This is a genomic window from Enterococcus malodoratus (genome assembly GCF_027659535.1).
GTDB lineage: Bacteria > Bacillota > Bacilli > Lactobacillales > Enterococcaceae > Enterococcus_A > Enterococcus_A malodoratus.
Window position 1 is genome coordinate 230072 of sequence record NZ_JAQDPG010000003.1, and the last position, 57671, is coordinate 287742.

Below are 57671 nucleotides of genomic sequence, written 5' to 3' on the forward strand. Positions count from 1 at the left end.
GTGTTCCTGAGGCAACACCCAAAATACAGGTTTCTGCATCAAACACACGCGTAATATCTTTTTTCCGTGCACCTAAGGCCTTCAAGACCCCGATTTCTTTCGTCCGTTCAATCACTGACGTATAAGTGATGATACCAATCATGATCATACTAGTCACTAATGAGATTCCGGCGAAAGCTACTAGGACATAGGTGATCGCATCCATCAATCCGCCAGTCAACTCAGTCATCGTTCCTGCTAAGTCGGTGTAGATAATTTTGTCTTCTTTTTTCTTGCCCTTATTATAATCATCCAGGTAACTCAAGATTTGTTCTTTGTCCTTGTAGTTGTTTGGATAAATCATAATACTGCTTGGAATACTATCTCCGCCTAAATAAGCAATCGTACTTTCCTTCGTTGTATCATCTAAAGCTTCATTCGTCATCACATTCGTGTTTACATCTCTTTGTGCTTTGACGATCTCTGAGTTTTCATTGTCGTTAACGATTTTAGAGGTTAGCTCATTGCTATAGGCAATTCCCGGTGCCAAAAGATTCATCGTTGATGAGCTCTTCACACGCAAGATTCCTGAAATCTTTAAAACATCATTGTTGGCATTATCGTACATAGCCTTGTAATCATTATTTGGAATAAAATTTCCTGTTGGTAATTTTGAATAGTATTCATTGTTGTTGATCAATTTAAATTCAGTACCAATAATTTTGTCAAAATCTAATTTGTCGCCATCCTTGATATCAAAGCCAAGATTTTTCAATGAATTGATGTTAGTACTGTTATTCGCATCGACAATCAACACGACATCCGTGTTCGCTTTTGGATAAGCGCCTGATAATAATTTATAATTATCCTCTAGAAAATTGCCAGAACTTTTATCTAACTGTGTTGGGAAAGAAGAAACACCCATACCGGTCATACTAGACATCGCACTCATCATTGATGGACCGCTGTCTGGTGCTTCGTTGGATAATTTGACCGGCTTCACATCACCATCCACATCACGCAAAAGATTCATTCCCACTACACGTGTAAAGCCAATATTATTACTTAATTTTGGATCAATCTTATTAATATAATCAACGTAATCTTGATTGAGCTTATTCGTATGCTGTGCTTTGTCTTCATCGCTGATTTTCGCAACTATATTGTTTTTGTTCTCATTACTTGTTTTACTTGCCTTATCAGAACCCAGCGCTTGATTTCGATTGGCCGTTTGATCCGTCGTTGTTTTTGAAATCGTGATCGGATACTTCGCCATCGTTTCAGCCTGAGTACTATCAATTTGCTTTTGGAATCCACTCGATAATGAAAGAACGATCCCAATGCTGATAATCCCAATACTGGAGGCAAATGCTGTTAAGAACGTCCGCCCCTTTTTGGTCCGCAAGTTGTTGAAGGAGAGTTTCAAGGCCGTCATGAATTTCATTTTGGTTCTCTTTAATTGAAATTGCTCCCCCTTCTCACCTTCAATGTGGGGATGGGAGTCATTCATAATACGACCATCAGAAAACTCGATGATTCGATCAGCATACTCATTCGCCAGTGTTGGATTATGAGTAACCATGATGACTAATTTTTCTTTTGATAGTTCTTGAATCAAATTCATAATTTGAACACTCGTCTCAGTGTCCAAGGCTCCTGTTGGTTCGTCACAGAGTAAAATATCAGGATCATTTGCTAACGCCCGCGCGATCGCCACCCGCTGCATTTGTCCACCAGAAAGCTGATTCGGTTTTTTGTGCATATGATCTGCCAAACCTACTCGGCGCAATGCATCTTCTGCTCGTTGATTTTTTTCTTCTTTTGAGACACCGCTCAACGTCATTCCAAGTTCCACATTATCGATAATGCCTAGATGACCAATCAAGTTATAACTTTGGAAGACAAACCCAATGGAATTATTTCGATAAGCATCCCAATCGGCATCTTTAAATGTCTTCGTTGATTTTCCGTCGATTATCATATCACCGGAGTCGTAGTTGTCTAATCCACCGATCACATTCAGCATCGTCGTTTTACCAGAACCGCTGGCTCCTAAAATCGCAACAAATTCTTGTCGACGAAATGCAACTGATACGCCGTCCAAAGCCTTCGTGGTCGTATCACCCACATGGTAGTGTTTTTTTATGTCTTTTAGTTCTAACATTGCGTCACCCTTTTTCTCTTAGTTTACTTTGCCAAGATAGCATGGCATTATTAACTCAAAATGAACAAAAATTCATAGTAGGTTCACAGTGATTTGCTATTATTATTGAGCAAAAAGGAGGGCAACGCAAATGAATCGAATACTTATCGTAGAAGATGATGAAAACTTATCATTACTTTATCAATCCGCCTTAAAGAACGAACGCTTTGAAGTATTTCGTACGATGAACGGTGTAGAGGCTCTAGAACTTTTAGACAAACAATTTATTGACTTGATCATCAGCGATATTATGATGCCGGACATGGATGGTTATGAACTAGCAGAAAGTTTACGCGAAGCAGATTATGATCTTCCTATTTTATTTATCACTGCAAAGGATTCTTTTGAAGATAAAAAACGCGGGTTTACAATTGGTGTGGATGACTATATGGTGAAGCCAATCGATGTAAATGAAATGATTTTACGGGTAGACGCTTTATTGCGGCGTGCTCAAATCGTTCATACAAAAGAATTGATTGTCGGAAATACCCGATTAGATCAAGAGACGTATCAAATTAAAACTTCTGATCAAACGGAAACGCTGCCGCAAAAAGAATTTCTCCTCTTATATAAATTACTGGCCTATCCCAACAAAATTTTTACTCGCCAACAATTAATGGATGAGATATGGGGACTAGATTCCGATACCGATGAACGAACGATCGATGTTCATATCAAACGGCTGCGTACACGCTTAGAAAATAATCCCGATTTCTCTATTGAGACAATTCGTGGTTTGGGCTATAAGGCGGTTATCTACTCATGAGAAAAAAATTATTTTCCCAATTATGGATCTATTTTGTCGTGATCACCTTTTTGATGATGGTGATCGTACTATCAGTTTTCGTGGGACTGCTCTTCATGATTAATCATTTCCAATTGCTTGCTCCAGAACGAGAGGGACACCTGTTTCCCTTTTATTTCATTATCTTTCTAAGCCTAGTGATCGGAGCAGCTCTGTCGGTATTTGTCGGCAAACGAATTTTGCAGCCGATCGGTGATTTGCGTCAAGCTATGAGTAAAGTAGCCAAAGGTGACTTTGCGATTCAATTGAAGGAGCAGCAGCAAATGGAAGATGTTAAGGAGCTTTACCATGATTTTAATGTCATGGTAAAAGAATTGAGCAGCATTGAAACGTTGCGAAATGATTTTGTTTCTACTGTCTCTCACGAATTCAAAACGCCTATCGCAACGATTAAAGGTTATGTTCAACTACTGCAAAATGAAGCACTGTCACCTGAAGAACGACAAATTTACTTAGAACGCATGTTAGATGGTACGCAACAGCTGACTCATTTAACCGATAATATTTTAAAATTGAGCAAACTTGAAAACCAGGGATTAGGCCTTGATTTCCAGCCTTTTCGTTTAGACGAACAGATTCGCGAAGTGATTTTGTTTTTACAACCGAAATGGGAGCAGCTGAATCTGACTCTTGATCTGGACTTACCTCGCACCGATTACTATGGCAACGAAGAATTTTTATATCAGGTCTGGCTGAACCTAATGGATAACGCCATAAAATACAGTCCAAAAAACAGCAATATCTATGTACACCTGAAAAATGAAGAGACCGGGCAAGTCCTAACTATCAGCGATGAAGGCATCGGCATGACAAAAGAAGTAGCCGATCGTATTTTTGATAAATTTTATCAAAGCGATACCAGCCGAAAAACTAAAGGAAATGGCTTAGGTCTTGCTCTAGCAAAACAAATTGTTGAGCTACACCACGGAACGATCAAAGTCAACAGTTCGTTGAATAAAGGAAGCAACTTTAAAATCTTTTTGCCAAATAACTTAAAAACTTCATAATTAATTGAAACAAATGGCTAATTAATTCATCAATAGTTAATATTTCTTTTGTAAGCTATGAGTAACTTAAAGAAAGGGTGACCCCTATGATGGAGAAACAAAAAGTTACCAAGTCCGTGTACTTTGTAGAAGAGACACAAAATATCGAAGGCGCGTATGTTGAAGTCAACACACTTTTTGTCGCTGACAATCAAGAACAAGCAACCGAGGTCTACGAAAAATTAGTCAAAGAACAGCCAAAGAAATCCTTTGGTCTTTTATTAAATGAATACATTATCAATGCGGATGGCGGATTTTTCCATAATCTTTTGCAATCATGGAAAAATCTACCAGCTGAATTTTACAGAAAAATGCAAATCCTAACTTATCGGCCAATCGCTGAATATCAAAATTAACAAAAAAAGAGGCATCCGCGAAGGGCATGTCTCTTTTTAAATCATCGAAAGTAAAAATACAGCGGCCAATCCAGTAATAACGGATATCGCCATCGAACGCGTTTTATACGCGACACCAGCAACTAAAAACATCGCGATGATTCGCACATTACCAATCAAATCAAAATGATTGGCGCTGATAAACACATCTTTAAATACTAATGCCGCAAATAATGAAATTGGTACATATTTCATCCAATCGCTGAACCACTGCGGAACTTGCCGCTGTGAAAAATACAACATCGGAAACAGACGTGGCAAGTAAGAGGCGCCAAAAAGACAAAGGATCAATAACAGCAACGACGTATTACTCATGATGAACCTCCCCGCCGGTCAAATCATAATGATCCGGGCCGTCATTTTTGGTGTTGGCCGTCTTATGGATGCGTTCAATCAAATAGCCGACAAAAGAAGCTAATAAAGTCGCTAGAATCAATCCAAAGGTATTTTTAAATACCAGCATGAAAATAACTGCTAATCCACCAGATAATAACCCGGTAGCTAGTAAAAGGCCATTACTCAACTGCATCATAAACATAAAAATGAACATTGCGGTCAAAGCAAAATGAACCAGTTCAGTATCCACATGGATAACAGAACCAAAAATCGTGCCTAAAACCGTACTGCCTGTCCAAGAAGCCATCGAAAACCAATTAACATATAACGCTTTCTTTCGGTTCCACTCAGGATCAGTAGAATACTTCAAATAATTCACTGCATAATTTTCATCATTCATTGACTGAGAAAACAGTGCAATAAATGATCTTTTTTCTTTTTTAAAAAATTGCGACAAACTGGAGCCTAGCAATGCGTAACGCATCTCCAAGAAGAAAACCATTAAGATTGTGGACACAAATGATGCATGAACACTTATCATTGAGACGACTAAAAATTGCGCGCCTCCAGAAAAAACAAGCATCGAAAGCAAGGCGGTTAAGAAAATGTTAAATCCCGCTTTTTGTAAAAGCATGCCACATGCTAAACCAACCGGAATATAACTAAAACAAAGCGGCATCGCCGCGTATAACGCCTCTAACCATGGTGTCCTTTTTTTTACAGGCATGGTATGTTCTCAATTCCCTTCACGTTCACAGGATAAAAAGCATTTTCATTCTAACACATTCTTTCGAAAAAGATAGCACCCCGCGAACATCTTAACTCTTTAGAAAATCCCCTTCAAATATTCGTAAAATGAAAGAGTTTCTCTGATTCCCATTCGTTATTCAACTCATTTTAAACACTAAACCGAATTATACTCTTATCCGAAACAAAAAACATTTGCTTTTCCTGTGTAAAAAGAGGAAAGTTTTAAAATTTTCTTATGAAAACTTCATGTACGTTTTCACATTATACCGCTCTTCCTATTGGCAATATCAACGTATACTTACTAAAAATTATTGTCGAACACCCTCGATGGATTCGTATAGTGAATCAAGTCACTTCATTACTTAACACAAAGATCAGTGAATCGTTTTAGTCTTTATTGACTCCGTTAATCGAATGGGTCCTTTTAAGCTTAAAAAAAGTCTTAAGCATCTAAAAAAAATGAAACTAATTAACGATTTTCTGAAAATGTGATAAGATAGTCAGCGAAAAGAGATGAGTGACAGATGGAAAATAGTTTTCACGAGAATCGTTCGGTAGGTTTGTTGTTAACGTTTATCGGCGGAATGATAGACAGCTACACCTATATTCGCTATCAAGCATTTGCTTCTGCTCAAACCGGAAATATTATTTTAGCAATTATCCAAGCCTACGAGCGACAATGGAATATGGTCGGAAAAAAAATGCTTTCCACTTTGTTCTTTTTTTTAGGAATTCTCTTAGCAAAGTTCATGATTGATTACTTTAGAAAGAAAGAGATGCATTTTTGGCGATTGTTTCTGCTTTATTTTGAAGCCTTGATCTTTTTTATTCTCAGCTTCCACTTTCTGCAACCACATCCCGCAATTATTACAATCGTAATTGCGTTTACTGCTTCAATCCAGTGGATATCTTTTGATAAAATTAATGGACTTGCTTACACAAACTTATTCACAACAGGAAATTTAAAAGGTGTAGCCACGAATCTTTATGATTATTTGAGCACTAAAGATCAGGAAGCGAAGACGCGGTTTGTTCATTTCGTATTAGTCGTTTTGGCTTTTATTGCCGGCGCGATCGTCTCTGTATTCTCTTATCGGATGATTGGAGAAAAAGCCGTCTTGATCATCGCAGGATTATTTCTTTATCTGGCACTTTCAGAAACCTTTTTAGTTTGGCGGTTTCAACGTAATACAGATATTTTCGAAAAAAAATAGCCCTTCAGCAAAATCGCTGAAGAGCTTTTATTTCGTCAATTTAAGAAAAGTAATAACAAGACCATTCCCAAGCATAGGATTCCCATTATACTCCCTACTACAACCAATCTTTTATCCAATTTTGCTTCTGGAATAAAATGTGTTAGTCCTCGATAAATACTGACTCCCAAGAATCCGCCAACAAAATTCATTAAAAGATCTGTCGCATCGGTTGCCCCAATTCCTAAAATGAATTGCATCATTTCGATAAAAAGTGAAAACAGAAAGATAAAAGCGAGCTTCTTCATGAAAGAGGATTTCTTTGCAGAAATCCCTAAAAGAACACCCAGTGGAACAAAAACAACTGCATTTAAGATTATCTCATTGAATGCGATCTTGCCATTCACGATCATCGAATCTTGGAATGGAACCAAGTTGATTGATCTCATCGGATGAGATAGATTTGCTGCTATCTCGGAAAAGGATAGCGAGAATTTGAACAGTAAGATCCAAACCAATAGAATCAGGTAGATTCCCAGCAATAATTTGCTTAGTGTTTTACCAATCATTCCGCTGCCTCCTTCAAAAGAATGTCACTTACCGTACAAATGCGATCTCAATATCCCCGTTGCTCGTTCTAACTTCTAATTCTTTCGAACCATTGTCATGATTGCCCAAATTATTCGAGGCGTTACTAGTCTTGGAGGTAATCGCAAAATCATCCTTATCCCCAATCACCGTTCCATTAACCTCTGAGTTACTTGTGCTAAGTGAAAGTGCCTTTGATGGCTTCAAATCCATTAGATTGATCTTGCCATTAGAAGTATCAAATTCGCCTTCTCCAAAGCTCAAATCTTGCAGGTCCATTTTACTATTGCTGGTTTCAAACGATCCGTCATCAAACTTCATACGTGTCAACTCAACTTTGCCATTGCTAGTTTCTGCATCAATTGTACGAGCATCCACTTCACTAATCGTCATTTTACTGCTGCTTGTTTCCAAATCTAAATTATCCAATGTTAAATTCTCTGCCACAAGTTTTCCATTGGAAGTATCCACTTGCAGATCTTTTAACTTATCCTTTGGAACCTCAATGGTTACTGTAGGATTACTATTGCCAAAATTGAAGAAATTGAAACTGAAACCAATTGTCTTTTTCCGTTCTAAACTCAAGGTATTGTTTGTTTAATTTTGTACTTGATATCTCTGCTCTTTTTATAATTTATCCGCGTCTTGTTTCCAGACACTCCAACAACCTCAACTGGCATGTTGCGATCATCAACGACCAGCTTTTTAACGGTCCTTGATGTAGTGAACGTTTCATTACTCATCCGATTATGAAAGAACATACTGCTCATACTTACTAATGCGGCACCCACCAAAATTAACCCGATAACTATTTTTTTCATTTTTTATACCCCTCACCTGTTTTTCTTATCTTTATCATAAAGAAATTATCAACCGTTTACATGGGACAAAAGGCTGATTCTTTCTCATTACTTGTTCCGATAAAAACCCGCTTTGATTTCAATGAAATCTTGAAACAGTTGGAAAAGCTGGAAAAGCATCGCTCGTTCTTCAAAAGCTTGACGACTATCCGGCAATTGCTTTTGTTGATAACGTCGATCCGTCTCGGAAATTTTAATTAAAATCGCCGAACCATCATTATCTTCCGCTAAAGTCTGTGAGGTAAATTCAAACAATTCTCGCAACTCCTGAACATCCTCGGGTGCGGCAGTCAATCGATTCAGGATCTGCAACATATCGGCTAGAATTTTTAACTGCAAGCGGCGCATTGCGAAATACTCAAAATAATAGCTGTTACCAGAAAAGAAACGGTTTTCTTCATACTCCTGAGCTCGAATTTGCGCCTCTCGGACAAAGTCTCGAAGCGACAAACACTCTTGTCGCAATTCTTCTTCCTTCTCCGGTTGATTTAAATATGCAGACATCTGTCCCAACATTTTTTTCATTGAGACTTCGACTACCATTTGATCCTCCTGAATCTTTTTCTCCGTATTGGGCATGTAGAGATTGGCTATTAAGGCACAGCCAACACCAATTATCATCAGTAGATATTCATTGAAGATCAAACTCAACGGCATCTCACCCGCCACCAAATAATGAGTAATCAAGACGGAACTGACCGCAATACCTTCCGCTAAATCCAAACGAAGGGATAATGGAATAAAAAATAATAGATACAGTCCAAAAACCAATGGATGAAATCCTAAAAGCGAAAAACAAATGGCCGCGATAATCGTTGCAAGTGTTAAAGAAAAAATACGGTTCAACGCTGTCTTTGCAGTAGACCGCTTGGTATTCGTTACGGTTAAAATCGTAATAATTGCTGCCGATGCGGCTGATTCTAAACTCAGCCCATTAGCAATCAGTAAAGCAATTGGGGCTGCCGCCGCCGTTTTTATGGTACGTAATCCTATTTTCATCTGGTGCTCCTTATTTCTACTAATATACTTTTTGGCAAAAAATTTTTTAGACTGGATAAAATCGGAAAGCCTTCTGCTGATACTTCTTTTAAAAGCTTACACTAAAATCGTTTCGGAAAATAGTCGCAACTTGGCAAATTATCTTGTATAGTAAATACGGTGAAAGTTCCAGATCAGATAATCACAGAAATAGTTTATCTCTCCTGAGATAGGATAATGTGATTCTATAATTTACTTGCTGCAGCAAATAATCATACTAAGGGAGTGACCTTTATGGAAAGTTGGATTTTTTTAGGCGTCATTTTTTTGATTGCTCTTATTGCTAAAAACCAAAGTTTATTGATTGCGACGTCTGCAATTCTAATTTTAAAATTGATTCCACATTCGGATAAATTTTTGACCTTGTTGAACAAACAAGGGATTAACTGGGGCGTTACGTTAATCTCAGCGACGATCCTAGTCCCGATCGCTACTGGCGATATCGTTTTAAAAGATTTACTGAATACTTTGAAATCACCTCTTGGTTGGGTGGCGACAATCTGCGGTGTCTTAGTTGCGGTCTTGTCTTCAAAAGGAGTCGGGCTAATCAATCAGTCGCCTGAAGTAACCGTCGCTTTAGTTTTTGGAACAATCATGGGCGTCGTGTTCTTGAAGGGCATTGCCGCTGGCCCGGTAATCGCGGCAGGTATCACATACTGCATTATGCAAGTCATTCAAGTCGTGACAAATCACTAAATTTAACAAGCCCCAGATTATTTTTAGCAGAAAATAATTTGGGGCTTGTTTGTATCCCGGAAAAATCTCTTGTAAGATAGAAATGAATAGAACCCTTGATTTGTTTCCCATCCCAAAAAAACATTTACCTTTATATAAGTAAAGAAACGGAGGTGCTGTCATGAAAGAACAATCCAAGGCCGCACGATTACGTCAAATTGTAAAAGTTGTCAATCATTATAGTGTCGTCAAAAATATTACCCAGCAAAAGAACCCTGCCGAAGTTCGTCAAGCTTTTGAGGAATTAGGACCAACCTTCATCAAAGTTGGCCAAATGATGTCTGTGCGAACTGACATTTTCACACTGGATTTCACGAAAGAACTGCGCAAACTGCAAGACGACGTGAAAACAGATAACTTTGAATCAGTTAAAACTTTAGTTGAAAAAGAATTAGAATTGCCCTTAACAGAAATCTTTGAGCGTTTTGATGAACAGCCCTTCGCCTCTGCCTCGATCGCACAGGCTCACCATGCGCAATTAAAAAATGGTCAGCAGGTTGTTGTTAAAGTACAGCATCCGGGAATCGCCTACGAAATCGAGCTGGATTTGTCTTTGTTTGAAAAAGCCATTCCGATCGCTAACTGGGTCCCTGAAAGCAAAGTCATCGACCTTAAGAGCATTGTGAAAGAGATTCGTGTTTCACTGCAAAATGAGTTGGATTTCCAAAAAGAGCTGGTCTTAGCGGAAGAATTCTATCGTTTGAACAACGGCTGGAAAGAAATTCGTGCGCCTAAAATGGAGCCTGCCTACTCCACTAAAAAGGTCATCGTGATGGAACTGATGCCTGGCAAGAACCTAAAAGAATTGATCAACGCTGATGACGATAAAATCGTACAGGGCGAGAAAAACTATAAAGAACTAAAGAAAACAGTCAGTGAATTGTTAATCGAACATTTCATGAAGGAAGTATTTGAAGATGGCTTCTTCCATGCCGACCCCCACCCCGGCAATATTCTACTACAATTAATAAGTGACGAAGAAAACCAAAAGGAACAATCGATCAAATCAAAAGAGCATCAAGGAAAATTTGGAAAGATTCCTTACGAGATCACCTATTCTAAAAATGAACGGCTTCGCCCTTTCCGATTAAACTTTATTGATTTTGGTATGATGGGGACGATCACTCGCGAGATGCAGTCCAAAATGAGCAATACGATTATTGCTATCTACAGCAAAGATACTCAACGAATCGCTAATGCTGTTCATGCTATCTGCAAACAGGTTGGCAGCTTTGATGAAGAAAAATTTACCGATGAATTGGATGATTTTTTAAATCGCTATTTGAACTTGCCGGTTAAGGAGATCGATCTGCAAAAAGTATTCTCACAGGTGGTAATCATCTGTCACGATAATAATTTGCAGATTGATGATTCTGTCACGATGCTGATCAAGGCCTTTGGTACTTTAGAAGGCGTTATCGAAGACTTGAATCCAGATCTATCGTTGTTCGAAGTGGTCGCCCCTTTCGCACAAAAATATTTTATCCAACAATTGAATCTGAAAAACGAGCTGCAGGAAACAGGCTTAGATTATTTATCTACTTTAAAAGCTCTGCCAAAAATCCCAAGTCATGCGTTGAATGCTTTAGATACCTTTGCTAAAGGAAAAGGCAAACTGAACCTCGAAGTAAAAAATCAGCGAAATTTTTTGGAACGAGCAGAAGCCATGGTCAATCGTTTAGTGATCGGTTTGATTCTGTCTGCCTTAGTTATTGGTTCCTCTATCCTTGTGCAAACATCTCCAAAAGGCGATACACTGATTTCTGATCTGGGAATCTTTGGCTACTCTGTTGCTGCCCTGTCGATTCTTTTCCTAGTCGTTGAAAGCCTCTATCGCCGTTATCGAAAATGGAGAGAACGTTAAACTATTTATTAATAGAAGTGCGACAAAGTCATTTGTCACACTTCTTTTTTTTATTCAAAAAAACTGCTCGATCATTTTTTTCTATAATAATTTAAAAAATGAAAAATCCCGGTAAATATTATTATTCTCTTGACTAGAACCTTTCAATCTACACGAAAAAAGTTTTTTTAATAGAAATGCAAGCAAATTTTTTTACATAAAAGGGATATCATTTTATTATTTTATTGTAAACAATTTAGAAATATTGAAGTGAGGAGGTGCGGTATGAACAAAGTTCTCAAAACCATCCTAATTATTTTTTCACTGGTCTTACTTTCTATTTTTCTATCCGTTGTCGCAATCTACTACTTTATTGCTTCAAACCCGTTAGATTTTAGTTCATTGCAACAGTTTGTACTAACAAACGATTATGCTCAGCTATATTTATTCTGGGTAGCAGCAGCTCTAGCAATCTTAACGGTCATTGGAATTTTCGTGATTCTGTTTTATCCAAAACGAGTGACTAAATTTGTTTTGCAAGAAGATCGCGGAAAATTGGCTTTAGACAAGCGAGCAATTGAGGGATATGTTCGGACAAGTATCAAACAGGAAGACTTCATGGACAACCCAAAAGTTAATGTAACAGCAACGAAAAATAAAATTAGAGTGAATGTTCGCGGGCAATTGAAGAAGACATCGGGCCTGGTTGGTCAAACAGACCGTTGGGCTAAGAATGTGGAGACGAAGCTTCGGGAATTATTAGGACCTGAAGAAAAAGTCTCGATCAAAGTAAAACTTCAATCATTTGAACCCACGCCAACAGAAACAACGGTAACACGTACACGGCCGCGAGTAGAATAGGAGGAACAGCGATGCAGGAATTTTTAACACGAGACAAACTGCCTATGATCTTCGGTATCCTCGGTTTTATCTTAGCTGTGCTATTCTTTACCATCGGCTTCTTTAAAACGATCTTACTGATTTTGATCACAGTTATCGGAGTAGTTGTCGGCATCTATCTAAAGAACAACCATATTTTAGATGACTACCTGAAAAAATAGTTAACACAATCAGAATTGAACTAACTTTTTCTTTTAGAAAGGGTTAATACATTAATACACCTAGGAGGAAAGAAATTATGGATAACACAACAATCAAACCAACAGAAGTGAAAAAGGATGTAAAGGGCGAATTAACTTATGAAGACAAAGTGATTCAAAAAATCATCGGAATCGCTTTGGAAAACGTCAACGGCTTATTGACTGTAGACGGCGGTTTCTTCTCTAACATTAAGGACAAATTAGTCAATAGCGATGATGTAACTTCCGGTATCAGTACTGAAGTCGGCAAAAAGCAAGTTGCTGTTGATATGGATGTGGTCGTTGAATACGGCAAAGACATTGAAGACATTTATGATCAAATGAAAAAATTGATTTCTGAAGAAGTCGACAAAATGACTCATTTGGATGTAATCGAAGTGAATGTGAACGTTGTAGATATTAAAACGCGCGAAGAATATGAAGAAGATAGCGAAACAGTTCAAGATAAAGTCACTAGTGCTGCTCAAACGACTGGGAAATTCGCATCAAAACAAACCAATCGTGCGAAGAATGCTATGAGCAATCAAACTGAGAAAATCAGTGACAACTTAGAATCTGAACCACGCGTTAAATAAATCTTCCCCACTGACTAGCTGATCCTTGGCTAGTCTTTTGGTTTTAACTCAAAAGGGCCAAGACAAGTTCGTCTTGGCCCTTTCTTTTATACATCTTGATAAGCTAAATAATCGCCATAAGTCGCTGCTGTCTTCGTACCAGCAATAATTGCTCGACGAACAGCTTCAACAGCCAAGATCGATACCGCTTCAAAGCTTGCCTCGATTTGATTCGCCCCTAAAACAAATAGGGTATCGCCATCATAAGTCGTATGTGACGGACGAATCGCTCGTGCAATTCCATTATGACTAATATCAGCCAATTTATTCATCTTGGCTTTTGGAAAGGTCGCGTTCGTCATGACACAACCAATCACCGTATTTCCATCAAATAAGGCATCTTCGTTTTGATAGTGTTCAAGGAAAAGTTCTTCAGAAAATCCGATCTTTTTTTCACCCGGCTTACGGGCACCAGCAATAATTTTGCCAAGTTCTTCCTCATAGACGTCTCCTACGGCGTTGACTGCAATAACTGCTGTCACCCAAAGATTACCGTGGCGCATCGTGTACAGCCCGATACCACCTTTCATGGCGTTTTTCGCACCATTGATAGTCCCGACGCTGCAACCTGTCCCCGCACCATAGTTTCCTGCTTGAAATTGTTGTCCACTAAAGGCTTGTTCACAAGCGTTGCGCCCTGCTTGATAATTTGGCCGAACATCTGCACGCCCGATGCGCAGATCAAAAAGACTGGCTCCCACAACATTCGGTACAAACGTAATCCCCATGTCCCGACCAATACCGTTTTCTTCCAAAAAATCTACCACACCCGCGTTTGCCGCTAGTCCAAAGGCGCTTCCGCCAGATAATGTCACCCCGTGCACAAATTTTCGATTATTTTCCGATTTTAAAGCATCCGTATCACGAGTATTCGGTGAACCGCCGCGTACCGAAACACCGCCCGTCACGCCATCCTCACAGAGAATGACCGTACAGCCAGTCATCGCTTCCGCGTCCGTATATTGTCCAATGCGGAAAAATTCATTGTATTCTTCCATCTTGCTTCCTCCGATTATTTTCTTTATTCTAGCGCATTCTTTTAACTAGCTCAATTTCAAAGAGCCCTTTTTCGAACAAAAAAGGGCTCAGACTTTCTTCATGTAAATAGAACAAACATTGGAAACAGCTTTGATAGTCTGCTTCTACAGACGATTGATTACTTCATCAACATTCTTAATCGTCACAGAAATTGTGCCATCGGGATTATTGATAAATTCTATTAACTCAGGATTGCGATAAACATCCAAAGGCACGATCAATTCGATGCCGTTTGATAATTTTAACTTTTGTTTACCATATTTTTTCTCCGTGATTTCGCGGACCTCGCGTAAAAGCGGTGCTTGATCCACGTATCCTTTTTCTACGACTTCCTCTTGAAACGCCATTTGGGCCGATACATTGTCTTTAAAAACTTTTTGCGCAACGACCTTGGCATCGATCTGACCGCTTTCTTCTACCACATCGTAGACAGCTTCTTTCACATCAGCGATGACATCGTGTTTGGGATTTTCAAACTTCGCCCCAATTTTTTCTGCAACTTTTTTTATAACACGAACATTTTCTTCCAATGAAGGTGCTGGGCGGCTTTCAATCACTTGCGTTGAAAAATACAATCGTTTTTCCCCAGAAAAAGGATATTTTTTCTCAATCAGCTCATAACTCAAATTACCTAAATTGACTACGATGCCTTCATCGGCCTTTTGCGACTTGCTCGATAATAACGCACGGTGAATAATTAATTCGTTTTTCAATCCAGCCTCATCGGAATCTACTAGGTGTGTGTAGCCCTCGTGATAATTTACCTTTAAAAAGGCTAAGTACATTTGCGTGTCTTCTTCATATAAGACAACAAAAGCATCCGCACTTGGCGCCTCTTCACTCTCTTTATATGCCTCATACCAACGAGTCACGATTCTTTCGCTCACCGATAAAAAGTCATGTTCTGCCTGTTGGCTCAACAAAGCAAACGTTGAATCCTCTGTTAGCATTCCCGTTTTGGTTTGAGCTGAAGATAATTTTTGAATTTTCTTCGTTAAATATTCGCGAACGTATTCTTTTGTTAAGTCTAATTCGCTCTGACTATAAATCGGATCGCCCGATTCCCGATCAACGATATGAAGTGCTGCTTTTTTTAAATAAATATCCATGGATTTCCTGCTTTCTAAAAAATTGATTTTTCTAATCAACTGATAAACTACTAGTTCATTAATAAGATAAAATTTTTGCAACCTTATCATTGGTATTCAAACATAGTGAAACCGAAAATAGCAGAACCAGCAATTGTCAACCAGACTATCATACACAGGAAATGGGCTATTTAGCAACTATTCTTTCATTAAAAGTTTTCCGTCTTTCATTTGATAAACTTTGTCGCTCCACTGCGTCATTCGTTCATCATGAGTGACCATAACGATCGCTTTGCTGCGCTCATGAGCTTCTTTGGCTAAGAGTTTTACGACATCATAAGCATGATCAGAGTCAAGACTGGCTGTTGGTTCGTCTGCTAAAATTAATTGCGGATCATTGAATAATGAACGCGCGATGGCCACTCGTTGACGTTCTCCACCGGATAGTTCTTTCGGATACTGTTCTCGCAGTTCCCAAATATCCAAAGATTTCAACAGCTCTTCGATTTTTGCCGTATTTTTTTCTTGCTCGATTTTTTCTACTAATTGAAATTGTTCTTGAACCTTTAGAAAGGGAATCAAATTTGAACTTTGTAAAATAAACCCAATCTCTTTGAAGCGCGCCTTTGATCGATCCTTCTCGTTCATTTGACCAAAATCTGCTCCATTAATGGTTATTTTTCCTTCTGTTGGAGATTGCAGTCCACCAGCAATCGTTAGAAACGTACTCTTCCCTGAGCCTGATGGTCCAATTACACTGACAAATTCGCCTTGTGCAACAGTAAAATCGATATTTTTTAACGCAGTCACTTCTGTGTGCCCTTGACCAAATTTTTTTATAATATTTTCCATTCTTAAAATATCACTCATCTTATTCCCCTCCAATTGCTGTTACGGGATCAACTTTAGTAACTGTCCGCATCGAGAATAAGCCGCCGATCATCGCAACAAGTACTAAAATTACACTGTACAGTGTCCATTCTGACCAATGAACCGCAAACGGCATGGCGCTCGGCAAGATTAAACTCGTCAATATGCTTAAACCAATAGCGACTGCGACTCCAATAATTCCTACTAGAAAAGCCTGTGCCAAAATCGAACGAACTAGATAGCTAGTAGCCACGCCCTGAGCTTTCATCACGCCAAAGATCGATGTTTTTTGTAAAGTGATCACGTACATAAAGATTCCAATTATTGCGGTCACAACAACAAATAGAAAATAAATCATTGTATTCAGCGTTAATTTTTCCGGTGTGTAGCCAGGAATATTCTCGATAAAAGTCTCAGGAGTCATTTTATCCAATTTTGTTTGACCTTCTTGATTATCGATAGTCGTTTGACCTTTTGTCGCAATCAAATTAATCGGTTCATTGCCAGTTGGTTGCGCACCATATTTCAAATTTTTAAAGGTAGTTGAATTCAAGTAGATCACTGGTGCCAATGTATAAGTCGTTTCTTTCGTAATACCAACAATCTTTATTGTTTGATCATTGACTTTTATCTGCTGATTCAATTTATAGCCTTCCGATAAAAGATTTTCCGACACGATGATTTCGTTATCGTTTTTGTATAATCGCCCCTTAATGACTTTTGGTACGACAAATGCATCGTTAGCCGTGCCAAAAATTGAGACATTGGTTTTTTCACCATTGTTCTTTTTCTCTGCAGCAGTGGAGTAAATCCCCACTCCGGCTTTTTCTTTAGCCGTTACACGATCAGTATCACTTTTTTGTAATTGTGACGCATTGGCGATTTTATTGCTGTCTTCCGATAAAATAATCGCTGATGCTCCCCAGTCATCGATTGCCGTCCGATTGCCATCTGCCAAACCATTGGCCAATCCCGACAACATGAAAACCACGTAGGCGACGAGGATCATAATACCCACGATCAATCCATATCTTAATTTCGCATAGCGAATTTCTTTCCAAGCTAAAAACATTTACCTCACCCTTTCAAACGTTAGAATACACTTCTGGTGACAAAATGTCACCGATTTTGCTCATGTGCTATACTAAAGGAAAAAATGACTATCCATTGGGGAGGCAGCCCATGCCGAAAAAAACTTTTCTAAATTTACCAGAAACCCGGCAAGCAGAGATTCGCGCTTTGCTGCTGACAATTTTTTATGAAAAGCCCGTCAGTCTGGTCAAAGTCAGCGAAATAGTGAGCGCTTTGCAAATGTCGCGGGGAATTTTCTACAAATACTTTGAGGACCTAAACGATGCCTATGATTATTTGATCCATTTTTATGCAGGTCAGGTACATGGCGAGATCATCGACTATATGACCCAGCAAGAAGATGATTTTTTTCAAGGAATCGAAGCATTCTTGTTACTGTATGTCGATTTAGATGAGCGTTCTGATCGCTATCGCCAGTTAGTTCTCTTAGCACAAAACAGCTATCTTTTTTCCTATCGACCAAAAGCGGATCATGGTGTTGAAGCTTGGGAAAAACTTTTGGAAAAAAATAATTTCGCCATGCCTACATTAGAGGAACAGATCAGCTTTCTATATTTCTCAATGAAGCTGGTAATCGATTCCTTAACAGACATGTTAGCGAATCAATGGGGCGAAGAAGAATTATTAAAAGATTTTCGTTTTAAAACTGAGTGGTTACTTAAGGGCATTAAAAAACGCTGAAGTGAACTTCAGCGTTTTTTTTGGTTTTCTAAAACCGAATATATTATTGTTGATGGTTCTTTTCTTGCATCTGCTGCTTAAGCGTGTCTATGAAATCAGCTTTCTCCATCTGCTTAATCGTGTCACTGCCATGTTTACGAACCGCGAAGGTCCCTTCTGCTAATTCTTTATCACCAATCACTAAAATATAAGGAATTTTCCGCATTTCCGCATCACGGATTTTTTTCCCTAATTTTTCATTCCGTAAATCTTTTTCCACGCGAATTCCAGCAGCGTGTAGTTCATGAAATAAATCTTCTACCCCTGCTGCATGGGTCTGGGCAACGTTGATTAACGCAACTTGTTTAGGCGCCAACCAAAATGGAAATGCACCAGCATAATGTTCGATTAATATTCCCAAGAAGCGATCCAATGACCCAAAAACTGCTCGATGAATCATAACCGGCTGGGCCTCTTGATTATTTTCATCGACATAAGTTAAATCAAATTTTTCTGGCATTTGGAAATCCAATTGAACTGTCGCACATTGATGGCTGCGATTCAAAGCATCTTTGATATGAATATCGATTTTAGGTCCGTAAAAGGCTCCATCGCCTTCGTTGATATTGTATTTATAACCTAAATCCGTCAATACTTTTCCTAATGATGCTTCTGCTTCGTCCCACAATTCGATTTCACCCATAAAATTATCTGGCCGAGTCGAAAGTTCAACTGCATATTCAAAACCAAAAATCTTGTAAACTTCGTCAATAATTTTTAGCGCCAAGGCAATCTCCTGCTCGATCTGATCCTGGCGTACAAAGATATGTGCATCGTCTTGACAGAAGGTCCGAACTCTCAGTAGGCCATTCAACGCCCCACTGAATTCGTGGCGATGAACTTGCCCAAACTCCGCCATGCGCATCGGCAGATCCCGATAAGAACGTTTACGGTCCTTGTAGATTAAGCAATGACCGGGACAGTTCATCGGTTTCAAAGCATAATCCTCATCAGCAACCTTCGTAAAGTACATATTATTTTTATAATGATCCCAATGACCTGAACGTTCCCACAAACGTTGATTCAAGATTAAGGGGGTTTTTACTTCTTTATAGTCATACTTGGCTTGCAGTTCGCGTAAAAATTTCTGTAACTCATTTCGAATGATCAATCCATTTTCCAAGTAAAAAGGCATTCCAGGGGCTTCTTCTGAAAACATAAACAAATCTAGTTCTTTACCTAATTTTTGGTGGCTCCGTTTTTCCGACTCTTCCAAATAATCTAAATGCGCTAACAGTTGTGCCTTCTCAGCAAAGACGACACCCATAACCCGTTGCAGCATCTCATTGTCCGGATTGCCTTGCCAATAGGCTCCTGAAACTTTTAACAATGAAAAATACCTAGCAGTTGTTAATTCAAGTGCCATTGGTTCAAGAAAATACTCCGTCACATTGCCAAAAGAATAGACAAAAACTACTCGATCCGATTCTAGTTCGGTCAAGGAGAACATTTTCAACTCATTTTCTTTGAATACTTCTTTAGCCTCTGAAACAGTCATTGCCGCACTTTCGATTGGTGTATTGGCCTTAAGTTGCTTCTTAATGTGGTGTTCTAAATCTTTCAAAACAAGGGCACTCAATGGTTGTTTCACCCGCAGGTCGACCCAAATCGTTTGTTCCTCTTGCTGCGACTTCGCAAAGAGAGCTTCAGGATAATGCGTTTTGATGGCCTCTTCCAGCAAAAGACTGACTAACTGACAAATCGCTGTCGTTCCTTCAGTAGATGAACAATCATAAAAGGCAATCTCAGCATTCTTCTTAACAGGAGTTGATAAGTCAACGACTTCGCCATCAATACTGCCGACAACTGCTTCTTCCATCAATTGATTTTTTATTTCAAACAAGGTGGTGTTTTCTGCCACCTTTTGCTTATTTCCATCCGGTAAAACAATTTCGATTTCCTTTGACATTCTACTCAACTCCGATCCGCTTTTATCAGTAAGACGCTTATTAATATATACTTGTTTCTTCTAATTTTAACAAAAGGTCTAAAGGGTTTTCAATAAAAAAACGTCCCTATCAAATAGGGACGTGAATAAACGTGTTACCACCCAAGTTCCCAAAAAGTATACACCTTTTTGGCTCGTAAGATGCGTAACGGGCATCAGCCGGACCTTTTTAGGTCACTCAAAGGTTGTAAACTGATTTCCTCAACCAGAAGCTTCCAGCCGTGGCTTCTTTCTCTTGTGGCGAGTACAAAATCAATTCTTGTCCTTCTCACTGCATTCAACTATTGACTAAAGCATAGACTTGCAAAAAATTTTTGTCAACGCTTTTTTATTAAGAATTTATTCATTCGATTTTAGCGCATCAATCATATTTATATGCCTTAAACGAAAATGCGTTGCGATCATCACGATCACGGAGAAAAGAATCGTTAGTCCGCCTGAAAGGAGATATGCACCTGAACGAACCACTAATGGGAAGGTAATCGTCTCCATCGACGCTTGTACTAAAATAAACTTCGTTAAAACAATTCCTAGACCATAACCAAACAAAATTCCTAATATCGTAAAGACAAAGTTTTCACGGAAAATATAAGAAGTGACTTCTCGATCATAAAAGCCCAATACTTTGATCGTAGATAATTCGCGCAAACGTTCAGATACATTTATATTGGTCAAATTGTATAACACGATAAACGCCAACAGACCTGATAGGACGACAAAGATCCAAACAATCCCATCGAGATTATCCATCGAATGTTCTTGGGTCTCGATTTGAGTAGACATAAACGACGTATTCGTCACCTGATCTGATCCCAAAAGTTTTTGTGACAACTCTTTTTCTTCCGCATTGGTTAACTTTTTACTTTTCAATAAATAACTATTTGCGACGAAATCTTTTCCTCGAGCCTTTTGATAATAATCTTTTGATAAGTATAGGAAGTTTCCTAAATAATTATCCGTGATATTCGCAATCTTTATTTTAAAGGTTTGCTGATCTTCATCATAGACTGTTAAGTTGTCACCTTTCACTAAATCAAATAACTCAGCCATTTTTTGCGTGATCACGGCGCCATTATTAGGTAATGAGAAAATTTTTCCTTGTTTCTTTAAATGAAGGTACTCTTCAAATTTTTGACGATCATCGGGTACCATCATAGTCAATTTTTGATTGGCTTGTCCTTTTTGTTTCAACTCGACTGTTTGATTCATTGTAGCCAAATCACTCGTAATCTTTTTATTATCCGAAAAAATTGTTTCGACTGCCGCCTTATCCGGCTGATCTTTTAGTGTAACGATTGCATCATAATCAATAATTGGTCCAAACTGTTTGTCACCGACAGAACTAAGCGAATCTTTCAAACCCACTCCCGCAACCATCAACGCCGCACAACCAGCGATTCCGATCACGGCCATAATCATTCGTGACTTATAACGAAATAGATTTCGATAACTAACTTTTGAATTGAAACTCATCCGTGACCAAATTGGCTTGATCCGTTCTAAGAAGATTCGTTTGCCCGGTTTCGGCGCCTTCGGTTGTAATAGTTCTGCTGGCTTTTCATGCAGTTCCTTTAACAAGACAAGTAACGCCGCACCCAAGCTGGCGAATAAGAAAGCGACCGTTGCTTGAATGATCGGACGTGATAAGTAGAAAGCTGTTACTCCTGGGAAATTGTAACGATCACTTGAAAGCTCAAAAACTAATCGCGGCAGCGTATGGGTACCAATTACGGAACCCAAAACAATCCCAATAGCGGCCGCCGATAGAGCATAAATAATATACTTGATCGCTATTTCAAAACGTGAATAGCCTAATGCCTTTAACGTACCAATTTCTCGGCGGTTTTCTTCCACCATTCGAGTCATCGTTGTAAATGTGATTAAGGCCGCGATAAAAAAGAAAAAGACTGGGAAGACATTGGCAATCGCCGCAATTCTATCGGAAAGATCACCATACTCTTGAAAACCCGGATTATCCGCTCGCTGATCATAAGAATAGCTGGGCGTTTTTAACTCATTGATTTCATTTTCGCTATCGCTAATTTTTTGCTGCGCCGAGACTAAAGTCGCTCGATTGCTATCAAGTGCCTGTTGCTGCTGTGCTAATTCTGCTTGAGCCTGTGTGAATTGTGGATTTTCAGTCGGCATCATAGCCGCCTGTTGTTCTAGCTGTCGTTTAGCTTGGTCCAGCTCTTTTTGACCAGCATCCAATTTTGCGAGATTGTCCGCTACTTCCGCTTTTTTCGGCAGCAATTCTTTATCTGCTTCTTCTTTGATTTCTGTTGCCCGTTCTTTCGGCCGATCGGCGAAGATTTTTTCGACCTTCTCGATATTTTTATCCATCATTTTTTCGTAAGCTTTACCATAGGTCCCTTTTCCGTGGACATTTTCAAAGCGAACATAGATGACCGATTTTACTTCGTTCGTAAAATTGCTTTCTGGCAAATAGGCAAAGAAATCTACACTGCCGTTTCCAACGTTGGATAATCCGCGTTCTTCCGTACTTATATAGACTGGTGATTGTACAAAGCCTACGATTTTAAACTTTTTGCGTTTCAATTGATCGGATTGGTTGATCTGGTAGCTTTGATTTAGACGATAGCCTTCTTCTTTGGCTTTAACATCCAAAACAAGTTCATTCTCTTTTTTCGGCAGCCGTCCTTCTTTAAGAATTAATTGATTCTGCTGATTTGCTTTGTCGTAAGAATATAATTTGACCACTTGATTCTTAGCACGATCTGCATAAAAAAGCTGATGACCACTCTCGACTTTGGCTCCGGGAATTTCCTCTGCTAATTTTTCATCCTCTTCTGTCAATCCGCCAGTTGAAATGATTTGCAGATTCGATAATTCCTGCTTATCAACATATTGACTTGCAGATTGATTCAAGATCGGGCCTGTAGCTTTGATCCCGACATACAGCAATGTGCCTAATAGTATAATCAGAACGATTGAAATAAAGCGTCCTTTTGAATATATGATTTCGCGGAAACTTGCCTTTAGATACGTTTTATTTTTCATTTATCTACTCCTGTTTTTTCATCCATTTCATTCTAACACAAAACATTTTCATGACTGGCACGAAAAATTCTATCCACAAAAAAGAGTTTCCTGTCTTAGGAAACTCTTTAGTAGCATACAGTTAGTTTTTAAATGAATGGATCGGTGCAGGAATGCGTCCGCCACGAGCAACGAAATCATCAGAGCCTGCCGAATTAACTGCCATTACAGGCGCCCTTCCTAATAGGCCGCCAAATTCAACCATCTCTCCGATTACTTTGTCTTTCGCTGGTATGATTCTAACAGCGGTCGTTTTATGATTGATCACTCCGATGGCCGCTTCATCCGCAATCATCGCAGCAATACTGCTTGCAGGTGTAGCACCAGGAATCGCAATCATATCAAGACCAACCGAACAAATCGCGGTCATAGCCTCCAGCTTTTCAATCGTTAACGAACCGTTATTAACCGCATCGATCATGCCTGCATCTTCTGAGACAGGAATAAATGCCCCCGATAATCCTCCCACGTGATTACAAGCCATTACTCCGCCTTTTTTTACTGCGTCATTCAGTAATGCTAATGCAGCGGTCGTTCCATGGGTTCCGACTGTTTCTAGTCCCATTTCTTCTAACACATGCGCAACCGAATCTCCAACTGCCGGTGTCGGTGCCAATGATAGATCGACGATACCGAACGGAACATCCAAGCGTTCAGAAGCGATTTTCCCAACCATTTGTCCCATGCGTGTAATTTTAAAAGCCGTCTGCTTCACAACTTCAGCAACCACATCAAAGGATTCACCCTTAACTTTTTCCAACGCGCGTTTCACTACACCCGGTCCGCTAACACCAACATTGATGACACAATCAGCTTCGCCAACGCCATGGAAAGCTCCGGCCATAAATGGATTATCTTCAACCGCATTGGCGAAAACAACAAGTTTAGCACAGCCTAAGTCAGAGGCCTCTGCCGTGTCTTTAACAATTTGTCCCATATGCGCCACTGCATCCATATTAATTCCAGCTTTCGTTGAACCAATATTAACAGAAGCACAGACAAAATCGGTCTCGGCTAAAGCCTGAGGAATAGAGTCTATTAAAATTCTGTCCCCATGTTGATAGCCTTTTTCTACTAATGCGGAGAATCCGCCTAAGAAATTCACCCCTACAGCCTTGGCTGCTTTATCTAATGTTTTAGCAAATTTCACATAATCTGTATCAGGTGTCGCCGCAGCGATTATTCCAATTGGTGTAACAGAGATACGTTTATTAATGATTGGAATACCGTATTCTGCTTCAATCGCCTCACCAACTTTAACAAGGTCTTTCGCTTTTGTAGTAATTTTTTGATAAATTTTTTCACAGGCGCGATCACTATCGCTATCAATACAATCTAGCAATGATATCCCCATGGTAATCGTCCGAATATCCAAGTTTTCTTCTTCGATCATTCGAATCGTTTCTAGTATTTGATTGATCTCCACAAAGAGTCCTCCTTATAATTTATGCATCGTGTCAAAAATTTCTTGATTTTGAATACTAATCTTCACACCTAAAGTTTTACCTAATTCATGAAGTTGTTCCCGTGCCCCTTCAAAATCTTCTGCAGCATTGGTTAAGTCCACTAACATCATCATTGTGAAATAATCCCCCATGATTGTTTGAGAGACATCTAGAATATTAATTTTTTGTTCCGCTAATTTTTGACTGACACCTGCGACGATGCCAACCTTGTCTTTTCCGATAACCGTTACTACGCCACGCATTTGCATAACTCCCTTCAGATAATTGTTTCTCATTATAGCACAGAGATGGCAAAACAATTAGAATTTTATTAATAAAATCGTGTTTTTTTAACCAAACGTTCGTGTTTTTACAATTCTTCGGTTCTGTTTATTGAAGCTTGACGCTTTTGTGTAAATATTATTAACGATCAAAAATACTGAACACCTAGCTTTTTCACAAAATGAAGTCTTTCCGTTCTTAACAAATAGGCTTATCGATTGTCAACAATCCGAGAACTCTTTACTTCTAATCACTTTTTTTCTATGATAAATTCAACTATGATCCTTCATTTAGGATGACAAGTAATCTAACAAAATCAGGAGGTTTTTCTATGGATTTGTTTGAAACAATGATCCATCATTCGTCGGTCCGCTCATTTACTCAGCAGGAGTTATCAGCAGAATTAAAAGAGCGATTGATCTTAGCCGCTCAAAGTGCCAGCAGCTCTAACTTTTTACAAGCCTTCTCGTTGATCGAGATAACCGATCAAAAGAAAAGAAAAGCGATTGAAAAAATTGCTAATTTCCCGGTAGACAATGGAAACAACGGCCAATTTTATATTTTTGTAGCTGATTTGAATAAGCACGCAAATGTTTTAACTCTAAAAGAAGATTCGATGGAGTACCTGCGTACAATGGAATCCTTGGTTGTTGCAATTGTAGATGCTACCTTGGCTGCTCAATCAATGGCCGTTTATGCTGAGTCTGTTGATTTGGGAATCTGCTATGTCGGTGGAATTAGGAACGACTTGTTTCAAATGAAGGAAATTCTTGATTTGCCCGAATTGACTTATCCCGTTTTTGGCATGTTCATTGGTTATCCCGCTGTAAAAAATGAAGTTAAGCCGCGAATGCCAGTCAATGCTGTACTTGGAACCAATACCTATCGATCACTGACTCCTGAATTAATCAATAGTTACGACGAAGAAACTACGGCTTATTATCATGGACGCCGTTCCAATGTACAAGAAACCAACTGGTCGGAAAAGGTTCATCAACATTTTGAATTTCCACGACGTCAAAACACCAGCGAATTTCTAAAAAAACAAGGTTTCGTTTTTTAAACGAGACCTTGTTTTTCTGTTGTTTCAGGCCCTTCATTCTGCTGGAATGATCGCAATAGCACGGACATTAAAACCTGGAGCATCTTTGACTTTCGGCACCCCAATCGAAATTGCGCCGCCAATTGGCGGAAGATCTGTCAGTCGATTCAACACTTCCACCTGAAATTTATCTTGCTGCAACCAGTACAGTTCACCAATTAATCCCGCATTTTTTGTACAATCAACAGCCGAATCAGTATCCAATGTTTCATGACCCACTGCTGTCACCTTGCGTTCTTCATGTAAAAATTTCAGAGCTTCTAACGACCAGCCTGGTGTATGCGCCTGCCCAGTTTGATCAACATTGTAAAAAGCCTCTGGGTCTTGCCAGCGTTTAGACCAGCCGCTCGCAAACGCTACAAAGCTATCCGCTGGAATTTTCCCGTGTTCTGCTTCAAAAGTCCGAATATCCTCCACTGTCAGGCAATAATCTGGATTCTCTTCAACCGCCCGCTCTTTATTGATAACAATCAACGGCAGTAAAAAATCATTGATCGGCAATTGATCGACAGAAGCACGCTCCTCGACAAAATGTACAGGTGCATCGATATGTGTCCCATATTGCGTGACTAACTGATATTCTTTCGCGAAGAAGCCATCTTTCTTAACCGTTACTAGTGTTTTTTCCTGCATTGGTTGAAATGATTGGAAATAAGGTATCCCACCATAAATACTGTGACTCAAATCAATCCATTTCTGCTTTTTTAAAAAGGCAATACTGTTTGTAATTTCACTCATACTATTCCTCCTTATTTAATGTCCTATTCAATAGAAGCGTTTTCATTTTATTTTAACGATACCGAGAAATATATCTACTGTCAAATCCAAAAAAAGGTTGTACCAAAATTTCTGGTACAACCTTTTACTTTTAGTCATTGATTAAAACAATTTTTCCTTTTGCGTGATGAGTCGCACTCAATTCATGTGCTTCTTTTACGCCTTCTGCCGTAAGTGGATAAGTATGTCCAACGATACTTTTCACTTTTCCTTCAGTCATTAAATCTGCGATCTCTTGTAATTGCTTGCCATCAGGCTGCAGCCAGATACTTTCTGCCACTGCAACACGCTTGGCCAACTCTTCATCCGGCTGGCTGACGATTGAAATCAAGCGACCTTTTTCATCTAAAACGTTAAAGCTGTCTGCTTGAACATCGCCGCCCATTGTATCAAATACTAGATCAATATCTTCTAACACTTCTGAAAAATCAGTAGTATGATAATCGATCACTTGATCTGCACCTAGCTCTTTCAACAACGCATGATTTTTCTCACTTGCTGTTGTGATAACAGTTGCTCCGGCATTTTTTGCTAGTTGGATAGCATAAATACCAACACCGCCGGCACCAGCATGGATCAAGACCTTTTCACCTGCTTGTAGTTTTCCATGAGTAAATAATGCTTGATAGGCAGTTAAGCCTGCCAAAGGAACCGCCGCTGCCTCTTCAAATGAAACAGAGCCTGGTTTGTTTGCCAATAAATGATCATCAACGATCGTGTAATCCGCATAGGTTCCAAAACGCGTTGTTTCTGGTCGCGCAAAAACGGTTTGTCCAACGTGCCAATCACTTACTTCTGAACCAATCTCGACAATCTCACCCGCAACATCCCATCCTAAAATAATTGGAAACTCCCAAGGCATCATTTGTGCTAGATACCCCTCACGTAATTTCCAATCGATTGGATTAATTGAGGTAGCTTTGACTTTGACTAAAACCTGATGCTCGCCTAATTCCGGCAAGGTTACTTTACTTTCCTTTAACTGGTCCGAATGACCATATTGTTCAATTACAACTGCGCGTGTTTCCATTCATACATCCCTCCATATCTGCCCATTATAGAAGCAGGATCAAAAAATCAGAAACAATTTGCTTTAATCAAATAAGTGAGACTCTAAAAGATAAGTTACCTGATATTTTTCCGCCAATATTTTTAAATATATTCGTGCTTTATCCTCGGTTTCGGTCATGCCGTCTAAAACAGCAAAAAATTTTTGCCTTTCTTCAACCGTCGCTATTTTTTTGAAATAGCCCCAGACATGTTCATAGGCATTTCGCCGCGCCTTTAAATCAACCGGCAATTCTCTCACTTTGTCCAAGTGTTGATAAAACTGTTTCGTTTTTTCTTCCGACCATTGATTTCCAGAAAACAGCTGACGCAATGCTAAATACTCTTTTTGTGATCGCGCCATGACAAAATACTTCCACTGCGCCCATTCTTTTTGAATCTCATGCATCGCACTCACCTCAGCTTTAGGATAGCATTTCAACTGGCAAATCTCGTTGAAAAATGCTCAGCTTGTTCCACCTAGTAACCCGTGCAGCATTCAACAACTCAAAACTCCAATTTCAACTGGCTTAAGCAAAAAAAAACAGACAGCGTTACCTGTCTGTTTTTAATCCTATTATAAGTCAGCGACTGTTGTTCCTTCACCGAAGATAGCTTCCCAATCACCAGTAAAATCAGTTACTGCCTGAGCAATTGAAGGCATTGCTAAAGCTTGTTGGATGATATCAACACCCATTGTTGCAGCTTGACTTCCATTTTCTAAAGCAGCATTGACTTGACCAACATTCTTGAAGCTGGCAGCTAAAATTTTGGTCTCACTCTTTGTACGTGCAATTTCTTCTGCCATTTCAAAAATTGCTTCACGCGGATCGATGTTCAAGTTTTCCATTCGGTTGAAGTATGGTGCGATATAGTCAGCCCCAGCCGCAATTGCTAAGTATGCTTGGAACTTTGTATAGATAGCGGTAGCAGTCACGTTGATCCCGCGGCGCTTCAATTCCTTAATCGCCTTCAATCCAGGTTCATTAACCGGAACCTTAATGAAAACTTTTTGGTCGATATTCGCCAAAATCGTTTCCGCATCTTTGATGATTCCATCATAATCTGTTGCTACAACTTGTACGTGCAATGAACGTTGTTCACCAATGATGGTACGTATTTCTTTCATATGTTGAAAGAAGTCAACTTTTCCCTCTTTTTTCACGATCGAAGGATTTGATGTAACACCGGCGATCGGTAAAAAATCAGCGAATTTTTTAATATCAGCAATATTGGCTGTATCTAGCATAAATTCCATTTTTGAAAACTCCCTTACTCTTTTCTATAGACCAAGCATAGCATCACAGAAAAAAAAATTCCGCATTCATAGCATAAAAAAAACGAAAAGCTTTGTATCAAGCCTTTCGTTGCTGAATATTTCAGCGTAATCGCACAAATGTGCATTTTTTTATGAAAAACTACTTTCGCTGGTTTAAACGTAAAATTTCTTGAGCTGTTTCCTGATCAGTAATCAATGTTTTAAGATAGCCTTTTTTTAGCAATGGTACGATGGAACGAGCCTTTGAAATTCCACGAGCGATTCCCACCGATTGTGGAACTCTAGCCAATTCTTCTAAAGATAAGCCGATCGTCCGCTGATTCAGCGCACCATTCAATAGCTTTCCATAGCTATCATAGAACCGGCAGCAGCAGTCCCCAACAGCTTCCCGCAATTTTAACTCCTCATAGTCTGCTGGCGATAATAAATCCCGCCACTGACTTTTATGATAGCTCAAGGGACCGCCGACACCTACGATAACCAAATCAAGTCGTTTCCAATATTCTTTTAAATCATGGAAATATTTTGAATTAAAGATTCCTTCGGCCAACTCTTTTGTTTCTTGAATCACGGTGGCATTCACAAATAAACTATGTCCATTTAGTTTCCTTGCCAGTTCGTAGACTAGCGTATTGACATGATAACGCGAATTAATATGGCTCGGACCTCCAACTACAGGAACAACCGAAACATCAGATAACTGTTTCGGATCGATTTTATTCACTGCGTTACCGACACTGGCTCCCCATGACAATCCGATGACCATTTCATCTGATAATTGGCGGCGAATCCAAGCCCCTGCCGCTTCCGCTAACTGCTCTTCCTTCGCTTCTTCACTGGCATCAATTTCCGTTGGTATCAATTCAACAGCAGTCAATCCAAAAGAATGCTTCAACTGCTCCTCCAGCTCAAACAATCCGGCATCAAAATGATTGATTTTAATTTCCACGATACCTTCTGTTTTAGCCTGACTCAACATGCGGCTGACCGTTGTACGATAGATGGATAATTCTTTGGCGATCTGAGCCTGAGTCAGCTCTTGTTCGTAATACATGTAAGCAACTTTTGCAATTAATTTCTTCTTGTCCTCTTTCATGTCCGTTTCCTCCCGTAAGCAACTCTTCTTCTATTCTAACAAATATCATTTACTGCGTTCAGTAAAGCGTGTATCATATTTAATTAATAAAACTAGGAGGAATTTATATGTCTTTTGAAGCTGTAAAAGAATTTTTTTCACAGTATGGGATGGCCGAACGCATTCAAGAATTCCCTGTCTCGAGTGCGACGGTCGAATTGGCCGCTCAAGCTTTGAACTGCGCTCCAGAGCGTATCGCCAAAACACTGTCTTTTAAACAAAAAAAAGCAGATAAAAATATCTTGATTGTCGCTGCTGGTGACGCGAAGATTGACAACGCTAAATACAAAGCGGCTTTTGGTGAACGAGCTTTGATGCTAAAAACAGAGGAAGTTGAATCGATCATTGGACATCCGGTCGGAGGTGTTTGTCCTTTTGCAATCAATTCAGACATCGAAGTGTATCTAGACGAATCCTTGAAACGCTTCGAGAGCGTTTTTCCAGCTTGCGGTAATTCGAACAATGCGATCGAATTGACCATACCCGAATTAGAAAAATATACCCAGTACAAGCAATGGATCGATGTCTGTAAGAATTGGGCGTAGGAAACGAGAATGAAGTTCTATCTGCCATTCAACTTTGGCTTAGTCCGGATTAATAAGCACGCATCAACCGTTATCATTTAGCATATTAAACTGTCACTGCGAAATAGTGACTGATTTATTTCTTATCCCTACATTTTATACGAGTTCAGCTTAAAGCAAAAGCTTACTTATTATTATAGGAGTTCGCTATAATGAAGATGTATAAAGAGGAGGAAGTACTATGAAAATTACTTATCATGGTCACTCAGTCTTATCGATCGTAATGAAAGATGGACAAAAATTATTATTCGATCCCTATATTTCCGAAAATATTTTAACCGATTTACAAGCGGATAAAGTAGAGACTGATTGGATACTAGTCACACACGGACACAGTGACCACATCGGTGATATGATTCCGATTGCTAAACGCAACGATGCAACAATTATCAGTATTGTTGAAATCTGTAAATTTGCGGAAAGAAACGGTGTGAAAAAGACCCACGGAATGAATATTGGCGGAAAATTTGATTTTCCTTTCGGCCGAGTAAAGATGGTTCATGCTCAACATAGCTCAGGGTACGAAGTCGATGGACAGATGCTTTACATGGGCGAAGCCGCTGGATTTATTTTACAGGCGGAGGGAAAAACAATCTATCATGCTGGCGATACATCGAACTTTGGTGACATGGCGCTCTTTGGTGATGCCTTCGATATCGATATTGCCTTCTTGCCAATCGGGGATAATTTCACGATGGGACCACATGAAGCAGCCAGTGCAGCTAAACGCTTAAAGGCCAAACAAGTCGTACCAATCCATTACAATACCTTTCCTGTTATAAAACAAGATCCTGAAGAATTTGTTAAACTACTGCCAGATACGATTGGTAAAGTTATGGCTGTTGGAGAAACCATTGAAATTTAATTAGTAAAAACTTGTGAGTAAAATTTGCTCACAAGTTTTTTTGGCTATTTTTGTACGCTGCTAATCTGCTACAATGAAAATAATTAAGAAAGGAGTCTTTATGCTAAATTTTGAAAGTGATTATTTAGAAGGCGCACATGAAAAAATCTTGCAGCGGATGATTGAAACGAATGAGGAAAAGCTAAGCGGCTACGGTCGGGATAAATATTCTGCCTCAGCAATCGAAAAAATTCGTCAAGCTTGTCTCTGCCCCGAAGCCGATATCTTCTTTATCGCCGGCGGAACGATGACCAATGCTTTAGTCATTGCTTCTTTATTGAAAAAAATTGAAGGTGTAATCGCTCCTGAAACAGGTCATATTACTACTCATGAAACAGGAGCAATCGAGTTTTCCGGTCATAAGGTTTTAAGCCTGCCGCAAACGAATGGTAAAATTTCTGCACAACAGATCCGTGCATATCTCGAACAATTTTGGGCAGATGATAATCGGGAGTTCATGGTCTTTCCAGGAATGGTTTACTTATCTTATCCAACAGAATACGGCACACTCTACTCCAAAGAAGAACTAAAAAATATTTCTGAGGTATGCCGCGAAAATGAAATTCCACTCTTTTTAGATGGTGCTCGGTTAGGCTATGGACTAGCAAGTCCTGAATCTGATTTGACACTGCCGCTGATTGCAGAATACTGTGATGTCTTTTATATTGGCGGCACTAAAGTTGGGGCCTTTTTGGGAGAAGCAATCGTCTTCACCAAAAACAACTTACCCGAATTTTTTATCGCTCACATGAAACAACAGGGGGCGCTGCTGGCTAAGGGGCGGCTTTTGGGACTTCAATTCGATACCCTATTTACTGATCAATTATATTTTAAAATCAGTCAGCATGCGATCGATATGGCTATGCGTTTGAAAAAAGGGTTAGTAGGAAAAAAATACCGTTTCTATCTGGATTCACCTACCAACCAGCAGTTCGTTATCTTGGAAAATAAGCAAATGGAAGAATTGAAAGAAGCTGTCGCCTTCAGTTTCTGGGAGCAGTACGATGATGAACATACTGTAGTTCGTTTCGCTACCAGTTGGGCAACAAAACAAGCAGATATTGATGAATTATTAACGTTACTATAAAAAGCAGCTCGTCATTCGAGCTGCTTTTCATTTGGCTTTTATAGACTGATTAAACGATAGGTCAAACACGCCAGATAGCATTCGTAACTCTCTGAAAAACGCATAACATTATAGCCCAATGCTTCGCTGATCTTTTTAATCCGATATTTCACCGTATTTTTATGGATAAATAATTGTTCGCTGCAAACTTGAAAGTCCGCCCCTGCATCCAATAAAAAACTGCACAACGTCATTAGCTGCTCTTTGCTGTCCATGATTGGAGCCAATACACTCAATGTCTCTTCGACTTCAGCCTCACCAGATTGAATCAATTTACTCGCACATACGACTTGACGGATCTCACTGATGGAAAAACTCTTCTTCCCATGAAATAGTTTAGGCAGTTGCAAAGCAACCTTGTTCACTAATTGATACGTCGTTCGTACCTCGGTCGTGTTCCGTAAACGTGGGCACAAAACGATACTGTCGATCATGTCTTGATAAGGACTTGTTTGCAGATAGGCTTCCCCCAGTTCCAATTCAGAATCAGTATGGCAATAATTTCCCAACAGCACAATCAATTGATCATCCATTAATTGTGCTACGCAGGTCTTGTAGAATTTTGAAGCATAGGCAAGGATGTCTTGCTTCAGCTTCTTTTCTTCTCTCAAATCATTCACTTGCAGCAGCCACATCAACTCGATCCCCTTGACGTCCACCTTCAAATGATTGGCTAGTCGATACATTTTCTCACTTTCATCATTTAAAATGGCCTGTACGAGCGCATACTCGCTCACTTCTCCATGCTTCTTTCCCCACAAATTCATTGCAACTTGCAATAATTCCACGGACTGGCCGCATTCAGCTTCGGTCAAAAGATCATGTTCTTTCAATAAATAAAAACGCAATACCCCGTTCTCTTTGTGGTAGAGCTCTTTATAAAATATCGCAAAATCATTTTTTTGAACTTGTTCGCCATCCTCCACAACAACCCGGCGCAATATGCGTTCTAAATCTACAGAAGAATTTCGCGGCCATTTGATCTGATTGATCACTTCATTATCAGGATTCGTCAAAATGATATTCGTTCGTAACAGATCCGAGAGCAGCTTCAACGTCACCTCAACGGTTCGTAAGTGTTCTGGTAATAATGAAGCTTTTTCTAAAACCTCATTCACAAGATTTTCTGTCGAGCGTTCTTTTAAAATTTCGGCCATCACTTCCACGATCACTTCGCTATAGCGAATCTGATTTTGGTTTTTCGGCATTTGAATAATCACAAAATCTAAATCCTCCGCCGTCTTAATAACCTCGGAAGATAATCTTGGAAGGACAACTCCCACGTAATAAAGAATAATTCCCAGTTCGCCCATTTTATGTAAACGGCGAATCGTTTCACATTGCTTCGCTACGTCATCTTTGATGTTGAAAAAGGAAGTCAGTGCCAATTCACCAGAGTGGTATTCATTTGTCTCAAGCAAAGCAGCGTAATCATCCATATTCGCGATATCCAGAAAGGTTAAGGATGTCACCGTCTGATTCAAGCAATTTTGCCCACTCATTAACTGAGCTTCACGTAAAGAAGGCAATCCCATTAACTCTTTTAATTTAGCACCCAAAATTTGTTCCTCCTTAGAATTTTCACATCAAATTTTATTTTTCTTCTAACCTTAGCAGATTCACTTTTTCTTGTCTATTCCTTTTTCTTCAAAAAAAGCAAATTGTCTTCTAAAATATAAAAAAAGGTTGGCTTACGCCAACCTTTCACATTCTTCTTATTTAATTCCTGTGTCGGATTCAATAATCTTTCCGACAATTCCATAATCTTTTGCTTCTTCGGCCGATAACCAGAAATTGCGGTCAGTATCTTTTTCAATTTCTTCCAATGTATGACCAGTCGCTTTAGCGATCAAATTATTCACACGTTTGCGCATACGTAAAATTTCTTTGGCCTCAATCTGAATCTCAGTCGATTGACCTTGAACCCCGCCAGCTGGCTGATGGATCATGTAGCGCGTATTCGGTAGACTGTAGCGGTCTTTTTTATCTGCTGCTAGATAGATGGTAATCCCCGCACTTGCGACCCAGCCTGTTCCGATCATTTTTACTTTTGGTTTAATAAAGCGAATCATGTCATGGATCGTGTCGCCGGATTCAACGTGACCGCCTTGACTGTTGATAAACATAGTAATAGGTTCATCACTGGCTGCTGACAAATAAAGTAATTGTTCTGTCACCGTCTTCGCCAACTCCTGATTGATTTCACCATAAATCAGGATCGTCCGTTGTTTCAATAATTTTAACATCATCGGATTCTTTTCTTCCGATTTTTCCATTTCTTCTTCGGCAAAAAATTCATTCATACTTAATGCCCTCCTTTTCTACTAAATCTAGTATAGCCAAAAAGAGCTGGAATGAACAGAAAGAGCTTTTACTGATTGGCATTCTAACTTTCTAATTATTTATGCTAAACTAACGATGAAAAACAGTTTTTATTGGCGCATTTTATTTTTTTATGGGATGATAGATCGTATTTTGTGAACAGGAAGGGGATCTTCGTGACCTATCGAAATAAGCCTCCATCATTGGCTGCTCGGCTGAATAATTCTATCTAAAAGGAGCAACTTATATGATCGAGGAAAAGAAAAGTTTTATCTCATGGCCGATACTTGCCATGATGTCGTTTGTTACTGTCATTGGTTTTGACGATATTATCTATAACTTTGCCAATCAAGGATTAGGCGTTATTACTTCTTGGATAATTTTACTGCTATTATATGTGATTCCCTACTCTTTAATGGTTGGACAATTGGGATCAGTTTTTAATCATGAAGGTGGCGGACTAACCTCGTGGGTTCGGGGAACCAGCGGCGATCGTTTAGGATATTTTACTGCTTGGACCTATTGGGCAGCCTCAATCCCCTACGTAGTTGATACTGCAAATGCTGTTGTTGTCGGCTTCGGCTGGCTGATCAACGGGAATGATTCAATGGAAGATAAGATGTCCAATTCCATGTTTGCATTGTTGACCTTCTGTGTTTTCTTAGCCTTTATTTTCTTGCAGCGCCACTTTAAAAAATCTTTGGAGGTTTTGAGTACATTAGGCGGCGGGGCAATGTTCATCATGGCGATCTTATTTGTCTTTATGACCTTCGCTTCATTATTTATGCCGAACGGTCATATTGAGACACAGCCCATGAATCTGGGAGCGATCATACCGAAGTTTGACCTCCATTATTTAACGACGATTGGACTGCTGATTTACGCTATCAATGGCGCAGAATTAGTCGCCCCCTTTGTGACACGGATGCGTAAACCGCAACGAGAATTTCCGAAAGCTATGATTATGCTGACGGTCATGACAATTTTCCTAACTGTCTTCGGCTCATTCTCACTAGGTGTCTTCTTTAACGCTCATCATCTGCCAAATAATTTAAAAATGAATGGTTCTTACTATGCCTTCCAACGTTTGGGTGAATTCTTCCATTTAGGTAACACGTTGATGTATGTTTTCGCCGTCACTCAAATTATATATATGTGTGCGCTGCTTGCCGTTTTACTAGACGCTATGACTCGCATGCTGATTTCTGATACGGGGAAACAATTCATGCCGAAGAAATTAACTAAGTTGAATGATGATGGTCTGCCGATCAATGGCTACATTTTAACAACTGCCTTGAGTGCTTTTATCTTATTATTAGGTGTTTTCTTACCTGAAATGAACGATATTTTTAACTGGCTGTTAAACCTTAATGGGATCATTTCTCCAGGTGTAACCTGTTGGATCTTTTATGCCTTCATAAAAATTCGTTTAGATAGTCGGAAATTCCAATCAGATTACATCTTTATCAAAAATGATCGAATGGCAGTCTTCGTTGGTGCTTGGTGTTTGGTCGTTACTATTATCGCCACCTTATTCGGTATTTTACCGCAAGACGCGGCTTACGGTTCAAGCTTATTCTGGCATGAATTGATCATCAATGTTGTCGGAATTGTTGTATTGATTGGTTTAGGTTTTATCATGCCTGCCCTTGCCAAACGCGAACGAGAAAAAGCCGTCTAACAGTTAATATTGAAAAAGGACAAAATCGTTTTGTCTGCCAGACTGTAAGCATCTCCTTTTTATGGATGATGCTTACAGTCTTTTCTTTTAGTATTGCTATTCAAAAAAATATTTACTCGTGGTAAGATGATGTCTAAATAACATTTCATTGTATTTTAATCGAAATCATAGAAACGGGTGAAGGCTATGTTGTTGGGGTCGATCGTAAATTGTCTCGCGATCATTGTTGGGAGTTTTTCTGGTGTGGTTCTGCGGAACATCACAGAGCAAACAAAAGATACGGTAACAAAAGGAATTTCTTTGGGGGTTATTGCCTTGGCCCTTCAGATGTCCTTGCAGGCAAGTTCGTTCATTATCATTATTATTAGTATTTGCCTTGGCGGAATGATCGGAGAGTTTTTGAAAATCGAAGACTCTATGACTCGCTTGGGTTTATTTTTAGAAAACCGGTTCGCTCGCGGCAATAGTAATTTTGCTGAGGGCTTTGTCACAGCTACCTTAATTTATGTCATTGGGTCTATGGGGATTATCGGAGCGATCGAAAGCGGTGTTTCCGGCAGCCATCAAACCTTATTCACAAAAGCTGTAATGGATGGTTTCATGTCGATCATGTTGACGGCCTCGCTGGGTATCGGCGTTCTTTTCTCAGCCTTTCCAGTTTTGATCTATCAAGGAGCGATTACGATCTTTGCAAGTATCATCGTCCGTTATTTGCCAAAAGAATTATTGGATAGTTTGATGAACGAAATCAGCGCCATCGGTGGTTTAATGATCTTAGCGATCGGTTTAAACGTTATGAAGCTGACCAAAATACGAGTCTCAAATTATTTGCCGGGGATAATAGTTCTGATCATCATCATGGTGATTCAATATTATTATTTTTAGCTAAAGTAAAAGCAGATGAAGAAATTCTTCCTCATCTGCTTATTTTCTTTGCCAAATAATACTTTGTCGTCCCTGCCATCGGAACATCTTCCAATTCGCCAAACACTTCATAGCCTTGTTTTAAATAAAAGCCCAATGCTTGATACGCCTTTGTCGTCAAGGTAATCGTTTTTACTTGTTCTTGTACTGCATGTTTTTCCATCGCCTGCATCAGTTTGGAGCCGACACCGAATTTCTGATATGCCTCATCCACGCCCAGCAAAGAGATATGCAATGTGTCATATTGCCGTTTACCGACGATCCCCCCAGCTAATTGGTCCTCAATCCAAGCACCAAATGCCCATGTCTGTTCTACTGATTCCGGCATATTATCAACAAATTGTTTTTCATGTTGTTGGTTGAAGACGTTGTCCAAAAAAGGCATTAGCGCCCCTCGTTCACTTTGTCTGATGTCCATCTGCTTCACTCCCATTTTATCTATTCCAACTTTCTAACGAAAAAATGTAACGATTTTCGTTCTCACACCATTCTACCAGCCTTACTAAAGAAAAAAAGCAGATTCGGTAATTTGCCAAAAATGATACGAAAATGAAAATTGAAAAAAAGTACATTAGAAATCTGTAAAGTAAATTCTTTTGATTACCTTCTTCACTATACTTAAATAAGAATTGTAAGCGCTATATATTCGTCCATGTGAAATCATTAACTTACAGAGAAGGGAAGAAAAAAACAAATGGCTGATAAGAAGATCCGCTGGTTCACTGTCTCGATGATTGCTTTTAGTATGGTTTGGGGGTTCGGGAATGTCGTCAACAATTATGCGCAGCAGGGAATTTCGGTGGTCGTCTCTTGGATCTTGATCATGCTGCTCTATTTTGTTCCTTACGCGCTGATCGTTGGGCAGCTAGGCTCTACTTTCAAAACAAGTTCGGGCGGTGTCAGTTCCTGGGTCAAAGAAACTACCGGAAAAAGAAAAGTTGCTTACTATGCTGCATGGACTTATTGGGTCGTTCATATTACTTATCTCGCACAAAAACCGCAATCGGTTTTAATTGCTCTTGGTTGGGTCTTCAAAGGGAATGGTAGAGTCGCTACCGATATGAGTGTACAGATTGTCGCTATTATCTCGTTAATCATCTTTTTGATCTTTTTATTTCTTTCGACAAAAGGATTGACTACCCTGAAAGTTATCGGAAGTGTCGCGGGTTCAGGTATGCTTGTCATGTCGATTCTATTTATTATTTTAGCCGTTGCTGTCCCCTTTATTGATCCCTCTTTTACGGTCGCTACACCGGATATGGGCAGTCTCAAAACGTATATTCCCGATTTCAATCTCAGTTATTTTGCTACCATCTCCATGCTGGTCTTTGCCGTCGGCGGTGCCGAAAAAATTTCTCCGTATGTAAACTCAATTGATCGACCAACTAAAAATTTTCCTAAAGCAATGATCTTCATGGCAACTATGATTGGCATCAGCGCCGTCCTTGGGTCCGTTGCAATGGGAATGTTGTTTGACAGTAATAACATTCCAGATGATTTGATGGCGAATGGTGCTTACAGCGCCTTCCAAATTTTGGGCAATCATTTAGGTGTCGGTAATATTTTGATGATCATTTATGGCCTGGCTCAAACAGCCGTACAATCTTCGGCGTTGGCCTTCTCCATTGATGCACCTTTGAAAATCTTGCTCTCAGATGCTGATCCCGAATATGTTCCTCAATGGTTACGCAAGAAAAATAAAAACGGGACATTGATCAACGGCTACTTATTGACTGGGATTCTTGTTAGCATTATCATCATTCTGCCTATCTTCGGGATCAAGAGCATGAGTATCTTGGTTCAATGGCTGACGAATCTAAATTCAATTGTAATGCCGATGCGCTATATTTGGGTTTTCTTTGCCTATATGATGTTGAATGCCCAATACAAAAAATTTCATTCAGAATACAAATTCATAAAGAATCCAAAACTTGGTTTCTTTGTTGGTTTCTGGTGTTTTGCTTTTACTATTCTCGCATGTATTTTGGGAATGCTGCCGAAAGTTGATTACGCCGCCGATCCTAGCTCATGGATGTTCCAATTGATTTCCAATATCGTTACTCCGATCGTCTTGATTCTGTTGGGGATGATCCTGCCGATGATCGCCAAACGCGAAAAGCAAAAACAATTGTACTAAAGAAACTAATAAAAAAGCCGTTGTTGAAATCGTTCAGGATTTCAACAACGGCTTTAGTCTATCTAGCATCTTCCAATATATCCTTAGTTTCGGACGTCTCGCCGATCACCCAAGTTTTGGCAACTTCCTGTTCTTTAATCATCTGTGCATACCACCCTTGTTGGCGACACAATTCTTGGTGATTTCCTTTTTCTCGCACACTTCCCTCATCAAGAACAATGATTTGATCAGCATTAATGATCGTATCTAAACGATGAGCGATTACGACTACCGTCTTTTCAGCCATTAAATGATCCAACGCATGATTGATTTCTTTTTCATTGTCGACATCGAGACTTGAGGTTGACTCATCCAACAAGACTACCGGTGCATCTTTCAGTAATGCACGGGCTATTGAAACCCGCTGTTTCTCCCCGCCAGAAAGTGTAGATCCACCCTCACCGACTAAAGTGTCATAACCATTTTCCATCTGCATGATGAATTCATGACAGTTTGCCAGACGAGATGCTTGAGTCACTTCCTCCATCGTCGCACTTGGTTTGGCCATACGAATATTGTTTAAGATCGTATCATTAAACAGATAAACATCTTGGAAAACACAAGTGATTTCTTCAGTCAATGCATCTGGTCGAATGTCCCGAAGCTTTTCATTTCCCATTCGGATCTCTCCATTATCAACATCCCAGAAACGCGAAATCAAACTAATGACTGTCGATTTCCCTGAACCCGAGGGTCCCACTAAAGCAGTGGTTTTCCCATCCTCGACAGTAAAAGATAAATCATTTAAAACACTCACACCATTTTCGTAGCTGAAAGAAACATGCTCAAAAGTAATTTCATGATCGGCTCCGATAAAAGCATCTTTAGTATAAGGCAATGGCTGCGTTTCAAAAATTTGCCGCAAATTATCTGCCGATTTGGACAGATATTTCAATTCAGGATACAGCATTCCAATTGTCATTAATTGACTAGAAGTCGAGACACTCAACATCAAAACAGCGATATATTGTTCCGGCGTCGAATTGCCCTGAATCAATAAATTGGTTCCCCAGATCAACGCGACTGGAATCATAAAGGACACGATCGTTGAAAAGATCATCACATACGGCATCATTGAGAGTTCCACCCGAATAGATGATTTTTTTAATTCATTAAATGATTGATCCAATCGTTCAAACTTCGTACCGGTCAAGCGATACAATCGGAACGTTTTGATTCCATTGATATATTCCACGACCCGTGAGATCACCGCATTGATCCTTACTCGATGTTCTGGTGCGATAGTGTGCCCAACAGATCCGCCCTTAATCATTAAAGGTAAAGCTACTAAGATCATGACAACCATCACGCCCGCAAAACGAAAATCAATCACTACCGCAGCAATCATACAGACTGATACACTAAACAAGGCTTTAACAAAGTCGGTCAAGTGATGAGTCAGAACTTGTTCAAAATCAGCAATATCCGTCGAAAAATAACTCGTCAACTTTCCAACACTGTTTTGATTAAAGTAGCCGGAGTTTAATCCTCGAACATGTTCAGCCAAGCGCAAACGCAAATCAGTCGCGATCATCGAACCATTCAATTGTAATGAGGCAAAACTATAGCGAGCCAATAATGTCCTGAAAATAAAAACAACCGCCAAAACTGCAATACCGCGGAAAAAGAAACTTTCCGTAAACTGATTCTTGATCAAAGTAACGATACTCAAAATCATCACCGAATAAAAGAGCATATTCAGAAAAGCATCTAGTACCGCTAACAAGATTGGTGTATAGAGCAGCTTGATCTTTTCACCAATCACCGCCCGTATATTTCTAATCACACTAGTCATAAGTTTCCTCCTTATTTTTCTGTATAAATCTTCCACAATTTAGCGTAGCTTCCGTTGTGGCGCAGTAAGTCATCATGTGTGCCTCGTTCGACCACGCGACCTTGATCAAAGACACAAATTTGATCAGCATGTTTGATCGTATTTAAGCGATGAGCGATCATGATCGTCGTTTTATTTTGCAGCAATTTGTTCAAGGCTAACTGAATTTTCCGTTCATTTTCAATATCAGTAAAGCTGGTTGCCTCATCAAAGATAACTACGGGAGCATCTTTCAAGATCGCACGAGCAATACAGACGCGTTGTTTTTCGCCGCCTGACATTTTAATCCCGGCTTCCCCCATGACTGTATCGTAACCATCTGGCAAACTCATAATAAACTCATGGATCTGTGCCGCTTTAGCTGCTTCATGAATTTCTGCGTCAGTCACCTGCTCTTTTCCTACGGCGATATTTGTACGGATCGTATCACTCAGCATAAAGGCATCTTGAAAGACAAAGCTGATCGCCTGCATTAATGATTCTTCACTAAAACTTTCTACTGGTTGATCATTCAATAAGATCTGACCTTGCTGAATATCCCAAAAACGTGGTACCAACTGTGCCATCGTTGATTTCCCCGAACCAGATACCCCAACAAAAGCAGTCAGACTGTTGGCTGGCACCTCCAGCGAAACATCGTGCAATACGTCATCTTCCTCATAAGAAAAATGAACATGGTCAAAGGTGATTTTGACCTCATTCAACTGTTCTGAGTGCGACCCGAAATCCTGTTGCGGCAAATCCATGATATCTTTGATTTTCTCTGTTCCAGTCAAAATTTGTGAGATCGCCATCGCAAATCCGCTTAAACTTTTCAACGAAGAAAGAAACACGATGCTCATAATTAAGAAAAATAAAAAGGTCGGCAAATCAACTGCCCCTTTTAAATAGAGCCAGCCGCCAGCCGGAAAACTAAATAGCAAACCTGATTCGATCAAAATCAAAAACATCCCATAAGGCCAAGCCTGCATTTTTGTACATTCCGTCCACATCTTGTGATATTCTTCAACAGTCGATGAATATTGCTTGAACCCCTTGGCCGTAACGTTAAATGATTTCATCACGTTCATACCATTAATAAACTGCATGATCGAAGAATTTAACTGACCGACTAATTTTTGGTACCAGCCCATGTATTTACTGCTTGAGCGCATCCCGATCATCAGGATGACCGCGCCAATCACGATTGGCAATAATAGACACAACGCTAAAGGGATACTCAACGTGCAGAGATAGATAAACATTAGCAATGGAACTGTGATCGCTTTAGCCAAATCCGGCACTTGGTGAGCCAGCATCGTTTCAATGCGTTCAGTATCTTCAATAATTGTCTTCTTTAATTTTCCCGAAGTCGTCTTAGTAAAAAAACCCAAGTGAAGAGTGGCAATATGGGCACTCAGACGACTGCGAATTTCATACAGCGTATTAAACGCACCGATATGAGACAGTGCCCCGCTGACCATCATCGTCAAAAATTTTACAATAATCGCTACTCCCGCATACATGCCATAACGCATCGCTAAATCCATATTAGGCTGATCACCAAATAAAAACAGCAAGACACGATACAACATCACTAATGGAACAAAATCCATGATGCCCGAAATAATACTAAAAATTGCTGACGCTAATAAAAGCAAACTCGATTTTCCAGCCAATCGAAACAAATAACCAACATTCGACTTTTCCATAATTTCCTCCTTATTAATGGTAAACTAGGTTCCGTGTATATTTCCGATCTAGAATAAAAATTGTTTTTCTCCTAACCACCACGAACCTAAACTACTGAGTTACTATTCATTTAACCGAGATTGAGAATCGTTCTCAATTACTTCGAAGTATTACATATGTTATCCATGAAGTAAAGCATATTTTTTGACATTCCTTCATTTTTCTGAATATTTTTGCCGTGTTTCATCCATTTCAAATTTATTTTTTTGAGGTGTATACTGAAGACAATTGATGCTTAGAAAGTAGGTTTTTATGTCTGATTTTTTAGAAGACCTTAAAATGTTTTGGAATGATTTCGCTGAAGAGTATGAAAACATTCAACAAGAATCTTCTTTTCCGATCGCGGAAGAGCTGCGAGATTTTCTGCTGACAGAAAAAATCCTGCCCTGTCAAACTTTCTTAGATCTTGCAGGGGGATCTGGTCGTTATTTAACTGTATTACAGAAATACGCTGGAAAATATGATTTAGTAGATATCTCCGAAGAAATGCTGAAGATTGCTGCTGCAAAATCGGACGAAAATGTTCAGTTGATCCAGCAAACTCAGGAAAATTTTCTGAGACAAAACAAACAATGCTATGAGCTGATTTTTTCTGCGATGAATCCTGCCTTGCAAACCAAAACTGATTTTATAGATTTTTGCCGAGCTAGCAATGATTGGTGCTTGCTGCTGCGAGTTGTAAAAGATGAAGACCAGCTCTTCTCCTCTTATGAAGAAAAAAATCCAGAGTTGTTATTAAATGAACGCTATAAAGCATTTTTAAACGAAGAACATATTCCCTATTGGACGAAACGATTTGCATACACAAAAACTGAAGAGATTAGCCGTGATTTTTTTCAAGAATACTTTGCGGATGACTTCTCTTCAAATCAATTGGCAGAGATTACCAAGAAAAATTTTGACGATAAGCAGCAAAAAAGCAATCAGCAGTTTCTCGATTATGAATTGATTTATTTTCATGTACCAAAGGCTTATAATGAGAACGGATTTTAACATTTGAGGGGGAATTTTGATGGAAGAAAAAACATTTCAACGAATCAAAGAATTAACAGAGCTGCAAGGAACCAGCGGTTTCGAGGAAGACATTCGCAGTTATATGCGTAACGCGATCACTCCATTAGTCGATGAGGTTCAACAAGATGGCTTAGGCGGTATCTTTGGTTTGCGTCAAGCTGACGAAAATAAACCGCGCGTGATGGTGGCAGCCCATATGGATGAAGTCGGCTTCATGCTGACAGAGATTACCCCTCGCGGATTATTCAAAGTAGTCCCTTTAGGCGGTTGGAATCCGTATGTCGTTTCAGCTCAACGCTTTACTTTAAAAACTGGCAAAGGCAACTATCCGTGTATCTCCTCCTCTGTCCCTCCACATCTATTGCGGGGAACAACTGGACAAGGACAAGTTAAAGTTGAAGACATTCTTTTTGATGCCGGCTTTGAATCGAAGGATGAAGCATTAGCTTATGGTGTTCTTCCGGGAGATACGATCGTTCCTCAAACCGAAACAGTCAAAACTGCAAATGGCAAAAATATTATCAGTAAAGCTTGGGATAACCGCTATGGTTGTACTGTGGTATTAGAAGCGCTAGAGGCATTAAAAAAGGAAACATTAGATTACACCTTGATTGCCGGCGCTAACGTTCAAGAAGAAGTTGGTTTGCGTGGAGCCAAACCTGCTGTTACAAAATTCCAGCCAGATTTATTCTTTGCGGTAGATTGTTCGGCCGCTGATGATTTAGTGACAACGAATGGAACTTTCGGCCATTTAGGTGAAGGCACCCTCTTGCGCATCCAAGATCCTGGAATGATTTTGCTCCCTCGTTTAAGGGAATATCTATTAGATACCGCGGAGACCCATAACATTCCTTACCAATACTTTGTTTCCAAAGGCGGAACAGATGCTGGCGCAGCTCATACTGCTAACGAAGGTATTCCAAGTACGGTAATCGGTGTTTGCGGTCGTTACATCCACACTCATCAAACCATGTTCAGTATTGCTGATTTTGATGCCGCACGGGAAATGCTGATCCAAGTTTTAAAAGGATTAGACGAAAGTACAATCAAAACAATCGTTGCTGGAAAATAGTTCCTTAATAAAAATTAAATAACTTTGCAAAATGATGATTAACAAGCCGTTTGTTCGCTTAAATGATGACTTTCATTTGTACGCCCAGCATTTTTCTTGCATTCAGAAACGATTTCCGTTAGGATTTAACCATATTAATAACTCCTTAGGGGAGTAACCGGCAACTTTGTTGTTGTGATATCAACAGTAAGTTAACCAGCAATGGTTTTCTGGTATCGTATGAAATGGTGAGACCTAAGACAAGTTTAACTACTTGCCTTAGGTCTCTTTTTTTGTCAGTTCTACTTCTTGAACCAGAAAAATTGCCGAGTCTAGTAAATAAAAATCATTGGAGGATATAAATTGACAAAACACGTGTATCAACAAGAAACAGATGAATTAATGAAAGACTTAACCACTGCACCTGAAGGTCTTAGTCAAACAGAGGCGCAGCAGCGGCTGCAAGAAAACGGTCCGAATCAATTAAAGGAAGCGAAGAAAAAATCTTCGCTGACACTCTTCCTAGAAACGTTTAAAGACGCGATGGTGATTGTCTTGCTAATCGTAGCTGTCGTCCAGATGATCATGGGCGCTCATGTTGAATCGATCGTCATCTTCGCCGTACTTTTGCTGAACTCGGTCGTTAGTGTGATTCAAACGAAAAAAGCAGAAGGTTCCTTAGATGCATTGAAAAAACTATCAGCGCCAGATGCCAGCGTTCTTCGAGGAGGACAGGAGCAAAGTATTCCTGCTAAAGATATCGTAGCCGGCGATATCGTCATTCTAGAAGCTGGTGATTACGTGCCGGCTGATGGTCGATTACTTGAAGCAGGTTCGTTAAAAGTCGATGAAGGAATGTTAACTGGTGAATCCACTCCAGCTGAAAAAGAAATCACGACATTAAGCACCGATGTTCCGATCGGGGATCGTCTCAATATGGTTTTTAGCGGAACAATCGTCACTTATGGTCGTGGAAAGTTCTTGGTCACTGCCACTGGGAGTGAAACGGAAATCGGTCAAGTTGCTGGTCTATTGGAATCAACGACGGAACAAAAAACGCCGCTGCAACGCGGCTTAGATTCTTTCAGTAAAAAACTAAGTATTGCGATCTTAGTTCTATCGTTAGTTATCCTAGGCGTTCAATTGCTTCGTGTTTTCTTAGATGGTTCAACGGATATGACGCAAGATATTGTCAACGCCTTTATGTTTGCTGTTGCCGTAGCAGTAGCTGCGATTCCAGAAGCTTTGCAATCGATTGTCACGATCGTCCTTTCATTAGGAACGAAAAAAATGGCAAAACAGCATGCGATCATTCGCAAACTGCCAGCGGTAGAAACATTAGGTTCAACTAGTATCATTTGTACTGATAAAACAGGAACGCTGACCCAAAATAAAATGACTGTCGTCGATCATTTCTTGGCTGATGGACAAAGCGGAGAATTTTCAAATGATCCGAAACAATGGCAAGCAGATGAACAACGCTTGATCGAGATCAGCGTTTTGGCCAATGATGCAACGATTAGTGAGGACGGAACAAAATTGGGTGACCCAACCGAAATCGCGCTGATTGACTACAGCGAGAAGCAAAATCAATCGTATCGCGAACTGCGGAAAAAGTATCCCCGTGAAGCGGAACTGCCGTTTGATTCAGATCGTAAATTGATGTCAACACTCCACACGATCGACCAGCAAAAAATTATGGTTACCAAAGGTGGTCCGGATATCGTTTTTGAACGCAGCTCGAAAGTTTTACTTGATGGTCAAGTTGTTGATTTTACGCCAGAACTTAAAGCTCGTTTCCAAAAACAAAACGAAGCCTTCTCTGAACGCGCATTGCGTGTTTTAGCTTTTGCTTATAAAGAAGTTTCGACAGATTCATTAACACTAGCTGATGAAGAACAACTTATCCTAGTTGGTTTGTTAGCGATGATTGATCCGCCTCGTGAAGAAGTTTTCCAAGCAGTCGCTGATGCAAACTCTGCAGGTATCCAAACAGTGATGATCACCGGCGACCACAAGACAACGGCTGTTGCGATTGCAAAAGAAATCGGCATCTTCCAGCAAGGCGACCTTGCACTAACTGGTGTTGAACTGGATCAGTTAAGTGAATCTGAACTAGCGAATCAATTGGAGCAGATCACTGTTTATGCTCGTGTCTCCCCCGAAAACAAAATTCGGATCGTCCGTGCTTGGCAGGAAAAAGGAAAAATCTCTGCCATGACTGGTGACGGTGTCAATGATGCTCCAGCTTTAAAACAAGCAGATATCGGGATCGCGATGGGAACTGGAACCGATGTAGCGAAAGATGCTGCCGCAATGGTCTTGACTGACGATAACTTTGCTTCAATCATTAAAGCAGTCGAAGTTGGACGAAATGTTTTTGATAATATCAAAAAGGCCGTCGCTTATCTTTTTGCCGGAAACTTAGGGGCGATTATCGCCATTATCTTTGCTTTAGTAATCGGCTGGGCGAATCCTTTCACGGCTTTACAGCTGCTCTTTATCAACTTGGTCAATGACTCACTGCCAGCAATTGCGCTGGGTATGGAAAAGGCCGAACCGACAATTATGAAACGTCAGCCGCGTGATCCAAACAGTGGAATTTTTACTGGTAAAACATTGATCTCTGTGACCTATAGAGGGATCTTAATTGCTTTAGCTGTAATTACTGCTCAATGGATTGGAAACCAGCAATCAGCTGAAATGGGTGTTGCGATGGCCTTCTCTACTCTAATTTTAAGTCGGACATTGCAAACCTTTGCTGCTCGTTCAAATACTCAAACGTCACTGCAAGTTGGTTTGTTCTCCAATAAAATGGTCTTGCTTGCGATCCTTGTCTGTGCCGGACTATTCAGTCTTACTTTACTGCCAGGGTTGCGTGAAGTCTTTGCTATTCCAGCAGCTTTTGCTTTGAAGGAAATCGGCTTAGCTCTTGCTTTAGCTGCTTCAGCGGTTCTCTTGATGGAAATCACTAAATTGATTTTAGTCAAAATTCAAGAACCAAAAACAAAAGCACAATTGAATAAATGTTAAACACTAAAAGAGGCAGTGCCAACCGGGCACTGCCTCTTGCTTTTTATAAAAATTGCTGCAAATATCGCTGAATTCGCAAATTATCACTTTCAAAGAAAGCTTGACTGCTACCATCAAAAGTAACTTCTCCATCCTCTAGGAAAACGATGCGATCTGCAACTTTGCGGGCAAATTCCAAATGATGGGTCACAACAATCTGCCCATTGCCCGATTCAGCTAATTCTTTGATTACTTGCAACACTTCCTGTGCCAGCTCTGGATCTAAAGCGCTCGTTGGTTCATCATAGAGCATAAACTCCGGCTCCATTGCCAGAGCCCGTGCGATCGCTACTCGCTGCATTTGTCCACCAGATAATTGTTTCGGACGTTCCTTGGCTTTATCCAACAAACCGACCGTTGTCAATAATTTTTCTGCCTGTTCACGCGCCTGCTCCTTCGAAACTTTCTTCACCTGCGTTGGACCTTCCATGACGTTTTGGATCACCGTCAAGTGGGGAAAAAGGTTGTATGCCTGAAAAACGATACTGAAATGACCCCGATATTCTTTTAATTGACGAAAGGACAATTTTTGTGGAAAAGAAAGCTGCTCTTGATCTATTTTGATCGTTCCACTATCAGGTGTTTCTAATAGATCAATCGCACGTAGTAACGTGCTCTTACCTGAGCCTGAAGGACCTAAGATGACGGTCGTCTCGCCCGGTTGAAAAGTCAAATTTATCTCTTTTAAAACTTGGTTGTTATCAAAACTTTTATTCAATTTCTCGATTGTTAACATCGTTCTTCCCCCCCTAATAGACCATCCGTTTTTCAAGTACGGATTGTAAATAATTCAAGAAGGTACAAAAGACCAGATAATAAACGGCAACCATACTATAAAGCAGCAATGGTTCATAGGTCCTTGCTGCAATCCTTTGTGCTGTCATGAAGATCTCAACAATCGTGATACTAGCTGCTAAAGATGTGTCCTTAACGAGACTAACAAAACTGTTGGATAAAGGCGGCAAAGCGATCTTAAAAGCTTGCGGCGCGATAATCCTGGACAAAATCTGCCAGCGGCTCATACCTAAGGATGCCGCTGATTCATATTGACCTTGCGGAATCGCTAGTAAGGCGGAACGAATGTTTTCAGAAGCATACGCGCCGGTATTTAGTGAAAAGGTTAAAATCGCGGCCGTCCATGCGTCCATTTGAATTCCAACTGAAGGAAGCCCAAAGAAGACGATGAACAATTGAACCAATAGCGGAGTTCCCCGAAAGATCCAAACATATAGGAAGAAAATTCCGTTTAAAAGGCGATTTTTTGAAATTCGGGCTAAGGCAGTGATTAATGCCAAGACCATCCCCAAAGCAAAAGAGATCAAAGTCAAAGGAATCGTCATTTTTAACAATGCCCAAAATAACGGCAGCGCTGAGCTTTGAATAATATCAATCGTTCGTTCCATCTCACTTACTCCTTCCCTTTACTTAGAAATATCCTTTTTAAAATACTTTTCTGACAGTTTCGTCAAGGTGCCATCATCTTTTAGCTCTTTGATAGCCTTATTGACTTTCTCTGCCAATTCCTCATCACCTTTGTGGAACATCGCGGCAACTTCTGTCGCTTCATCTGAAGTTTTCACGATCTTGATCGGAGCATCGGGCTTTTGATTTAAGTAATCGTAATAAGTCACATCGTCATTCAGCGTAGCATCCGCACGATTATCACTGACTAGTTCCACCGCTTTACTAAAACCATCCACACTCGAAATCTTTGCCCCATTATCTTCTGCCATTTGGGCATAGTTGCTGGTCAATGATTGGGCAGAGGTTTTTCCCTTTAAGTCAGAAAAATCTTTGATCTCGTTATTATCCTTATTCACAATCAACGCAGGATGAGACACAGAGTACGGTGTGCTAAATAAATATTTTTCCTTACGTTCAGGTGTGATCGCTACTTGGTTGAAGACTACATCCGATTTTTTCGCATCAAATGCTGCCAACATCGAATCCCAAGGTGCTTCTACAAATTTAACTTTATAATCGATCTTCTTGGCAACGGCTTTTGCAACATCGACATCATAACCAGTTAGTTTGTCATTTTCATCGCGGAATGAAAACGGTGAATAGGTTCCTTCTGTCCCGACTCGCAAAACATTTTTCGAACTTGCTTCGCCGCTGTCTTTTGACTGGCATCCCGCCAAAAAAAGGACCCCGACGGCTAATAGACTAGCAACTGCAATTAGTGATTTTTTCATTTTCTTCATTTCCCTTCTAGGTATCTTATAATTATTAAAGAACTATCTTTCTTCATTAAGCACGCTGAAAGCCCGCTCTAGATCGTCTTGTAAATCAGTTATGTCTTCGATGCCGACAGACAAACGAATCAGCCCATCTCTAATTCCAGATATTTCTCTTTTTTCTTTTGGAATTGATGCGTGAGTCATGACTGCTGGTACTTCGATCAAACTTTCGACGCCTCCTAAGCTTTCTGCCAGAGTGATGACGTCCAGTGATTCAACAAAATTGGCAACTTTACTTTCATCAACTAATTCAAAGGCCACCATACCGCCGAATCCGCGCATTTGTTTCGCAGCGATTTCATGACCAGGATGATCCGTTAAACCTGGATAGTAAACTTTAGCTACAGCAGAATGGTTTACTAAAAAGTTGGCGATTATTTCCGCATTTTTTTGATGTGCTTCCATTCGTACCGCTAATGTTTTGATCCCCCGTTGCAGCAGCCAGCTATCTTGCGGCCCTAAGACTCCACCAACTGAGTTTTGATAAAATCCGATTCTTTCGGCAAGCTCTTGATTATTCGTCGTCGCCAAACCAGCAACTAAATCACTGTGACCGCCTAAATATTTGGTGCCGCTATGCACCACAATATCTGCACCTAATGCCAATGGTTGTTGCAAATAAGGTGTGGCAAAGGTGTTGTCTACAATTGTTATTAAGTCGTGCTCTTTTGCCCAAGCCGCACTCTTTTCCAAATCAATAATTTTTAATAAAGGATTGCTGGGTGATTCCAAGTAAAGAGCTTTGGTATGATCGGTTAATGCGCCCTCAAGTTGCGATAGTTCTCGACTGTCTACCATTGTGTAGCTTAGACCTAACGGCTTGAACACCTTTTCCAATAAACGGAAAGTTCCGCCATAAACATCGTCGCCTAAAATCAAATGATCCCCCGGTTGGAATAATGACAAGATCGTATGAATCGCAGCTAAACCAGACCCAAAGGCAAATCCTTTCACGCCGCCTTCAAGTTCAGCGATCAATTCCTCTAAAGCTAAGCGAGTCGGGTTGCCCGAACGAGAATACTCAAACTCTCCTGGCTGTCCTAATTTTTTTTGCCGATAAGTCGACGTTTGATAGATTGGCACGCTGACCGCTCCTGTCAATGGATCTTCACTGATTCCTCCGTGGATCAATTTGGTTGATAAATGCATAATAGTTCCTCCTGTTAGTAAGTTTTTTTGCGTTCATCGATTAAGCAACAACACATGCCGGTTCCCCCTATCTCGAATTTTAGGTACAAAAAAAGAGGTGCAAGCTATTAAAGCTGCACCTCTTGGATTCGTCAAAAAATTAGAAGTTTCCTCTTTTTAAACGAGTTCAGAACAGTTAATAGACATGACAAAGTAGTATGCTGCTTTTTTGCACCATACAACAACATGCTGATTGAACTGTTTGAAAATTACGTTTCGCAATGTTGTTTGCCATGAGTCCTGACCTCCTTAAATGATTGGATTCAATTTAGCATTTACAAAATGAGAAGTCAATCAATAAATTCCCATAAAAATTTAAAATAACTACATTTAGTTCATTGATCATTCGAAAATACAGTTAAGCAATCCCATTTTCAATTGATCCGACATTCATCGAAAAATAACGTACTTCTGCTCTAAAATTTTAATACATCAGCGACCGAATAATAGCCCGCTGATTGTTTAGCCAAGAAAGATGCACAATCACAGGCTCCTTGAGCAAAACCACGCCAATCTGTCGAATGATGGCTGATTTCTAGACGTTCACCGAAACCGCCAAAAAGAACAGTATGACTACTTGGCGTATCTCCCATACGAATAGAGTGATACCCAATCGTTCCAGGTTTTCGTTCACCCGTACCTTCACGACCATAGACTTCTGTATCGGACAACTCTGTTCCTAATTCGTGAGCAATCAACTCGCCCATCTCTTTTGCCGTACCACTTGGTGCATCTTTTTTCCAGCGATCATGCATTTCTACGATTTCGATATCTGTCTCTTCTCCGATCGCCGCTGTCGCCAGCTGCAATAACTTGTTCATAACATTTACCAGCTTGGAAGTATTTGCGGCATACAACATCGGAATCGTCTCGCCAGCTTGCCGGAACAAATCTTTTTCCACAGAATTGAATCCAGTCGTTCCACAGACTAGAGCTTTTTCATATTCTTTTGCTAACTCTAAAACTTCCAGTCCCATTTCCTTTGTGGAAAAATCGATGATAACATCACAGGCTTCGATCACTTTAGACAAATCATCCACAACCGGCACCCCAAGATCACGACCAAGCATGGTTATTTGGCCTAAATCTTGTCCGATATAATCTCTCCCTCTTGGACCAACCCCGGCAACTAACTCCAGGTCTTCACTATCAGCTGCGATCTGCGTGATCAAACGCCCCATCTTTCCACGTGGTCCAACAACAATTGTTTTGATCAATTTCTTTCCTCCTTCAGCAATCAATAAAACGATTTCAAAAATAGTTTACCACGGAAAACAAATAAAAAAATCACTCAAGAAAAATTTCTCAAGTGATCCCCATCCAGTATTATTAGAAGAACATCCGTAAAAAGGACCATAAATAACGCAATAACCGAAATAGAATAAACAGGATAAAAATATTCCCAAAGATAAAACTAACGGCATTTCCAGCGCTTGCTTTTAAATTACTCAAAGTAAAGCGGCGTAAAAAACGCGGCATCGAACTGTAGCCATTGCGTTTTAACCGGAAGCTTTCTTCGTAAGTAAGATCAAGCATATCGTAATAGACGATTTGTAATGGTTCTCGAGAGAAGAAGGCTTTGGAAAAACCAACCATCATCGTGTATTGTTTGTTATTGGAAGGCAAGTTGCGCACGCCATTCTTATTGATCCGAACTTTCTCATCGTCGTCTATGACATTGTAGCTATACTCTTCCTCTTGGATTTTATGTATTTGTACCTCTGGCTGATTTTCTTCAAGAAAGGCTTGATAGACTTCTGGAAACTTTTGCTTCTCTAAAAAAAGATAGACCCCTACGCCGGCTATCAACACCATCAATAAAATGTTCAAAAACAAATTTTCTTGAAAAATCCCGCTATACGCAATGATGATCAATAATGCAATCCCGCTGATCACGATTCGTCTCCAATAATAATTTTGGTACATGATCTTGATCGTGCGCTCATAATATTCAAAATCTGATGCGGCAAAGTTCATCGCTTCGGCCTCCCTTCGTAAACTTATTAAGTTTAGTATAGCGGAGCCACAGTCGGATGTCAGTCCATTTTATTTATTAGCAGAAAAAGTCTTCTTACTTTAAAACTATCTTTAAAAATGAAAGGCCAGTTTCTTTTTTATTCTTTCCTTTAATTATTTCTTTTGAAGAGTATAATGACTAATAGAAAACCGATTACTTTTATTCAAGTGAAGGGGTCTACTTATGAAGATTGCTATTATCCTCTCAACCATCTTAATTGCACTAGTTAATTTTTATCTTTTTTATGTTTATTTTAAAGAGAAAAAAATTGAAGATAAATTAGAAAAATTGGCCGTAATGTTCGGAGCCAATATGAGTGTATTATTTGTCGATAGTCTAATTCTTTTCTTCGGCGCTTTAGTAGAAGAAGGATTGTTCATGATGACTATTTTTTCCGTATTTTAATCCTGCAAACGAAAAAAATCTGCCTCCATATGAAGAGGCAGATTTTTTTTATTGTTCAACAAAGCCGTATTCAAGAATTTTGAGCTTCCGCTTCAAACGTTCGATTGTCGGCATCAAGTCCTCGATCGTTTTCCATTCAGGGTGCTGAGACAACTCCTGTTGAATTTTTGCTGTCTCACTATTTAAGATCGCATAAATCGTTTCAAGAACATCGCTTTCTTGAACATCGGCTCGCAGTGGAAGCTTTCCGATCACTTCATCCGTCAAAGTCATATTACGAGTAACATCCGCATTAAGTCGTTCCATCATAGATTCGCGCAATGGTTCTGGTAATAGCGGCATCTCAGTGTAGGCTTTCATCAGAAAATCGAATTCGGTTGGGTATTTTAACTGCAACTCGATCTTGTATTTCGTCGCATCAACCACCATTTCCAACAGGTCAGAGGCATTGGTCCAAACTGAATAATCCATTCGCTGATAGAAAAACTCCGATGTATACACATATGTCGCTTGATACAAACCACCTTTATTCCCATAATAGTGAAACAGCAACCCTTTTGATACTCCTGCTTCTTCAGCAATCTGATCAGTTTTTGTTTCACGATAACCAGATTGACCAAATAGTTTGGCACTGGTCGCTAAAATATTTTTTTCTTTTTGCGGATCCTTAACTACTTCTTTCATCCAATCACTCCAAGTCCCGCTTATTGTAGCCTACTATACCGATAATCGTCAAAATGAGAAATACAGCAAATAAGAGAAGCGTCACAGTAACATCTAACTTTTCAGTCGGTACTTTTCCAACCCAGCCTAAAGGTGAAATATTCGCCACATCATCCGAGAGATTCAATAATGGTCCAAACATTTTTACTAAAATACTGGCCGCTAAATAAACCCACAGAACATTGGTCAATTTTGGCAATGCTCCTGTTAGGAAAATTGCAACTCCAACAAAAAATAGGACAGCTGGTAAAAATCCCAACATAGTTTCCCAAAAGTACTTCATCGCGATTGGATTCGCTAACGTGCTGTTTCCAACAAAGAATGCTCCGGCTAAAGTTATCGCAAACACGACTACACTAACAAGGATTCCTACACTAAAATAGCTCAAAGCCAAACGCGTCTTAGAAATACTTTTTGAATGAAGGATTTCCAAATAGCCTTTTTTATCATCGGCTTTCAACCGGAAGATGATCAAAATACCGCTGATAGCTGCGATCGCTACGAAAAATAAAGCCAACATATTCAGGAAGTTTAAAATCAATTCCCGATTGGCCGCATTGATTTGTGTCACACCGAGAATTTTTCGATAGGTCGGATTCGATCCGATGATATCTCCAATTGTACTGAAAACTGAACCATAAGCAGCACCTAAAATAAAACCGCCAAAAATCCAGCCAACAATACTATTGCGCTCAATCGATAAAACCAATCCTATCGGCGAAGACAATAATTTCCCGGCTTTCCCATGACCATTACGTGTACTTAAAACGCCGCTGCCAATATCGCGTGTGCCAACAATCTTGATTGCAATCGCTAGGCAGATCACTCCAAAACCCAGCATCATCACAACAGGCAACCAATGATCATCCGTATAGATTGCCGTTTTTTGAATCCAGCCTACTGGTGAAAGCCACGTCCATTTCGGATCACTGACATCTGTCATCATCCGAACGATATAAAAGAAACCATACAAACCGTAACTCATGAAATTAGCACTGCGAGAATTATTCGCCAACTGCGCTATCAATAAACTGATAAAACCAAACATGATCCCTATGCTTGCGATACTGACACCCATCAGAATATCGCCTCGCATCGTTGCCCCATTCAGCTCCGCAGCAATCAGACTGACGACGTATAAAAGGCCCATCAATCCATTGATCAAAAGAATTTCCAGCGCCGTTGCGTAAGTTGGTGCCAAGCGTCCAACTGTCCGCGACCGAATCATTTCCAATAATCCTGAGTCTTCTTCAGCCCGAGTGTTTGAGATGGCCAATGAGATATTCATAAAGACCATAAACATCCCCATGAAAACTAACATTTCCGAGGCGAAAACATTAGCCGTCGTGTAGGGTTTCGTTGCCGAAAATTCGCCAAAAAGCGAGACCATCGCTGGTGTTTTTAACGTTTCAACGATCGCATTAATATCTGTCTGGGTGCCAAACAAAACATTGAATTTAGTAGCTGCTGAAGCAAATAGTCCCACTAAAATAGCGATCCAAACAAGATGCTTGATCCGATTTTGCTTCAGGTTGGCTCTTAGCAAATAACCCGTTTTTGCTCCGCTACCCTTCATGAGAATCAGCCCCTTGTTTTTCATAATAACGCATAAATAAATCTTCTAACGTTGGCGGTGTAGAGGTCAGATTAACGATTTGTTTTTCCGCCAAAAAGTTCATAATTTGAGTCATCTGTTCCCGATCAACAGAAAGTACCGCTTGCTGGTGTACTTCCTCAGAAAAATCAACTTTGTGCACGCCCGGCAACTGTTCCACTCCATCTAGCGGCATTTTGGTTTCTACCGTAATCTCCATCCGCGTTAAGTGACGCATTGAAGTCAAGTCGCCTGTCTCAATGATTTCACCTTCTCGAATAATTGCGATCCGGTCACACATCTTTTCAACTTCGGATAAAATATGACTGGAGAGCAGAATACTTTTACCGGCTTCTTTTAATTTCATGACTTCTTCTTGAAATGATTTCTCATTTAAGGGATCTAATCCAGAAGTCGGTTCATCAAAAATGTACAACTCGGCTTCTTGGGACAAGGCTGCCACTAAAGCAATTTTTTGACGGTTCCCCTTCGAATATGTTCGCGCTTTTTTCTTTGGGTCCAACTGAAATTTTTCAATCAAATCTTCTGTCTTCTTCGTACGCTTCTGACCATTCAATCGTAAGAGCAAGTCAATAATCTCGCCCCCAGTCAAATTCGGCCAAAGATAGACATCGCCGGGTACATAAGAAATATCTTTATGAATCTCGGTATCATCTTTCCAAACATCTTTGCCAAAGATCGTTGCTTGTCCACCAG

At 39.9% G+C, this 57671-nt stretch carries 55 protein-coding genes (2 of these 55 running past the window's edge); 21 read left to right on the forward strand and 34 right to left on the reverse strand.

The genetic code is table 11. The annotated features are described in order from the left end of the window. A protein-coding gene (locus PGP85_RS07035; RefSeq protein ID WP_010740804.1) for an ABC transporter ATP-binding protein/permease crosses the window boundary here: on the reverse strand, positions 1-2143 show its 5' portion. It extends 206 nt beyond the left edge of the window; only the first 2143 of its 2349 coding nucleotides appear in the window; its start codon is at positions 2141-2143; its stop codon lies beyond the left edge, outside the window. Between the two features lie 130 nt (positions 2144-2273). Between PGP85_RS07035 and PGP85_RS07040 the strand changes: the two genes are divergently transcribed. From PGP85_RS07040 to PGP85_RS07050, 3 genes are all read left to right on the forward strand, one after another. Continuing rightward, complete coding sequence (locus PGP85_RS07040; RefSeq protein ID WP_010740805.1) at positions 2274-2948, forward strand: response regulator transcription factor; 675 nt, start codon at positions 2274-2276, stop codon at positions 2946-2948. Then, a complete protein-coding gene (locus PGP85_RS07045) occupies positions 2945-3994 on the forward strand; it encodes a sensor histidine kinase (protein ID WP_270326763.1) in 1050 nt (349 codons plus the stop codon). Before PGP85_RS07040 ends, PGP85_RS07045 begins: the two co-directional genes overlap by 4 nt. Before the next feature lie 86 nt (positions 3995-4080). Then, positions 4081-4389 (forward strand): hypothetical protein, encoded by a 309-nt coding sequence (locus PGP85_RS07050; RefSeq protein WP_010740807.1) that lies wholly within the window; start codon positions 4081-4083, stop codon positions 4387-4389. A 36-nt stretch (positions 4390-4425) separates the two neighbouring features. Here PGP85_RS07050 and PGP85_RS07055 read toward each other — a convergent pair whose 3' ends face one another. Together PGP85_RS07055 and PGP85_RS07060 are read right to left on the reverse strand one after the other, a co-directional pair. Continuing rightward, positions 4426-4743 (reverse strand): AzlD domain-containing protein, encoded by a 318-nt coding sequence (locus PGP85_RS07055; protein WP_010740808.1) that lies wholly within the window; start codon positions 4741-4743, stop codon positions 4426-4428. Continuing rightward, the gene (locus PGP85_RS07060) at positions 4736-5491 is read right to left on the reverse strand and encodes an AzlC family ABC transporter permease (RefSeq protein ID WP_010740809.1); all 756 of its coding nucleotides are present in this window, start codon (positions 5489-5491) and stop codon (positions 4736-4738) included. The genes PGP85_RS07055 and PGP85_RS07060 overlap by 8 nt, the downstream gene beginning before the upstream one ends. A 547-nt stretch (positions 5492-6038) precedes the next feature. On the opposite strand from PGP85_RS07060, the gene PGP85_RS07065 reads away from it, so the two are divergent. Next, positions 6039-6728, forward strand: coding sequence for a YoaK family protein (locus PGP85_RS07065; protein WP_270326764.1), 690 nt, complete (start codon positions 6039-6041; stop codon positions 6726-6728). Positions 6729-6763: 35 nt separating this feature from the next. Here PGP85_RS07065 and PGP85_RS07070 read toward each other — a convergent pair whose 3' ends face one another. The 4 genes from PGP85_RS07070 to PGP85_RS07085 all read right to left on the reverse strand — a co-directional run bounded on the left by PGP85_RS07070 (position 6764) and on the right by PGP85_RS07085 (position 9154). Continuing rightward, positions 6764-7276: a VanZ family protein gene (locus PGP85_RS07070; protein WP_010740811.1), complete on the reverse strand. Its 513-nt coding sequence runs from the start codon at positions 7274-7276 to the stop codon at positions 6764-6766. 28 nt (positions 7277-7304) lie between these two features. After that, a complete protein-coding gene (locus tag PGP85_RS07075; protein ID WP_270326765.1) occupies positions 7305-7880 on the reverse strand; it encodes a DUF4097 family beta strand repeat-containing protein in 576 nt (191 codons plus the stop codon). Beyond that, entirely contained in the window at positions 7877-8116 is a 240-nt protein-coding gene (locus PGP85_RS07080) for a hypothetical protein (RefSeq protein ID WP_270326767.1), read from the reverse strand. Before PGP85_RS07080 ends, PGP85_RS07075 begins: the two co-directional genes overlap by 4 nt. An 87-nt stretch (positions 8117-8203) precedes the next feature. After that, complete coding sequence (locus PGP85_RS07085; protein WP_270326770.1) at positions 8204-9154, reverse strand: aromatic acid exporter family protein; 951 nt, start codon at positions 9152-9154, stop codon at positions 8204-8206. 273 nt (positions 9155-9427) lie between these two features. On the opposite strand from PGP85_RS07085, the gene PGP85_RS07090 reads away from it, so the two are divergent. The 5 genes from PGP85_RS07090 to PGP85_RS07110 all read left to right on the forward strand — a co-directional run bounded on the left by PGP85_RS07090 (position 9428) and on the right by PGP85_RS07110 (position 13446). After that, positions 9428-9889 carry a DUF441 domain-containing protein gene (locus PGP85_RS07090; RefSeq protein ID WP_010740814.1) on the forward strand — a complete coding sequence of 154 codons (462 nt, stop codon included), beginning with the start codon at positions 9428-9430 and terminating at the stop codon, positions 9887-9889. A gap of 160 nt (positions 9890-10049) precedes the next feature. Next, a complete protein-coding gene (locus PGP85_RS07095) occupies positions 10050-11792 on the forward strand; it encodes an ABC1 kinase family protein (RefSeq protein ID WP_270326772.1) in 1743 nt (580 codons plus the stop codon). 264 nt (positions 11793-12056) lie between these two features. Next, positions 12057-12632: an alkaline shock response membrane anchor protein AmaP gene (gene amaP / locus PGP85_RS07100; RefSeq protein ID WP_010740816.1), complete on the forward strand. Its 576-nt coding sequence runs from the start codon at positions 12057-12059 to the stop codon at positions 12630-12632. Between the two features lie 11 nt (positions 12633-12643). Then, the gene (locus tag PGP85_RS07105; RefSeq protein WP_010740817.1) at positions 12644-12832 is read left to right on the forward strand and encodes a DUF2273 domain-containing protein; all 189 of its coding nucleotides are present in this window, start codon (positions 12644-12646) and stop codon (positions 12830-12832) included. A 77-nt stretch (positions 12833-12909) separates the two neighbouring features. Continuing rightward, entirely contained in the window at positions 12910-13446 is a 537-nt protein-coding gene (locus PGP85_RS07110) for an Asp23/Gls24 family envelope stress response protein (protein WP_010740818.1), read from the forward strand. Positions 13447-13532: 86 nt separating this feature from the next. Here PGP85_RS07110 and PGP85_RS07115 read toward each other — a convergent pair whose 3' ends face one another. The 4 genes from PGP85_RS07115 to PGP85_RS07130 all read right to left on the reverse strand — a co-directional run bounded on the left by PGP85_RS07115 (position 13533) and on the right by PGP85_RS07130 (position 17553). Next, positions 13533-14483, reverse strand: coding sequence for a P1 family peptidase (locus PGP85_RS07115; protein ID WP_270326774.1), 951 nt, complete (start codon positions 14481-14483; stop codon positions 13533-13535). A 144-nt stretch (positions 14484-14627) separates the two neighbouring features. Further along, a complete protein-coding gene (locus PGP85_RS07120) occupies positions 14628-15632 on the reverse strand; it encodes a nucleoid-associated protein (RefSeq protein ID WP_010740821.1) in 1005 nt (334 codons plus the stop codon). Positions 15633-15809: 177 nt separating this feature from the next. Beyond that, positions 15810-16481, reverse strand: a complete 672-nt coding sequence (locus tag PGP85_RS07125) for an ABC transporter ATP-binding protein (protein WP_090403054.1) — start codon at positions 16479-16481, stop codon at positions 15810-15812. A 1-nt stretch (position 16482) separates the two neighbouring features. Next, a complete protein-coding gene (locus PGP85_RS07130) occupies positions 16483-17553 on the reverse strand; it encodes an ABC transporter permease (protein ID WP_270326777.1) in 1071 nt (356 codons plus the stop codon). Between the two features lie 110 nt (positions 17554-17663). On the opposite strand from PGP85_RS07130, the gene PGP85_RS07135 reads away from it, so the two are divergent. Continuing rightward, complete coding sequence (locus tag PGP85_RS07135) at positions 17664-18254, forward strand: TetR/AcrR family transcriptional regulator (RefSeq protein ID WP_270326778.1); 591 nt, start codon at positions 17664-17666, stop codon at positions 18252-18254. A gap of 43 nt (positions 18255-18297) precedes the next feature. Here the strand turns inward: PGP85_RS07135 and thrS are convergent, their stop codons facing one another. The 4 genes from thrS to PGP85_RS07155 form a co-directional block, all read right to left on the reverse strand. After that, on the reverse strand, positions 18298-20202 hold the full coding sequence (gene thrS / locus PGP85_RS07140; protein ID WP_010740825.1) for a threonine--tRNA ligase: 1905 nt from the start codon (positions 20200-20202) through the stop codon (positions 18298-18300). Between the two features lie 378 nt (positions 20203-20580). Further along, entirely contained in the window at positions 20581-23262 is a 2682-nt protein-coding gene (locus PGP85_RS07145) for an ABC transporter permease (protein WP_270326780.1), read from the reverse strand. Between the two features lie 121 nt (positions 23263-23383). Next, complete coding sequence (locus tag PGP85_RS07150) at positions 23384-24727, reverse strand: PFL family protein (protein WP_251866158.1); 1344 nt, start codon at positions 24725-24727, stop codon at positions 23384-23386. A 12-nt stretch (positions 24728-24739) separates the two neighbouring features. Beyond that, positions 24740-25009, reverse strand: coding sequence for an ACT domain-containing protein (locus PGP85_RS07155; RefSeq protein ID WP_010740828.1), 270 nt, complete (start codon positions 25007-25009; stop codon positions 24740-24742). 350 nt (positions 25010-25359) lie between these two features. On the opposite strand from PGP85_RS07155, the gene PGP85_RS07160 reads away from it, so the two are divergent. After that, complete coding sequence (locus PGP85_RS07160; protein ID WP_270326783.1) at positions 25360-26091, forward strand: NADPH-dependent oxidoreductase; 732 nt, start codon at positions 25360-25362, stop codon at positions 26089-26091. A 33-nt stretch (positions 26092-26124) separates the two neighbouring features. Here PGP85_RS07160 and PGP85_RS07165 read toward each other — a convergent pair whose 3' ends face one another. The 5 genes from PGP85_RS07165 to PGP85_RS07185 form a co-directional block, all read right to left on the reverse strand. Then, positions 26125-26868, reverse strand: a complete 744-nt coding sequence (locus PGP85_RS07165; protein WP_270326784.1) for a cyclase family protein — start codon at positions 26866-26868, stop codon at positions 26125-26127. A gap of 130 nt (positions 26869-26998) precedes the next feature. Then, the gene (locus tag PGP85_RS07170) at positions 26999-27937 is read right to left on the reverse strand and encodes an NADP-dependent oxidoreductase (RefSeq protein WP_270326787.1); all 939 of its coding nucleotides are present in this window, start codon (positions 27935-27937) and stop codon (positions 26999-27001) included. Positions 27938-28000: 63 nt separating this feature from the next. After that, positions 28001-28363, reverse strand: a complete 363-nt coding sequence (locus PGP85_RS07175; RefSeq protein ID WP_270326788.1) for a DUF1722 domain-containing protein — start codon at positions 28361-28363, stop codon at positions 28001-28003. Positions 28364-28531: 168 nt separating this feature from the next. Further along, the gene (locus PGP85_RS07180; protein WP_010740833.1) at positions 28532-29212 is read right to left on the reverse strand and encodes a fructose-6-phosphate aldolase; all 681 of its coding nucleotides are present in this window, start codon (positions 29210-29212) and stop codon (positions 28532-28534) included. A 160-nt stretch (positions 29213-29372) separates the two neighbouring features. Next, positions 29373-30329, reverse strand: coding sequence for a sugar-binding transcriptional regulator (locus PGP85_RS07185; protein WP_270326790.1), 957 nt, complete (start codon positions 30327-30329; stop codon positions 29373-29375). A gap of 107 nt (positions 30330-30436) precedes the next feature. On the opposite strand from PGP85_RS07185, the gene PGP85_RS07190 reads away from it, so the two are divergent. The 3 genes from PGP85_RS07190 (at position 30437) to PGP85_RS07200 (ending at position 32943) form a co-directional block, all read left to right on the forward strand. After that, positions 30437-30913 (forward strand): YbaK/EbsC family protein, encoded by a 477-nt coding sequence (locus PGP85_RS07190; protein WP_010740835.1) that lies wholly within the window; start codon positions 30437-30439, stop codon positions 30911-30913. Between the two features lie 220 nt (positions 30914-31133). Beyond that, positions 31134-31817 (forward strand): metal-dependent hydrolase, encoded by a 684-nt coding sequence (locus PGP85_RS07195; RefSeq protein ID WP_270326791.1) that lies wholly within the window; start codon positions 31134-31136, stop codon positions 31815-31817. Between the two features lie 100 nt (positions 31818-31917). Further along, complete coding sequence (locus PGP85_RS07200) at positions 31918-32943, forward strand: threonine aldolase family protein (RefSeq protein ID WP_270326793.1); 1026 nt, start codon at positions 31918-31920, stop codon at positions 32941-32943. Between the two features lie 38 nt (positions 32944-32981). Here the strand turns inward: PGP85_RS07200 and PGP85_RS07205 are convergent, their stop codons facing one another. Then, positions 32982-34541 carry a PucR family transcriptional regulator gene (locus PGP85_RS07205; protein WP_010740838.1) on the reverse strand — a complete coding sequence of 520 codons (1560 nt, stop codon included), beginning with the start codon at positions 34539-34541 and terminating at the stop codon, positions 32982-32984. 156 nt (positions 34542-34697) lie between these two features. Continuing rightward, a complete protein-coding gene (locus PGP85_RS07210; protein ID WP_197957602.1) occupies positions 34698-35285 on the reverse strand; it encodes an ATP-dependent Clp protease proteolytic subunit in 588 nt (195 codons plus the stop codon). 266 nt (positions 35286-35551) lie between these two features. Here PGP85_RS07210 and PGP85_RS07215 point away from each other — a divergent pair, with 266 nt between their 5' ends. Next, entirely contained in the window at positions 35552-36985 is a 1434-nt protein-coding gene (locus PGP85_RS07215; RefSeq protein ID WP_270326798.1) for an amino acid permease, read from the forward strand. A gap of 186 nt (positions 36986-37171) precedes the next feature. After that, a complete protein-coding gene (locus PGP85_RS07220; protein WP_090403083.1) occupies positions 37172-37870 on the forward strand; it encodes a DUF554 domain-containing protein in 699 nt (232 codons plus the stop codon). A gap of 31 nt (positions 37871-37901) precedes the next feature. Here the strand turns inward: PGP85_RS07220 and PGP85_RS07225 are convergent, their stop codons facing one another. Further along, complete coding sequence (locus PGP85_RS07225; protein ID WP_270326801.1) at positions 37902-38327, reverse strand: GNAT family N-acetyltransferase; 426 nt, start codon at positions 38325-38327, stop codon at positions 37902-37904. A 276-nt stretch (positions 38328-38603) separates the two neighbouring features. Between PGP85_RS07225 and PGP85_RS07230 the strand changes: the two genes are divergently transcribed. Then, entirely contained in the window at positions 38604-40046 is a 1443-nt protein-coding gene (locus PGP85_RS07230) for an amino acid permease (RefSeq protein WP_270326802.1), read from the forward strand. Positions 40047-40104: 58 nt separating this feature from the next. Here PGP85_RS07230 and PGP85_RS07235 read toward each other — a convergent pair whose 3' ends face one another. Together PGP85_RS07235 and PGP85_RS07240 are read right to left on the reverse strand one after the other, a co-directional pair. Continuing rightward, positions 40105-41880: an ABC transporter ATP-binding protein gene (locus PGP85_RS07235; protein ID WP_270326803.1), complete on the reverse strand. Its 1776-nt coding sequence runs from the start codon at positions 41878-41880 to the stop codon at positions 40105-40107. A gap of 11 nt (positions 41881-41891) precedes the next feature. After that, entirely contained in the window at positions 41892-43610 is a 1719-nt protein-coding gene (locus PGP85_RS07240) for an ABC transporter ATP-binding protein (RefSeq protein ID WP_270326805.1), read from the reverse strand. 292 nt (positions 43611-43902) lie between these two features. On the opposite strand from PGP85_RS07240, the gene PGP85_RS07245 reads away from it, so the two are divergent. From PGP85_RS07245 to PGP85_RS07255, 3 genes are all read left to right on the forward strand, one after another. Further along, the gene (locus tag PGP85_RS07245; RefSeq protein ID WP_270326806.1) at positions 43903-44643 is read left to right on the forward strand and encodes a methyltransferase domain-containing protein; all 741 of its coding nucleotides are present in this window, start codon (positions 43903-43905) and stop codon (positions 44641-44643) included. Positions 44644-44662: 19 nt separating this feature from the next. Further along, positions 44663-45736, forward strand: a complete 1074-nt coding sequence (gene pepA, locus PGP85_RS07250; RefSeq protein WP_090403092.1) for a glutamyl aminopeptidase — start codon at positions 44663-44665, stop codon at positions 45734-45736. 342 nt (positions 45737-46078) lie between these two features. Continuing rightward, complete coding sequence (locus PGP85_RS07255; protein WP_270326807.1) at positions 46079-48748, forward strand: cation-translocating P-type ATPase; 2670 nt, start codon at positions 46079-46081, stop codon at positions 48746-48748. Between the two features lie 43 nt (positions 48749-48791). Here the strand turns inward: PGP85_RS07255 and PGP85_RS07260 are convergent, their stop codons facing one another. From PGP85_RS07260 to PGP85_RS07285, 6 genes are all read right to left on the reverse strand, one after another. Next, positions 48792-49523: an amino acid ABC transporter ATP-binding protein gene (locus PGP85_RS07260; protein WP_270326809.1), complete on the reverse strand. Its 732-nt coding sequence runs from the start codon at positions 49521-49523 to the stop codon at positions 48792-48794. Between the two features lie 13 nt (positions 49524-49536). Then, positions 49537-50190: an amino acid ABC transporter permease gene (locus PGP85_RS07265; protein ID WP_010740850.1), complete on the reverse strand. Its 654-nt coding sequence runs from the start codon at positions 50188-50190 to the stop codon at positions 49537-49539. An 18-nt stretch (positions 50191-50208) separates the two neighbouring features. Next, complete coding sequence (locus PGP85_RS07270) at positions 50209-50982, reverse strand: amino acid ABC transporter substrate-binding protein (protein ID WP_010740851.1); 774 nt, start codon at positions 50980-50982, stop codon at positions 50209-50211. Between the two features lie 42 nt (positions 50983-51024). After that, positions 51025-52176 (reverse strand): cystathionine gamma-synthase, encoded by a 1152-nt coding sequence (locus PGP85_RS07275; protein ID WP_270326811.1) that lies wholly within the window; start codon positions 52174-52176, stop codon positions 51025-51027. Positions 52177-52631: 455 nt separating this feature from the next. Beyond that, on the reverse strand, positions 52632-53432 hold the full coding sequence (gene dapB / locus PGP85_RS07280) for a 4-hydroxy-tetrahydrodipicolinate reductase (RefSeq protein ID WP_270326812.1): 801 nt from the start codon (positions 53430-53432) through the stop codon (positions 52632-52634). A 112-nt stretch (positions 53433-53544) separates the two neighbouring features. Continuing rightward, on the reverse strand, positions 53545-54192 hold the full coding sequence (locus PGP85_RS07285) for a hypothetical protein (protein WP_270326813.1): 648 nt from the start codon (positions 54190-54192) through the stop codon (positions 53545-53547). 223 nt (positions 54193-54415) lie between these two features. Between PGP85_RS07285 and PGP85_RS07290 the strand changes: the two genes are divergently transcribed. Next, on the forward strand, positions 54416-54637 hold the full coding sequence (locus PGP85_RS07290; protein WP_010740855.1) for a hypothetical protein: 222 nt from the start codon (positions 54416-54418) through the stop codon (positions 54635-54637). A gap of 48 nt (positions 54638-54685) precedes the next feature. Here PGP85_RS07290 and PGP85_RS07295 read toward each other — a convergent pair whose 3' ends face one another. The 3 genes in view from PGP85_RS07295 to PGP85_RS07305 are tightly spaced (at most 4 nt apart) and all read right to left on the reverse strand, a layout consistent with a single transcriptional unit that may run on beyond the window. After that, the gene (locus tag PGP85_RS07295; RefSeq protein WP_090403104.1) at positions 54686-55321 is read right to left on the reverse strand and encodes a TetR/AcrR family transcriptional regulator; all 636 of its coding nucleotides are present in this window, start codon (positions 55319-55321) and stop codon (positions 54686-54688) included. A 4-nt stretch (positions 55322-55325) separates the two neighbouring features. Beyond that, on the reverse strand, positions 55326-56936 hold the full coding sequence (locus PGP85_RS07300) for an ABC transporter permease (protein ID WP_270326814.1): 1611 nt from the start codon (positions 56934-56936) through the stop codon (positions 55326-55328). Next, a protein-coding gene (locus PGP85_RS07305; RefSeq protein WP_270326815.1) for an ABC transporter ATP-binding protein crosses the window boundary here: on the reverse strand, positions 56926-57671 show its 3' portion. The gene runs 172 nt beyond the window's last position; 746 of the gene's 918 nt are visible here — the last part of the coding sequence; the start codon falls outside the window, past its right edge — the gene reads right to left on this strand; its stop codon occupies positions 56926-56928. Before PGP85_RS07305 ends, PGP85_RS07300 begins: the two co-directional genes overlap by 11 nt.

What these genes read in the sequence shown, in the direction of transcription:
- PGP85_RS07040 (WP_010740805.1), top strand. Translation starts at nt 2,274, where the DNA reads ATGAATCGAATACTTATCGTAGAAGATGATGAAAACTTATCATTACTT.
- PGP85_RS07045 (WP_270326763.1), top strand. Translation starts at nt 2,945, where the DNA reads ATGAGAAAAAAATTATTTTCCCAATTATGGATCTATTTTGTCGTGATC.
- PGP85_RS07050 (WP_010740807.1), top strand. Translation starts at nt 4,081, where the DNA reads ATGATGGAGAAACAAAAAGTTACCAAGTCCGTGTACTTTGTAGAAGAG.
- PGP85_RS07055 (WP_010740808.1), bottom strand. Translation starts at nt 4,743, where the DNA reads ATGAGTAATACGTCGTTGCTGTTATTGATCCTTTGTCTTTTTGGCGCC.
- PGP85_RS07060 (WP_010740809.1), bottom strand. Translation starts at nt 5,491, where the DNA reads ATGCCTGTAAAAAAAAGGACACCATGGTTAGAGGCGTTATACGCGGCG.
- PGP85_RS07065 (WP_270326764.1), top strand. Translation starts at nt 6,039, where the DNA reads ATGGAAAATAGTTTTCACGAGAATCGTTCGGTAGGTTTGTTGTTAACG.
- PGP85_RS07070 (WP_010740811.1), bottom strand. Translation starts at nt 7,276, where the DNA reads ATGATTGGTAAAACACTAAGCAAATTATTGCTGGGAATCTACCTGATT.
- PGP85_RS07080 (WP_270326767.1), bottom strand. Translation starts at nt 8,116, where the DNA reads ATGAAAAAAATAGTTATCGGGTTAATTTTGGTGGGTGCCGCATTAGTA.
- PGP85_RS07085 (WP_270326770.1), bottom strand. Translation starts at nt 9,154, where the DNA reads ATGAAAATAGGATTACGTACCATAAAAACGGCGGCGGCAGCCCCAATT.
- PGP85_RS07090 (WP_010740814.1), top strand. Translation starts at nt 9,428, where the DNA reads ATGGAAAGTTGGATTTTTTTAGGCGTCATTTTTTTGATTGCTCTTATT.
- PGP85_RS07095 (WP_270326772.1), top strand. Translation starts at nt 10,050, where the DNA reads ATGAAAGAACAATCCAAGGCCGCACGATTACGTCAAATTGTAAAAGTT.
- amaP (WP_010740816.1), top strand. Translation starts at nt 12,057, where the DNA reads ATGAACAAAGTTCTCAAAACCATCCTAATTATTTTTTCACTGGTCTTA.
- PGP85_RS07105 (WP_010740817.1), top strand. Translation starts at nt 12,644, where the DNA reads ATGCAGGAATTTTTAACACGAGACAAACTGCCTATGATCTTCGGTATC.
- PGP85_RS07110 (WP_010740818.1), top strand. Translation starts at nt 12,910, where the DNA reads ATGGATAACACAACAATCAAACCAACAGAAGTGAAAAAGGATGTAAAG.
- PGP85_RS07115 (WP_270326774.1), bottom strand. Translation starts at nt 14,483, where the DNA reads ATGGAAGAATACAATGAATTTTTCCGCATTGGACAATATACGGACGCG.
- PGP85_RS07120 (WP_010740821.1), bottom strand. Translation starts at nt 15,632, where the DNA reads ATGGATATTTATTTAAAAAAAGCAGCACTTCATATCGTTGATCGGGAA.
- PGP85_RS07125 (WP_090403054.1), bottom strand. Translation starts at nt 16,481, where the DNA reads ATGAGTGATATTTTAAGAATGGAAAATATTATAAAAAAATTTGGTCAA.
- PGP85_RS07130 (WP_270326777.1), bottom strand. Translation starts at nt 17,553, where the DNA reads ATGTTTTTAGCTTGGAAAGAAATTCGCTATGCGAAATTAAGATATGGA.
- PGP85_RS07135 (WP_270326778.1), top strand. Translation starts at nt 17,664, where the DNA reads ATGCCGAAAAAAACTTTTCTAAATTTACCAGAAACCCGGCAAGCAGAG.
- thrS (WP_010740825.1), bottom strand. Translation starts at nt 20,202, where the DNA reads ATGTCAAAGGAAATCGAAATTGTTTTACCGGATGGAAATAAGCAAAAG.
- PGP85_RS07145 (WP_270326780.1), bottom strand. Translation starts at nt 23,262, where the DNA reads ATGAAAAATAAAACGTATCTAAAGGCAAGTTTCCGCGAAATCATATAT.
- PGP85_RS07155 (WP_010740828.1), bottom strand. Translation starts at nt 25,009, where the DNA reads ATGCGTGGCGTAGTAACGGTTATCGGAAAAGACAAGGTTGGCATCGTC.
- PGP85_RS07160 (WP_270326783.1), top strand. Translation starts at nt 25,360, where the DNA reads ATGGATTTGTTTGAAACAATGATCCATCATTCGTCGGTCCGCTCATTT.
- PGP85_RS07165 (WP_270326784.1), bottom strand. Translation starts at nt 26,868, where the DNA reads ATGAGTGAAATTACAAACAGTATTGCCTTTTTAAAAAAGCAGAAATGG.
- PGP85_RS07170 (WP_270326787.1), bottom strand. Translation starts at nt 27,937, where the DNA reads ATGGAAACACGCGCAGTTGTAATTGAACAATATGGTCATTCGGACCAG.
- PGP85_RS07175 (WP_270326788.1), bottom strand. Translation starts at nt 28,363, where the DNA reads ATGCATGAGATTCAAAAAGAATGGGCGCAGTGGAAGTATTTTGTCATG.
- PGP85_RS07180 (WP_010740833.1), bottom strand. Translation starts at nt 29,212, where the DNA reads ATGGAATTTATGCTAGATACAGCCAATATTGCTGATATTAAAAAATTC.
- PGP85_RS07185 (WP_270326790.1), bottom strand. Translation starts at nt 30,329, where the DNA reads ATGAAAGAGGACAAGAAGAAATTAATTGCAAAAGTTGCTTACATGTAT.
- PGP85_RS07190 (WP_010740835.1), top strand. Translation starts at nt 30,437, where the DNA reads ATGTCTTTTGAAGCTGTAAAAGAATTTTTTTCACAGTATGGGATGGCC.
- PGP85_RS07195 (WP_270326791.1), top strand. Translation starts at nt 31,134, where the DNA reads ATGAAAATTACTTATCATGGTCACTCAGTCTTATCGATCGTAATGAAA.
- PGP85_RS07200 (WP_270326793.1), top strand. Translation starts at nt 31,918, where the DNA reads ATGCTAAATTTTGAAAGTGATTATTTAGAAGGCGCACATGAAAAAATC.
- PGP85_RS07210 (WP_197957602.1), bottom strand. Translation starts at nt 35,285, where the DNA reads ATGAATGAATTTTTTGCCGAAGAAGAAATGGAAAAATCGGAAGAAAAG.
- PGP85_RS07215 (WP_270326798.1), top strand. Translation starts at nt 35,552, where the DNA reads ATGATCGAGGAAAAGAAAAGTTTTATCTCATGGCCGATACTTGCCATG.
- PGP85_RS07220 (WP_090403083.1), top strand. Translation starts at nt 37,172, where the DNA reads ATGTTGTTGGGGTCGATCGTAAATTGTCTCGCGATCATTGTTGGGAGT.
- PGP85_RS07225 (WP_270326801.1), bottom strand. Translation starts at nt 38,327, where the DNA reads ATGGACATCAGACAAAGTGAACGAGGGGCGCTAATGCCTTTTTTGGAC.
- PGP85_RS07230 (WP_270326802.1), top strand. Translation starts at nt 38,604, where the DNA reads ATGGCTGATAAGAAGATCCGCTGGTTCACTGTCTCGATGATTGCTTTT.
- PGP85_RS07235 (WP_270326803.1), bottom strand. Translation starts at nt 41,880, where the DNA reads ATGACTAGTGTGATTAGAAATATACGGGCGGTGATTGGTGAAAAGATC.
- PGP85_RS07240 (WP_270326805.1), bottom strand. Translation starts at nt 43,610, where the DNA reads ATGGAAAAGTCGAATGTTGGTTATTTGTTTCGATTGGCTGGAAAATCG.
- PGP85_RS07245 (WP_270326806.1), top strand. Translation starts at nt 43,903, where the DNA reads ATGTCTGATTTTTTAGAAGACCTTAAAATGTTTTGGAATGATTTCGCT.
- pepA (WP_090403092.1), top strand. Translation starts at nt 44,663, where the DNA reads ATGGAAGAAAAAACATTTCAACGAATCAAAGAATTAACAGAGCTGCAA.
- PGP85_RS07260 (WP_270326809.1), bottom strand. Translation starts at nt 49,523, where the DNA reads ATGTTAACAATCGAGAAATTGAATAAAAGTTTTGATAACAACCAAGTT.
- PGP85_RS07265 (WP_010740850.1), bottom strand. Translation starts at nt 50,190, where the DNA reads ATGGAACGAACGATTGATATTATTCAAAGCTCAGCGCTGCCGTTATTT.
- PGP85_RS07270 (WP_010740851.1), bottom strand. Translation starts at nt 50,982, where the DNA reads ATGAAAAAATCACTAATTGCAGTTGCTAGTCTATTAGCCGTCGGGGTC.
- PGP85_RS07275 (WP_270326811.1), bottom strand. Translation starts at nt 52,176, where the DNA reads ATGCATTTATCAACCAAATTGATCCACGGAGGAATCAGTGAAGATCCA.
- PGP85_RS07285 (WP_270326813.1), bottom strand. Translation starts at nt 54,192, where the DNA reads ATGAACTTTGCCGCATCAGATTTTGAATATTATGAGCGCACGATCAAG.
- PGP85_RS07290 (WP_010740855.1), top strand. Translation starts at nt 54,416, where the DNA reads ATGAAGATTGCTATTATCCTCTCAACCATCTTAATTGCACTAGTTAAT.
- PGP85_RS07295 (WP_090403104.1), bottom strand. Translation starts at nt 55,321, where the DNA reads ATGAAAGAAGTAGTTAAGGATCCGCAAAAAGAAAAAAATATTTTAGCG.
- PGP85_RS07300 (WP_270326814.1), bottom strand. Translation starts at nt 56,936, where the DNA reads ATGAAGGGTAGCGGAGCAAAAACGGGTTATTTGCTAAGAGCCAACCTG.